59 protein-coding genes (2 of these 59 running past the window's edge) are annotated in these 54,306 nt (G+C 63.6%); 34 read left to right on the top strand and 25 right to left on the bottom strand.

The features are described from left to right. The 3 genes from tpx to FHP89_RS10555 form a co-directional block, all read left to right on the top strand. On the top strand, positions 1-201 hold the final stretch of the coding sequence (gene tpx, locus FHP89_RS10565; protein ID WP_144176012.1) for a thiol peroxidase. Its footprint begins 300 nt before the window's first position; only the last 201 of its 501 coding nucleotides appear in the window; its start codon lies beyond the left edge, outside the window; the stop codon is at positions 199-201. Between the two features lie 110 nt (positions 202-311). After that, entirely contained in the window at positions 312-1,193 is an 882-nt protein-coding gene (locus FHP89_RS10560; RefSeq protein WP_144176004.1) for a DMT family transporter, read from the top strand. A 46-nt stretch (positions 1,194-1,239) separates the two neighbouring features. Next, complete coding sequence (locus FHP89_RS10555; protein WP_144175996.1) at positions 1,240-2,181, top strand: DUF481 domain-containing protein; 942 nt, start codon at positions 1,240-1,242, stop codon at positions 2,179-2,181. Between the two features lie 127 nt (positions 2,182-2,308). Here FHP89_RS10555 and FHP89_RS10550 read toward each other — a convergent pair whose 3' ends face one another. From FHP89_RS10550 to FHP89_RS10540, 3 genes are read right to left on the bottom strand one after another with little or no spacing between them, the layout of a single operon-like run. Beyond that, the gene (locus tag FHP89_RS10550) at positions 2,309-2,602 is read right to left on the bottom strand and encodes a DUF1330 domain-containing protein (RefSeq protein ID WP_144175994.1); all 294 of its coding nucleotides are present in this window, start codon (positions 2,600-2,602) and stop codon (positions 2,309-2,311) included. Positions 2,603-2,637: 35 nt separating this feature from the next. After that, positions 2,638-2,922: a cytochrome C oxidase subunit IV family protein gene (locus FHP89_RS10545; protein WP_186300242.1), complete on the bottom strand. Its 285-nt coding sequence runs from the start codon at positions 2,920-2,922 to the stop codon at positions 2,638-2,640. A gap of 11 nt (positions 2,923-2,933) precedes the next feature. Next, positions 2,934-3,533, bottom strand: a complete 600-nt coding sequence (locus FHP89_RS10540; RefSeq protein WP_186300241.1) for a cytochrome c oxidase subunit 3 family protein — start codon at positions 3,531-3,533, stop codon at positions 2,934-2,936. 441 nt (positions 3,534-3,974) lie between these two features. Between FHP89_RS10540 and mnmG the strand changes: the two genes are divergently transcribed. The 13 genes from mnmG to FHP89_RS10475 all read left to right on the top strand — a co-directional run bounded on the left by mnmG (position 3,975) and on the right by FHP89_RS10475 (position 15,288). Next, positions 3,975-5,885, top strand: coding sequence for a tRNA uridine-5-carboxymethylaminomethyl(34) synthesis enzyme MnmG (gene mnmG / locus FHP89_RS10535; RefSeq protein WP_144175990.1), 1,911 nt, complete (start codon positions 3,975-3,977; stop codon positions 5,883-5,885). Then, positions 5,882-6,517: a 16S rRNA (guanine(527)-N(7))-methyltransferase RsmG gene (gene rsmG / locus FHP89_RS10530; RefSeq protein ID WP_144175988.1), complete on the top strand. Its 636-nt coding sequence runs from the start codon at positions 5,882-5,884 to the stop codon at positions 6,515-6,517. Before mnmG ends, rsmG begins: the two co-directional genes overlap by 4 nt. Beyond that, a complete protein-coding gene (locus FHP89_RS10525; protein ID WP_144175986.1) occupies positions 6,517-7,287 on the top strand; it encodes a ParA family protein in 771 nt (256 codons plus the stop codon). Before rsmG ends, FHP89_RS10525 begins: the two co-directional genes overlap by 1 nt. A gap of 13 nt (positions 7,288-7,300) precedes the next feature. Next, positions 7,301-8,149: a ParB/RepB/Spo0J family partition protein gene (locus FHP89_RS10520; RefSeq protein WP_144175984.1), complete on the top strand. Its 849-nt coding sequence runs from the start codon at positions 7,301-7,303 to the stop codon at positions 8,147-8,149. A 248-nt stretch (positions 8,150-8,397) separates the two neighbouring features. Then, positions 8,398-8,739 (top strand): ATP synthase subunit I, encoded by a 342-nt coding sequence (locus tag FHP89_RS10515; protein WP_144175982.1) that lies wholly within the window; start codon positions 8,398-8,400, stop codon positions 8,737-8,739. 2 nt (positions 8,740-8,741) lie between these two features. Further along, entirely contained in the window at positions 8,742-9,569 is an 828-nt protein-coding gene (gene atpB, locus FHP89_RS10510; protein ID WP_144175980.1) for a F0F1 ATP synthase subunit A, read from the top strand. A gap of 63 nt (positions 9,570-9,632) precedes the next feature. Then, a complete protein-coding gene (atpE, locus tag FHP89_RS10505; RefSeq protein ID WP_144175978.1) occupies positions 9,633-9,881 on the top strand; it encodes a F0F1 ATP synthase subunit C in 249 nt (82 codons plus the stop codon). A gap of 47 nt (positions 9,882-9,928) precedes the next feature. Next, positions 9,929-10,402, top strand: a complete 474-nt coding sequence (locus tag FHP89_RS10500; protein WP_144175976.1) for a F0F1 ATP synthase subunit B — start codon at positions 9,929-9,931, stop codon at positions 10,400-10,402. 3 nt (positions 10,403-10,405) lie between these two features. Further along, positions 10,406-10,942: a F0F1 ATP synthase subunit delta gene (locus tag FHP89_RS10495; RefSeq protein ID WP_144175974.1), complete on the top strand. Its 537-nt coding sequence runs from the start codon at positions 10,406-10,408 to the stop codon at positions 10,940-10,942. Between the two features lie 10 nt (positions 10,943-10,952). Next, the gene (gene atpA / locus FHP89_RS10490; RefSeq protein ID WP_144175972.1) at positions 10,953-12,491 is read left to right on the top strand and encodes a F0F1 ATP synthase subunit alpha; all 1,539 of its coding nucleotides are present in this window, start codon (positions 10,953-10,955) and stop codon (positions 12,489-12,491) included. 21 nt (positions 12,492-12,512) lie between these two features. Further along, a complete protein-coding gene (gene atpG / locus FHP89_RS10485; RefSeq protein WP_144175970.1) occupies positions 12,513-13,382 on the top strand; it encodes a F0F1 ATP synthase subunit gamma in 870 nt (289 codons plus the stop codon). Between the two features lie 25 nt (positions 13,383-13,407). Next, on the top strand, positions 13,408-14,808 hold the full coding sequence (gene atpD, locus FHP89_RS10480) for a F0F1 ATP synthase subunit beta (RefSeq protein WP_144175968.1): 1,401 nt from the start codon (positions 13,408-13,410) through the stop codon (positions 14,806-14,808). A 54-nt stretch (positions 14,809-14,862) separates the two neighbouring features. Continuing rightward, positions 14,863-15,288, top strand: a complete 426-nt coding sequence (locus FHP89_RS10475; protein ID WP_144175966.1) for a F0F1 ATP synthase subunit epsilon — start codon at positions 14,863-14,865, stop codon at positions 15,286-15,288. 73 nt (positions 15,289-15,361) lie between these two features. Here the strand turns inward: FHP89_RS10475 and FHP89_RS10470 are convergent, their stop codons facing one another. The 4 genes from FHP89_RS10470 to FHP89_RS10455 are packed head-to-tail and all read right to left on the bottom strand — an operon-like array spanning position 15,362 to position 17,964. Beyond that, the gene (locus FHP89_RS10470; protein ID WP_144175963.1) at positions 15,362-15,949 is read right to left on the bottom strand and encodes a ubiquinone biosynthesis accessory factor UbiJ; all 588 of its coding nucleotides are present in this window, start codon (positions 15,947-15,949) and stop codon (positions 15,362-15,364) included. A gap of 3 nt (positions 15,950-15,952) precedes the next feature. Next, positions 15,953-16,783: a Tim44 domain-containing protein gene (locus FHP89_RS10465; protein ID WP_144175960.1), complete on the bottom strand. Its 831-nt coding sequence runs from the start codon at positions 16,781-16,783 to the stop codon at positions 15,953-15,955. Positions 16,784-16,795: 12 nt separating this feature from the next. Then, positions 16,796-17,536: a bifunctional demethylmenaquinone methyltransferase/2-methoxy-6-polyprenyl-1,4-benzoquinol methylase UbiE gene (gene ubiE, locus FHP89_RS10460; RefSeq protein WP_144175958.1), complete on the bottom strand. Its 741-nt coding sequence runs from the start codon at positions 17,534-17,536 to the stop codon at positions 16,796-16,798. Further along, the gene (locus FHP89_RS10455) at positions 17,536-17,964 is read right to left on the bottom strand and encodes a gamma-butyrobetaine hydroxylase-like domain-containing protein (RefSeq protein WP_144175956.1); all 429 of its coding nucleotides are present in this window, start codon (positions 17,962-17,964) and stop codon (positions 17,536-17,538) included. Before FHP89_RS10455 ends, ubiE begins: the two co-directional genes overlap by 1 nt. A 190-nt stretch (positions 17,965-18,154) precedes the next feature. On the opposite strand from FHP89_RS10455, the gene phoB reads away from it, so the two are divergent. Both phoB and phoR read left to right on the top strand, forming a co-directional pair. Beyond that, entirely contained in the window at positions 18,155-18,865 is a 711-nt protein-coding gene (gene phoB, locus FHP89_RS10450; RefSeq protein ID WP_144175954.1) for a phosphate regulon transcriptional regulator PhoB, read from the top strand. Between the two features lie 13 nt (positions 18,866-18,878). After that, a complete protein-coding gene (gene phoR / locus FHP89_RS10445) occupies positions 18,879-20,222 on the top strand; it encodes a phosphate regulon sensor histidine kinase PhoR (protein ID WP_260851556.1) in 1,344 nt (447 codons plus the stop codon). Positions 20,223-20,240: 18 nt separating this feature from the next. Here the strand turns inward: phoR and FHP89_RS10440 are convergent, their stop codons facing one another. The 9 genes from FHP89_RS10440 to gatC all read right to left on the bottom strand — a co-directional run bounded on the left by FHP89_RS10440 (position 20,241) and on the right by gatC (position 28,222). Beyond that, positions 20,241-21,833, bottom strand: a complete 1,593-nt coding sequence (locus FHP89_RS10440; protein ID WP_144175952.1) for a hypothetical protein — start codon at positions 21,831-21,833, stop codon at positions 20,241-20,243. Between the two features lie 92 nt (positions 21,834-21,925). Then, entirely contained in the window at positions 21,926-22,342 is a 417-nt protein-coding gene (locus FHP89_RS10435; RefSeq protein WP_144175950.1) for an HIT family protein, read from the bottom strand. Between the two features lie 83 nt (positions 22,343-22,425). Further along, a complete protein-coding gene (locus tag FHP89_RS10430) occupies positions 22,426-23,247 on the bottom strand; it encodes a class II glutamine amidotransferase (protein WP_144175948.1) in 822 nt (273 codons plus the stop codon). A gap of 27 nt (positions 23,248-23,274) precedes the next feature. Continuing rightward, on the bottom strand, positions 23,275-23,733 hold the full coding sequence (locus FHP89_RS10425) for a DUF1499 domain-containing protein (RefSeq protein WP_144175946.1): 459 nt from the start codon (positions 23,731-23,733) through the stop codon (positions 23,275-23,277). Beyond that, on the bottom strand, positions 23,730-24,251 hold the full coding sequence (locus tag FHP89_RS10420; protein WP_144175944.1) for a DUF3617 domain-containing protein: 522 nt from the start codon (positions 24,249-24,251) through the stop codon (positions 23,730-23,732). Before FHP89_RS10420 ends, FHP89_RS10425 begins: the two co-directional genes overlap by 4 nt. Positions 24,252-24,330: 79 nt before the next feature. Continuing rightward, the gene (gene gatB, locus FHP89_RS10415; RefSeq protein WP_144175942.1) at positions 24,331-25,788 is read right to left on the bottom strand and encodes an Asp-tRNA(Asn)/Glu-tRNA(Gln) amidotransferase subunit GatB; all 1,458 of its coding nucleotides are present in this window, start codon (positions 25,786-25,788) and stop codon (positions 24,331-24,333) included. A gap of 57 nt (positions 25,789-25,845) precedes the next feature. Then, entirely contained in the window at positions 25,846-26,436 is a 591-nt protein-coding gene (locus tag FHP89_RS10410) for a hypothetical protein (protein WP_144175940.1), read from the bottom strand. 16 nt (positions 26,437-26,452) lie between these two features. Next, positions 26,453-27,907 carry an Asp-tRNA(Asn)/Glu-tRNA(Gln) amidotransferase subunit GatA gene (gene gatA / locus FHP89_RS10405; protein WP_144175937.1) on the bottom strand — a complete coding sequence of 485 codons (1,455 nt, stop codon included), beginning with the start codon at positions 27,905-27,907 and terminating at the stop codon, positions 26,453-26,455. Positions 27,908-27,934: 27 nt separating this feature from the next. Beyond that, positions 27,935-28,222 (bottom strand): Asp-tRNA(Asn)/Glu-tRNA(Gln) amidotransferase subunit GatC, encoded by a 288-nt coding sequence (gene gatC, locus FHP89_RS10400; RefSeq protein ID WP_144175935.1) that lies wholly within the window; start codon positions 28,220-28,222, stop codon positions 27,935-27,937. 90 nt (positions 28,223-28,312) lie between these two features. On the opposite strand from gatC, the gene FHP89_RS10395 reads away from it, so the two are divergent. From FHP89_RS10395 to FHP89_RS10340, 12 genes are all read left to right on the top strand, one after another. Continuing rightward, positions 28,313-29,356 (top strand): rod shape-determining protein, encoded by a 1,044-nt coding sequence (locus FHP89_RS10395; RefSeq protein ID WP_144175933.1) that lies wholly within the window; start codon positions 28,313-28,315, stop codon positions 29,354-29,356. Positions 29,357-29,425: 69 nt separating this feature from the next. Next, positions 29,426-30,301, top strand: coding sequence for a rod shape-determining protein MreC (gene mreC / locus FHP89_RS10390; RefSeq protein ID WP_144175931.1), 876 nt, complete (start codon positions 29,426-29,428; stop codon positions 30,299-30,301). A 4-nt stretch (positions 30,302-30,305) separates the two neighbouring features. Next, the gene (gene mreD, locus FHP89_RS10385; RefSeq protein ID WP_144175929.1) at positions 30,306-30,827 is read left to right on the top strand and encodes a rod shape-determining protein MreD; all 522 of its coding nucleotides are present in this window, start codon (positions 30,306-30,308) and stop codon (positions 30,825-30,827) included. A 1-nt stretch (position 30,828) separates the two neighbouring features. Continuing rightward, entirely contained in the window at positions 30,829-32,718 is a 1,890-nt protein-coding gene (gene mrdA, locus FHP89_RS10380) for a penicillin-binding protein 2 (protein ID WP_144175927.1), read from the top strand. A 13-nt stretch (positions 32,719-32,731) separates the two neighbouring features. After that, positions 32,732-33,871: a rod shape-determining protein RodA gene (gene rodA, locus FHP89_RS10375; protein ID WP_391525603.1), complete on the top strand. Its 1,140-nt coding sequence runs from the start codon at positions 32,732-32,734 to the stop codon at positions 33,869-33,871. Between the two features lie 12 nt (positions 33,872-33,883). Beyond that, positions 33,884-34,852: a septal ring lytic transglycosylase RlpA family protein gene (locus FHP89_RS10370; RefSeq protein ID WP_144175925.1), complete on the top strand. Its 969-nt coding sequence runs from the start codon at positions 33,884-33,886 to the stop codon at positions 34,850-34,852. 111 nt (positions 34,853-34,963) lie between these two features. Then, the gene (locus FHP89_RS10365) at positions 34,964-36,091 is read left to right on the top strand and encodes a D-alanyl-D-alanine carboxypeptidase family protein (RefSeq protein ID WP_144175923.1); all 1,128 of its coding nucleotides are present in this window, start codon (positions 34,964-34,966) and stop codon (positions 36,089-36,091) included. 13 nt (positions 36,092-36,104) lie between these two features. After that, positions 36,105-36,965, top strand: a complete 861-nt coding sequence (locus FHP89_RS10360; protein WP_144175921.1) for a D-amino acid aminotransferase — start codon at positions 36,105-36,107, stop codon at positions 36,963-36,965. Next, complete coding sequence (locus FHP89_RS10355; protein ID WP_144175919.1) at positions 36,955-37,227, top strand: YbeD family protein; 273 nt, start codon at positions 36,955-36,957, stop codon at positions 37,225-37,227. Before FHP89_RS10360 ends, FHP89_RS10355 begins: the two co-directional genes overlap by 11 nt. A gap of 4 nt (positions 37,228-37,231) precedes the next feature. After that, complete coding sequence (gene lipB, locus FHP89_RS10350; protein ID WP_144175917.1) at positions 37,232-37,882, top strand: lipoyl(octanoyl) transferase LipB; 651 nt, start codon at positions 37,232-37,234, stop codon at positions 37,880-37,882. Positions 37,883-37,912: 30 nt separating this feature from the next. Beyond that, positions 37,913-38,860, top strand: a complete 948-nt coding sequence (lipA, locus tag FHP89_RS10345) for a lipoyl synthase (protein ID WP_144175915.1) — start codon at positions 37,913-37,915, stop codon at positions 38,858-38,860. 214 nt (positions 38,861-39,074) lie between these two features. Next, the gene (locus FHP89_RS10340) at positions 39,075-39,758 is read left to right on the top strand and encodes a DUF4197 domain-containing protein (protein WP_144175913.1); all 684 of its coding nucleotides are present in this window, start codon (positions 39,075-39,077) and stop codon (positions 39,756-39,758) included. Positions 39,759-39,780: 22 nt separating this feature from the next. Here the strand turns inward: FHP89_RS10340 and FHP89_RS10335 are convergent, their stop codons facing one another. After that, positions 39,781-40,377: a Yip1 family protein gene (locus FHP89_RS10335; RefSeq protein WP_186300240.1), complete on the bottom strand. Its 597-nt coding sequence runs from the start codon at positions 40,375-40,377 to the stop codon at positions 39,781-39,783. A 191-nt stretch (positions 40,378-40,568) separates the two neighbouring features. On the opposite strand from FHP89_RS10335, the gene FHP89_RS10330 reads away from it, so the two are divergent. Then, positions 40,569-42,551 (top strand): UvrD-helicase domain-containing protein, encoded by a 1,983-nt coding sequence (locus FHP89_RS10330; protein ID WP_144175909.1) that lies wholly within the window; start codon positions 40,569-40,571, stop codon positions 42,549-42,551. A 322-nt stretch (positions 42,552-42,873) separates the two neighbouring features. On the opposite strand, the gene FHP89_RS10325 is transcribed toward FHP89_RS10330, so the two are convergent. Then, the gene (locus FHP89_RS10325; protein ID WP_144175907.1) at positions 42,874-43,764 is read right to left on the bottom strand and encodes a LysR family transcriptional regulator; all 891 of its coding nucleotides are present in this window, start codon (positions 43,762-43,764) and stop codon (positions 42,874-42,876) included. 101 nt (positions 43,765-43,865) lie between these two features. Between FHP89_RS10325 and FHP89_RS10320 the strand changes: the two genes are divergently transcribed. Next, on the top strand, positions 43,866-45,071 hold the full coding sequence (locus FHP89_RS10320) for an MFS transporter (RefSeq protein ID WP_144175905.1): 1,206 nt from the start codon (positions 43,866-43,868) through the stop codon (positions 45,069-45,071). A 367-nt stretch (positions 45,072-45,438) separates the two neighbouring features. Further along, positions 45,439-46,050, top strand: coding sequence for a hypothetical protein (locus tag FHP89_RS10315; protein WP_144175903.1), 612 nt, complete (start codon positions 45,439-45,441; stop codon positions 46,048-46,050). Between the two features lie 26 nt (positions 46,051-46,076). Here FHP89_RS10315 and eno read toward each other — a convergent pair whose 3' ends face one another. Together eno and FHP89_RS10305 are read right to left on the bottom strand one after the other, a co-directional pair. Beyond that, complete coding sequence (eno, locus tag FHP89_RS10310) at positions 46,077-47,375, bottom strand: phosphopyruvate hydratase (protein ID WP_144175901.1); 1,299 nt, start codon at positions 47,373-47,375, stop codon at positions 46,077-46,079. Next, positions 47,372-48,385 carry a phosphotransferase family protein gene (locus FHP89_RS10305; protein ID WP_144175899.1) on the bottom strand — a complete coding sequence of 338 codons (1,014 nt, stop codon included), beginning with the start codon at positions 48,383-48,385 and terminating at the stop codon, positions 47,372-47,374. Before FHP89_RS10305 ends, eno begins: the two co-directional genes overlap by 4 nt. A 142-nt stretch (positions 48,386-48,527) precedes the next feature. Here FHP89_RS10305 and FHP89_RS10300 point away from each other — a divergent pair, with 142 nt between their 5' ends. Beyond that, entirely contained in the window at positions 48,528-49,547 is a 1,020-nt protein-coding gene (locus tag FHP89_RS10300; RefSeq protein WP_144175897.1) for a LacI family DNA-binding transcriptional regulator, read from the top strand. Positions 49,548-49,606: 59 nt separating this feature from the next. On the opposite strand, the gene FHP89_RS10295 is transcribed toward FHP89_RS10300, so the two are convergent. The 5 genes from FHP89_RS10295 to FHP89_RS10275 all read right to left on the bottom strand — a co-directional run. Further along, positions 49,607-50,335 (bottom strand): ABC transporter ATP-binding protein, encoded by a 729-nt coding sequence (locus FHP89_RS10295; RefSeq protein ID WP_144175895.1) that lies wholly within the window; start codon positions 50,333-50,335, stop codon positions 49,607-49,609. Beyond that, positions 50,325-51,098, bottom strand: coding sequence for an ABC transporter ATP-binding protein (locus FHP89_RS10290; RefSeq protein WP_144175893.1), 774 nt, complete (start codon positions 51,096-51,098; stop codon positions 50,325-50,327). The genes FHP89_RS10295 and FHP89_RS10290 overlap by 11 nt, the downstream gene beginning before the upstream one ends. Continuing rightward, positions 51,098-52,186: an ABC transporter permease subunit gene (locus FHP89_RS10285; RefSeq protein WP_144175890.1), complete on the bottom strand. Its 1,089-nt coding sequence runs from the start codon at positions 52,184-52,186 to the stop codon at positions 51,098-51,100. Before FHP89_RS10285 ends, FHP89_RS10290 begins: the two co-directional genes overlap by 1 nt. 14 nt (positions 52,187-52,200) lie before the next feature. Next, complete coding sequence (locus tag FHP89_RS10280) at positions 52,201-53,133, bottom strand: branched-chain amino acid ABC transporter permease (RefSeq protein ID WP_144175888.1); 933 nt, start codon at positions 53,131-53,133, stop codon at positions 52,201-52,203. Between the two features lie 265 nt (positions 53,134-53,398). After that, positions 53,399-54,306 carry the 3' portion of a branched-chain amino acid ABC transporter substrate-binding protein gene (locus FHP89_RS10275; protein WP_144175885.1) on the bottom strand. The gene runs 223 nt beyond the window's last position, so 908 of the gene's 1,131 nt are visible here — the last part of the coding sequence; the start codon falls outside the window, past its right edge; the stop codon is at positions 53,399-53,401.

The following is a 54,306-nucleotide window of genomic DNA, read 5'->3' as shown; positions in this document are numbered from 1 at the left end:
AACGTGGTGACCCTGTCCAACTTCCGCAGCCCGGCCTTTGCCAAGGACTGGGGGGTGGCGCTGGCCGATGGTCCGCTGACCGGTCTGACCGCCCGCGCGGTGGTGGTGCTGGACGAAGCCAACAACGTGACCCATTCCGAGTTGGTGGGCGAGATTGGCGACGAGCCGGATTACGCGGCCGCGCTCGCTGCACTCAAGTAAGCCTGCGGGCTTGCGCACACGACGGCGGACTGCGGTTCGCCGTTTTTTTGTTTGGTCTTGGAGTCTGCCGTGCGGTTTGAATCTTCCGCTTTCCGGTCGGAGGTGTTGCCATGATCCCTGCCCGCAACCTGATCGGGCTGGCAGTGCTGACCCTCATGTGGGGCATCAACTGGCCGGTGATGAAGCTCTCGCTGCGCGAGCTGTCGCCGCTGTATTTTCGCGCCATTACGATGAGTGGCGGCCTGCTGCTGCTGATCTGCTGGTATCGTTCGCGCCGCGTCAGTCTGAGCCTGCCGATGTCGGCGCTGCCGCAGGTGGTGGTGCTGGCGGTGCCGAATATTCTGGGCTGGCACGCGCTGTCGATTTTTGGGGTGCAGGCGCTGGCCTCGGGGCGGGCGGCGATTGTCGGTTTCACCATGCCGATCTGGGTGGTGATCATCGGCGTGCTGTTCTTCCGCGAGAAGATGACGCCGCGCTTGTGGATGGCCACGGCCTGCTCGGCCGGCGCGGTGGTGTTGCTGCTGTGGCACGAGCTGGACGCGCTCACCGGGCGGCCGGTGGGCGTGCTGTGGATGCTGTCGGCGGCCTTTTGCTGGGCGCTCGGAACCTTGTTGCTCAAGCGCGTGTCTGTGCCGCTGTCCACCGAGGCGTTGACGGTGTGGATGATCGGGCTGATCGTGCCGGTGGTGTGGGTGCTCGCGGTGTCGCTGGAGCCGGTGCCGAGTCTGGATTTTTCGCCGACCATGTGGGTGGTGCTGGTGTATGGCTTTGCCATTAACTACGGCATCGCGCAGATTTTGTGGTTTTCGATCGCGCGCAGCGTGCCGCCAGTGGCCAGTGGCTTGTCGATCATGTTCATTCCGGTGATCGGGCTGGGCTCGGCCATGGTGTTGACCGGTGAGCAGCCGTTTGTTGAAGATTATTTTGCCGCGGCACTGATTGTCGTGGCGCTGGCGACGACGCTTTTGATCGGGCGCCGAAGCAAACCGTGATCTTGCCCGTGGGGCGGCACGGCTTTTTTTTGTGAAAGGACACGGCATGGGGCGGACGTTTCGCTCGGGGCTCGCGTTGGCGGGCCTGGTATGGGCCAGCCAGACGCTGGCGATGGTCACCATCACGCTCGAAAACGGCGACCGCCTGCGCGGTGAGCTGGTGGCCGAGACGCCCACCGAATTGCGCTTGAAGCATCCGATGCTGGGCGATGTGGTGGTGGCGCGCGACAAGGTGCGCACGCTCGAAGACGGCGACACGGTGTCCCCACCGCGCCCGAAACCGACGATTGCCAGCGTGCCGGACAACGGCCTGCTCGGCTCGGGCTGGCTGACCGACTGGCGCCGCCGCATGGAAGTGGGCGTGAGCGGCGCCTCGGGCAAGTCGCAGAACCAGCGGATCAACGTCGGCTTCATGGCCGATTTTGAAGACACCGAAGAGCGCTGGAATCACCGCACGCGTTTTTATCGCCGGCAGTCGGAGGGCGAAACCACCTCGCAGACGCTATCGGTCGCGCTCAACCGCGACGGCCTGGTGCCGGGCTCGCCACGCTTCTATTTCACCGGCGGCCAATTTGTGCGCGACGACTTCAAGGATTGGGGCAACCGCCTCAACGTGAACACCGGTATCGGCTATCAGTTTGTGTCCACTGAGCGCTGGCGCTTGCTCGGCCGTAGCGGCGTGGGCGCGATCCAGACCTGGGGCGGTGACGACGGCAGCCGGTTTGCGCCCGAGCTGCTGCTGGGCGTGGACTTGAACTGGCGGGTGACGCGCCAGCATTCGGTCGCCCTGACCAATGCCTACCACCCCAATGTGCGTGAGCAGGGCGTGTTTCGTAACATTACGTCGGTGGACTGGGTGATCGACCTGGACAAGAGTCTGGGGGCGGGTCTGCAGATTGGCGTGACCAATGAATACGACTCGGCGCGCGAGCCGGGCGTGGGGCGCAACGACTTCAATTACACCAGCTCGCTGGTGTGGCGGCTGTGAGGGTGTTGGTGGCCGGATGACTCCGGCCCAGGCGAGCGGTATCAAAATGTGAGTTGTAGGGCCGGATTCATCCGGCCTTGGGCGACGTTGGATCGGCGTTGCCCAATCCGGCGGATTGAAGCCCGCCCTACGGGTCGAGCCCCTCGACGCTGATCAGCCGCGCCGAGCTGCATTCGTCGCGAATCGCCTTGAGGCCTTGATAGATCGGGCCGGTGTAGAAGTCTTCCCAGGCCTGAACGGACGGGAATTCGAGCACCACGATGCGCCGCGGCGACCAGTCGCCTTCGTATACCTTGTGGGCGCCGCCGCGTGCCAGATAGCGACCGCCGGCCGCTTCGAGCGCCGGTTTTACCTTCTGGATGAACTCCTGGTAGCGCGGCACATCTCGAATCTCGACATCGAAAATCACGTAGGCAGTCATGGGCAGCGCCTCCGGAGGGTGTCAGTGGGGCCGACTCAAAGCGTGGTGAGCCAGGCAATCTGCGGGCCGAACAGGTCGGTCAGGATCAGCATAACCGGTAGCGCGACGGCGTAGAAGCGCACCAGCCGGCGGATCGACGGATGCGCGCCGCCGAGCTCGAGAAAGTGATCGATCACCACCCGCCCCTTGAAGGCCATCATGGCGGCGACGGTCACCGTGACCCACAGCCCGGGGCTGCCCGCGTTGCCCAGCACGGCGCCGACCAGGGTGAGGCCGAGCAGTAGCAGCCAGGCGAGGGTGAGGCTGCGTTCGTTATGCATGCGTGGCGTCCTCATGGCAGCACGTAGAACAGCGGAAAGATCATCAGCCAGATCAGGTCGGTGGCATGCCAGTAGCAGGCAAAGGCTTCCAGACCGTCGTGATCGGTGGCGTCGTAGGCACCCATCCAGGTGCGGAACATCACCCAAATCAGCCCGAGCAGCCCCCAGCACACATGCACCAGATGGTTGAAGGTGAGGTAGTAATAGGCCATCTGAAAGACTTCGCCATTGCCCGACAGGCCCTGGGCGACATTCCATTGCACCTCGAAAAACTTCACCACCGGGTAACCGATGCCGGTGAACAGCGCCGCCGTGAGCCACTTGAGACAGGTGGCGCGCGCGTTGCGTCGCATGGCCATGACGCCCCGGGCGACGAAGTAGCTGCTGGTGAGCATGATCACCGTGTTGGTGACCCCGGCCAGGGTGGACAGTTGCTGTGGGCCGCCGCGGAAGGCGTCCGGGTGGTGGGCGCGGGCCACAAAGTAGACGAGAAACATCAAGGCGAACTCGGTGAGCTCGCAATAAATGCCGACCCAGATCGCCTTGTTGCCGGGGATGCGGCCGAGGACGGGCGCAATTGGCGCCGAGAAAACGGGTGTCGCGATCGACATCTGTGGTGTCGTTCTCAGTGGTTTGGGGTGCTTTCAGTATGGTCAGGCCGCCACGCCGGGGCCAGCGCGACGTGGCGATTTCTTGATGTGGACCAAGCGGGGCATCAAGGTGCCCGATGGACGGCGGTGTCGGGGGAGAATCAGCGCACGGTCGTGCCGGCGAGGCGTCCGCCGCGGCTGTCGAAGGCTTCGGCGCGCGGTTGGGGGGCGAGGCGGACGATGGACGTGTGCCCGCACCGTAGGCGCGTCGGGCGGCTCGAGAACAGGGGCCTGCGCGTCGGAAACGGCCGGGCGATTCGGGAGGGGCGATTCGTTGTATGTAAGCTCATGTTTTAAAGCAATAAGTTCGTGAAACATTGCAGGGCAAGTCTGGCCTTGCGCGGCGCAAGCGAGTAGAATCGCGGCCTTGCCTTTTTGCCGTTTCTCCGCGCAGGACGCGTCATGCTGTATCCCACTCGATTCGATGTCATTGTTGTTGGTGGCGGCCATGCCGGCACCGAAGCCGCGCTGGCGGCGGCGCGCATGGGCGTCAATACCCTGCTGCTGACCCACAACATCGAGACCCTCGGTCAGATGAGCTGCAATCCGTCGATTGGCGGTATCGGCAAGGGCCATCTGGTCAAAGAGGTCGACGCGCTGGGCGGCGCCATGGCGGCGGCCACGGATGAGTCGGGTATTCAGTTCCGCATCCTCAACGCGTCCAAAGGCCCGGCCGTGCGCGCCACGCGCGCCCAGGCCGACCGCGTGTTGTACAAGGCGGCTATCCGTCGCCGGCTGGAGAACCAGCCGAACCTCACGCTGTTTCAGCAGGCGGTGGACGACATCACTGTGTCGGGCGACCGGGTCACCGGCGTGATCACGCAGTTGGGCATCCGCTTCGAGGCGCCGACCGTGGTGCTGACCGCAGGCACTTTCCTCAACGGCCTGATCCATGTCGGCTTGACCAGCCATTCGGGCGGGCGCGCCGGCGATCAGCCGTCGATCTCGCTGGGTCAGCGCCTGAAAGAGCTCAAGCTGCCGCAAGGCCGACTCAAAACCGGCACGCCGCCGCGCATTGACGGCCGCTCGGTTGATTATTCGGTGATGACCGTGCAGCCGGGCGATGACCCGGTGCCGGTGTTTAGCTTTCTCGGTTCGGTGGCGCAGCACCCGGCGCAGCTGCCGTGCTGGATCACCCACACCAATGAGCGCACTCACGAGATCATCCGCAACAACCTCGATCGTTCGCCGATGTATTCGGGCGTGATCGAAGGCGTCGGGCCGCGCTACTGCCCGTCGATCGAAGACAAGATCCACCGCTTCGCCGACAAGAACAGCCACAACATCTTTCTCGAGCCGGAAGGGCTGGAAACGCACGAAATCTACCCGAACGGGATTTCCACCTCCCTGCCTTTCGACGTGCAGCTGCAGGTGGTGCGCAGCATCGCGGGCATGGAAAACGCGCACATCCTGCGTCCGGGCTACGCGATCGAGTACGACTACTTCGATCCGCGCAACCTCAAGCGCAGCTTCGAAACCAAGACCTTCTCTGGCTTGTTCTTCGCCGGCCAGATCAACGGCACCACCGGCTATGAAGAAGCCGCCGCGCAAGGCCTGCTCGCCGGTGCCAACGCCGCGTTGCAGGTTCAGGGCCGCGAGGCCTGGTGCCCGCGCCGCGACGAAGCCTATCTGGGCGTGCTGGTGGACGACCTGATCACCCGCGGCGTGGCCGAGCCCTATCGTATGTTTACCTCGCGCGCCGAGTATCGCCTCAGCCTGCGCGAAGACAACGCCGACCTGCGCCTGACCGAACAAGGCCGCGAACTCGGCCTGGTCGACGATGTGCGTTGGGCGGCTTTCTGCGCCAAACGTGAAGCGATCGAGCGTGAAACCGCGCGTCTCAAGGCGACCTGGGCGCATCCGACCCGCATTCCGGCGGCGGATGCCGAGCGCGTGGTGGGCAAGGCGCTGGAGCGCGAGTACAGCTTCTTCGATCTGCTGCGCCGACCGAATGTGCGCTATGCCGATCTGATGACGCTGCCGACCGCACCCGAGACGCCGGAGACCGATGCGCAGGTGGTCGAGCAGCTCGAGATTGCGGCGCAGTATCAAGGCTATATCGACCGCCAGCTCGACGAAGTGGCGCGTACCGCGCAGGCTGAATCAACCCTGTTGCCGCTGACGCTCGATTACAGCGAGGTGCGCGGCCTGTCGAAAGAAGTGCAGCAGAAGCTCGCCGAGCATCGCCCCGAAACCATCGGCCAGGCCGGCCGCATCCAGGGCGTGACGCCGGCGGCCATCTCGCTGCTGCTGGTCTATCTCAAACGCAAACGCGGCGCCGCCGCATTGAACGACGAAGTGAAACGCGCATGAGCGATATGGCAACGCTGGAACGCGGGCTGGCTGCGATGGGCATTGAGTTGCCCGAAGCCGCCCATGAAAAACTGGTGGCCTACGCCGCCCTGCTGGCCAAGTGGAACAAGGTGTACAACCTGACCGCGATCCGCGACAGCAGCCAGATGATGACGCTGCATCTCTTCGATGCGCTGTCGGTGCTGCCGCATCTGAGCGCGGTGACGCGCCTGGCCGATGTGGGTTCCGGCGGCGGCCTGCCCGGCATTCCGCTGGCCATCGCCCGGCCCGAACTGGCGGTCACCTCGATCGAGACGGTCAACAAAAAGGCGACCTTTCAGCAACAGGCGAAGATCGAGCTCAAGCTGGCCAATTTTGAACCGGTCTGCGCGCGGGTTGAAGAAGTGCGTCGCGATCCCGGTTTTGACGGCATCATTTCGCGCGCCTTCTCCGAGTTGTCGGACTTCATTCGCCTGACCGCCCACCTGCTGGCGCCGGGCGGACGTTTCTACGCCATGAAAGGCGTGTACCCTCACGAGGAAATCGCGCGTCTGCCCGAAGGTTTCGGGGTGGTCGAGTCGATCGAACTGGCGGTGCCGGCACTCGATGCCCATCGCCACCTGATCATCATCGAACGAAACGGAAACGCCTGATGGCCCGAATTTTTTGCGTGGCAAACCAGAAAGGCGGTGTGGGCAAGACCACCACCTGTGTGAACCTGGCCGCCGCTCTGGTGGCGCGCAAGCAGCGCGTGCTGCTGATCGACCTCGACCCGCAAGGCAATGCCACTGGCGGCAGCGGCATCGACAAGCGCACGCTGACCCGCTCGGTGTACCACTTGCTGGTCGGCCTGGCCGATCTGGCCGCCGTGCGGGTGAGTTCGCCGACCGGAAAATACGATGTGCTGCCGGCCAACCGCGATCTGGCCGGCGCCGAAGTCGAGATGGTCGGCATCGAAGCGCGCGAACATCGGCTCAAGGTGGCGCTGGCCGCGGTGCGGGAGGACTATGATTTTGTTCTCATCGATTGCCCGCCCTCGCTCTCGCTGCTCACGCTGAACGGCTTGTGCGCGGCCGATGGTGTGATCATTCCGATGCAGTGCGAGTACTACGCGCTCGAAGGCTTGTCCGATCTGGTCAATACAATCAAGAAGGTGCACGCCAACCTCAACCGCGATCTGAAGATCATCGGTCTGCTGCGCGTGATGTTCGATCCGCGCATGACGCTGCAGCAGCAGGTCTCGGCGCAGCTCGAATCGCATTTTGGCGACAAGGTGTTCAAGGCCGTGGTGCCGCGCAATGTGCGCCTGGCCGAAGCGCCCAGCCATGGTATGCCAGGTGTGGTCTACGATCGCACCGCCAAGGGCGCCGTGGCGTATCTGGACTTTGCCAAAGAAATGATCAAACGGGTGCAGACCCTCTAGGAAACGACTGACTATGGCGCCTCCGAAACTCAAAGGTCTTGGTCGCGGGCTGGATGCCCTCCTCGCGGCAAACGCAGACGATACCGAGAAGGGCGAACTGCAGGTCTTGCCCGTAGGCGCCTTGCAGCCGGGCAAATACCAGCCACGCACGCGCATGGACCCTGGCTCGCTCGAAGAGCTGGCCGCCTCCATCAAGGCCCAGGGCGTGATGCAGCCGATCCTGGTTCGCCCGGTGGGGCCGGATCGCTACGAGATCATTGCCGGTGAGCGGCGCTGGCGCGCCTCGCAGATCGCCGGGCTCGATACCGCGCCCTGCCTGGTGCGCGAGATCCCTGACGAGGCCGCGCTGGCCATGTCGCTGATCGAAAACATCCAGCGCGAAAACCTCAATCCGCTCGAAGAGGCGGCGGGTATCCAGCGCTTGATCGACGAATTCGAAATGACGCATCAGCAGGCCGCCGACGCGGTCGGTCGCTCGCGCCCGGCGGCGACCAACCTGCTGCGTCTGCTGCAACTGGCCTCGCCGGTGCAGGAGTTGTTGATGGCCGGTGACATTGACATGGGCCATGCGCGTGCGCTGCTGCCGCTTGATCCGGCCGGACAGATCCAGTTTGCCAATCGCGCGGCGGGACGAGGCTTGTCGGTGCGCGAGGTTGAGCGCTTGGTGCATCACGAGCTGAAGCCGCGCAGTCTGCGCGCCAAGGCCGCGCCCGATCGGGATCTGCTGCGTCTGGAAGAAGAGCTGTCGGATGCGCTCGGCGCGAGCGTCACGATCAAGGCCAATCGCAAAGGGGCGGGTGCGCTGTCGATCGGCTTTGGCAGCCTGGATCAACTTGAAGGTTTGCTCGGCAAGCTCCGTTGAGGGGCGGCAGTTGTCCGCGACGCACTGGAATAGGGCATGATGGCGCACCCGTGCCGATGCGGGCGAATCCCAAACGCGGCGGTCTGCTTCTATCGTTTGGCGCGGTGCGGCAAGAAGGCAAAATGAAACGCGAGCGCACTGTTGCGTTGCAAAATCGGTTTGACTTGGCTGCGGTAAACCCCTAGTATTGCCGAGATTTTTTGAGCCGCTGATCAGTGTTTTTTGTGGGTCAGCGCGTAAGGGAAGGGATGTTCAAGGCTGTCGGATTTCAGCTCATCGCGACACTACTCGCCGCGGTGCTTTCCGCAGCGCTGTTCGGCCCCAAAGGGGCGCTGTCTGCCGCCGCTGGCGGTTTGGCTTGCGTGGTGCCGAATGCGTTGTTTGCCTTGAAGCTTGCTGCCACCAGTGGTCGGCGGCCCGAATCTTACCCTGCTGCTTTTTTCGTCGGCGAGTTTATTAAAGTCGCCGCGATTGTGGGATTACTGGTGTTGGCAGCTACCTTGATCGAAGGTCTCCACTGGGGGGCGCTTCTGATCGGTATGGTGCTGGCGCTCAAGGCGAATTTGTTTGCATTTTGGGTGAAGAATTAACCATGGCTACAGCAGGGCACGCTCCCACCTCTTCCGAGTACATCGTCCACCACCTGACCCAGCTGAATACCTCGGGTCATGCCCAGGAAAGCGTCATTGACTGGTCGATCCTCAATATCGACACGCTGTTTTATTCCGTTCTGATTGGCGCGATTTCCCTTTATTTCCTGTGGCGTGCCGCCAGCAAGGCAACGTCCGGCGTGCCGGGGCGTTTTCAGTCTGCCGTCGAGATTCTGGTCGAGATGGTCGCAGATCAGGCCAAAGGTATCGTCCATTCGGCCGAATCCCGTAAGTTCGTCGCGCCGCTGGCGCTCACCGTGTTTGTCTGGATCTTCCTGATGAACGCGATGGACTTGCTGCCAGTCGATCTGCTGCCGCGCATCGGCGAGATGTTTGGCATTCCCTACATGCGCGTGGTCGCCACGGCCGACCTCAACGGCGCGCTGGGTATGTCGATCGGTGTGCTGCTGGTGTGCATCTACTACAACATCAAGATCAAGGGCGCCAAAGGCTGGATTCACGAGCTTTTCACCGCACCGTTTGGCAACCATCCCTTGCTCTATCCGGTGAACTTCATCATGCAGATGATCGAGTTCCTGGCCAAGACCATCTCGCACGGCATGCGACTGTTCGGCAACATGTACGCTGGTGAGCTGGTGTTCATGCTGATCGCACTGCTCGGTGGTACGGCGACGGTGATGGGCTTTGTCGGTCATGTCGTCGCCGGCACGGTCTGGGCGATCTTCCATATTCTGATTATCACCTTGCAGGCATTCATCTTCATGATGCTGGCGCTGGTGTATATCGGTCAGGCTCACGAGAGCCACTAATAAAAAGTTTCTTTTTAACCCCGGGTTTCAGCAGAAAACCGTTTTTTCTTTGAAGGAGTTGTCATGGAACACGTTCTGGGCTTTGTTGCGCTGGCCGCTGGTCTGATCATCGGTCTGGGTGCCGTCGGTGCATGTATCGGTATCGGCATCATGGGTAGCAAGTACCTCGAAGCGTCGGCTCGTCAGCCCGAGCTGATGAACGCGCTGCAGACCAAGATGTTCCTGCTGGCCGGTCTGATCGATGCTGCATTCCTGATCGGCGTTGGTATTGCCATGATGTTCGCGTTCGCCAACCCGTTCCAGCTCGCCTGATCTCCGGGTCGTTTGTTTTACCCAACGAACCATAAGGACATCGCAACGTGAATCTGAACGCTACCCTGATCGCTCAGCTCGTGGTGTTCTTCATTCTGGTCGTCTTCACGATGAAATTCGTGTGGCCGCCCATTGTGAAGGCACTCGACGAACGGGCGAAGAAGGTCGCGGACGGGCTGGCGGCTGCGGATAAAGCGAAGGCCGATCTGGCCCACGCCGAGAAGAAGGTTGTCGAGGAAATGCGCAAAGCCCGCGAGTCGGCTGGCGATGTGCGCACCTCTGCTGAAAAGCAGGCATCCACTCTGATCGACGAGGCCCGTGCCGAAGCTGGCCGCATCATCGCCGCCGCGCGTGAAGCAGCAGAAGGCGAAGCCGCCACTGCCGCTCAACGCGCCAAGGAAGCCCTGCGTGACCAAATTGCCATCCTGGCGCTCGCCGGCGCAGAGAAAATCCTGCGCAAGGAAGTCGACGCCAAGGCCCACGCCGAACTGCTGGCAAACCTGAAACAGGAACTGCAATAAGTCATGGCCGAGAACGTCACCATCGCGCGCCCCTACGCCGAAGCCGCTTTCAAGCTGGCTGAAGGGGCTGGTGCGCTGGGGCCCTGGTCGGAAGCCCTGGATCGGATGGCCTTTGCCGCCTCCGATCCCCAGATGAAAACATGTATCAACGATCCCAAGCTCGGCGCTGACAAGCTCGCCGAGCTGTTTATCGGGATCGTTGGTGGTTCCTTCGACGATGCGCAGAAGAACTTTGTGCATGTGTTGATCGAGAATGAACGTCTGCAGGTGCTTCCCGAGATCCGTGACCTGTTCGTTGCACGAAAGAACGAACACGAAGGCGTGCTGGATGCGGAAATTGTTTCCGCTTTCCCGCTCGACGACGCAGCGCTGAAGACGCTGACCGAACAGCTTGAAGCCCGATTCAAGGCCAAGCTGAGCGTGTCGGTGTCGGTGGACCCCGATCTGATCGGTGGCGTCACCATTACTATCGGCGATGACGTTATCGACGCCTCGGTCCGCGGCAAGCTCGCGAACATGGCCGCTGCGCTTAAGAACTAGGAGCATTGGAATGCAACTTAACCCCTCTGAAATCAGTGACCTGATTAAGAGCCGGATCCAGGACCTGCAGCTTGCCGCGACGTCGCGCAACGAAGGTACCGTCGTTTCCGTTACGGACGGTATCTGTCGTGTTCACGGTCTCGCCGACGTGATGCAAGGCGAAATGCTGGAGTTCCCCGGCAATACGTTTGGTTTGGCGCTCAACCTCGAGCGTGATTCGGTTGGCGCGGTGGTGCTCGGTGAATACGAGCACATCATCGAAGGCGACACCGTCAAGGCCACTGGCCGCATTCTCGAAGTCCCGGTCGGCCCTGAGCTGATTGGTCGCGTCGTGAATGCGCTGGGTCAGCCGATTGACGGCAAGGGCCCGATCAACGCCAAGATGACCGACAAGATCGAAAAAGTCGCCCCGGGCGTGATCGATCGTCAGTCCGTTTCGCAACCGGTTCAAACCGGTCTGAAGTCGGTCGACGCCATGGTGCCGGTCGGCCGTGGTCAGCGCGAGCTGATCATTGGTGACCGTCAGACGGGCAAGACCGCCGTCGCTGTCGACGCGATCATCAACCAGAAAGGCCAGAACATGTTCTGCGTCTACGTGGCTATCGGTCAGAAGGCATCGACCGTCGCTAACGTGGTGCGCAAGCTGGAAGAAAACGGCGCGATGGAATACACCATCGTCGTGGCCGCGACCGCTTCCGAATCGGCCGCCATGCAATACCTGTCGGCCTATTCCGGCTGCACCATGGGCGAGTACTTCCGCGACCGTGGTCAGGACGCACTGATCGTTTATGACGATCTGACCAAGCAAGCCTGGGCCTACCGTCAGGTGTCCCTGCTGCTGCGCCGTCCGCCGGGCCGTGAAGCTTACCCGGGTGACGTGTTCTATCTGCACTCCCGTCTGCTTGAGCGCGCAGCACGTGTGAACGCCGATTACGTTGAGAAGTTCACCAACGGTGAAGTCAAAGGCAAGACCGGTTCGCTGACCGCCCTGCCCGTGATCGAAACCCAGGCAGGTGACGTGTCTGCCTTCGTGCCGACCAACGTGATTTCGATTACCGACGGCCAGATCTTCCTCGAGACCGACCTGTTCAACGCCGGTATCCGTCCCGCGATCAACGCCGGTATCTCGGTGTCGCGAGTCGGTGGTGCTGCGCAGACCAAAGTCATCAAGAAGCTCGGTGGCGGTGTGCGTCTGGCGTTGGCCCAGTATCGCGAGCTGGCTGCGTTTGCGCAGTTCGCTTCCGATCTGGACGAAGCCACCCGCAAGCAGCTTGAGCGTGGTCGCCTGGTGACCGAGCTGATGAAGCAGCCGCAGTACGCGCCGATGTCGGTCGCGGACATGGCGGTGACCCTGTATGCCTCCAACAACGGTTACTTCGACGGTGTCGAAGTGAGCCGCGTGCTGGCATTCGAGGCCGCGCTGCACCAGTTCATCAAAACCAAGTATTCGGCTTTGCTTGAAAAGATTGCCAGCACCCTGAATCTCGACGGCGACGACGAGAAGACCCTGGCTGCTGCGGTCGACGAGTTCAAGAAGAGCTGGGCTTAAACCTGCGTACGGAGACGGAATATGGCAAGCGGTAAGGAAATCCGTACGAAGATCAAGAGTGTTCAGAACACTCGAAAGATCACGAAGGCCATGGAAATGGTGGCCGCATCGAAAATGCGCAAAGCGCAGGAACGCATGCGTGCCGCCCGTCCGTACGCCGAGAAGATCCGCCGACTCGCCGCGAACCTGTCTCAGGCAAATATCACCGAGTATCAGCACCCGTTCCTGGCCAAGAAAGATGACGTCAAGCGTATTGGCGTCATCGTGGTCACCACGGACAAGGGGCTTTGCGGCGGCTTGAACACCAACATCCTGCGCCAGCTCATGGGCGAGATGAAAGGGTGGCAAGCCAATGGGGCGACGGAAATTCGCGCCACGTGTATCGGTAACAAGGGCTATGGCTTCATGCAGCGGGTCGGCGTCAAAGTCGCCTCGCACGCCATCCAGCTCGGCGATACACCGCACCTCGAAAAGCTGATCGGTCCGGTCAAGGTCATTCTGGACGCGTTCCAGAACGGCGAACTTGACGCTGTCTATCTGGCCTATACCCGCTTCATCAACACGATGAAGCAGGAAGGTCAGGTCGAGCAGCTGCTGCCGCTGACCGGTGAGCGACTGGGTGCGCCTGAAGGGTCGTGGGACTACCTGTACGAGCCCGACCCCCAGGTGGTGATTGATGAAATGCTTGTGCGTTACGTCGAAGCCCTGGTGTATCAGGCTGTGGCCGAGAACATGGCTTCCGAACAGAGCGCGCGGATGGTGGCAATGAAGGCTGCTTCCGACAATGCGAAGACCGTCATTGGTGATCTGCAACTGGTCTACAACAAGACCCGTCAGGCCGCCATTACGAAAGAGCTCTCGGAAATTGTCGCTGGTGCCGCTGCGGTCTAACGGATTATTGATTTAAGGAAAAACGATGAGTACTGGTACGATCGTTCAGTGCATCGGCGCGGTGGTGGACATCCAGTTCCCGCGCAATGAGATGCCCAAAGTTTATGACGCCCTGAAGCTTGAGGACGCAGCAAACTCCTTCGCCGAAGCCGGTCTGACCTTCGAGGTTCAGCAGCTGTTGGGTGACGGTGTGGCGCGTACGATTGCCATGGGTTCTTCCGATGGCCTGCGCCGCGGCATGAAAGTGGCCGGCACCGGGCAAGGTATTTCGGTTCCCGTCGGTCACGGCACCCTGGGTCGCATCATGGACGTGCTGGGTCGCCCGATCGACGAAGCCGGCCCGATCGATTCTGACGAGCTGCGCCCGATTCACCAGAAGGCCCCGAGGTTCGACGAGCTGTCCCCGTCGGTCGAACTGCTCGAAACCGGCATCAAGGTGATTGACCTGATCTGCCCGTTCGCCAAGGGCGGTAAGGTCGGTCTGTTCGGTGGTGCCGGTGTGGGCAAGACCGTGAACATGATGGAGCTGATCAACAACATCGCCAAGCAGCACGCCGGTCTGTCGGTGTTTGCCGGTGTGGGTGAGCGCACTCGTGAAGGTAACGACTTCTATCACGAGATGAAAGACTCCAACGTGCTCGACAAGGTCGCGATGGTGTTCGGTCAGATGAACGAGCCCCCGGGCAACCGTCTGCGCGTCGCGCTGACCGGTCTGACCATGGCCGAGCGTTTCCGTGACGACGGTCGTGACATCCTGTTCTTCGTCGATAACATCTACCGTTACACCCTGGCCGGTACCGAAGTGTCCGCGCTGCTGGGTCGTATGCCTTCCGCCGTGGGCTATCAGCCGACGCTGGCTGAAGAGATGGGTCGTCTGCAAGAGCGGATTACCTCGACCAAGGTGGGTTCGATTACCTCGATCCAGGCCGTGTATGTGCCTGCGGATGACTTGACCGATCCCTCGCCCGCAACGACCTTCTTGCACCTCGACTCCACCGTCGTGCTGTCGCGTGACATCGCTGCGCTGGGTATCTACCCCGCCGTCGATCCGCTCGACTCCACCAGCCGCCAGCTCGATCCGCTGGTCGTTGGCGAAGAGCACTACAACGTGGCCCGTCAGGTTCAGCAGACGCTGCAGAAGTACAAGGAATTGCGCGACATCATCGCGATTCTGGGTATGGACGAGCTGTCGCCGGAAGACAAGCTGGCAGTGACCCGCGCTCGCAAGATCCAGCGCTTCCTGTCGCAGCCCTTCCACGTTGCTGAAGTCTTTACCGGTTCGCCGGGCAAGTACGTCACGCTCAAGGACACGATCAAGGGCTTCAAGATGATCGTGAGCGGCGAGTGTGATCAGCTGCCGGAGCAGGCCTTCTATATGGTTGGTGGCATCGAAGAAGCCATCGAGAAGGCCAAGACCCTCCAGTAAGCATGCCCAATGCCCCGCCCCCTTGCGGGCGGGGCAGAATCGGAGGATAAAGCTATGGCTATGACCGTTCATGTAGACATCGTCAGCGCGGAAGAAGAAATTTTTTCCGGCCTGGCTGAATTCGTCGCCCTTCCGGGCGAGACGGGTGAGCTCGGCATTCTGCCGGGGCACATGCCGCTGATGACCCGGATCAAGCCGGGTGCGGTGCGTGTCAAGGTGCAGAATCAGGCTGAGGAAGAGCTGATTTTTGTGGCAGGTGGTTTGCTGGAAGTTCAGCCGGGTCGTGTGACCGTGCTGGCCGACACGGCCATTCGTGGCAAGGATCTCGACGAAGCGAAAGCCCTCGAGGCCAAGCGTCGCGCCGAGGAAGCCTTGCAGAATCAGAAAGGCGATATCGATTATGCCGCGGCGCAAGCCGAGTTGGCTGAAGCGATTGCCCAGCTGGCGGCCATCAAGAAGCTGCGTAACCCGCGCCACTGAGTCTCACTGCAGTGTGTTTGCAAAGAAAAAGCAGCCTTCGGGCTGCTTTTTCTTTGGGGGTGCCGGTGCGGGTTTAAGTCGCGGATGCCTCGGTGTGGGTCAGTCGTTTGATGCGCTTGTCCAGGCGACTCATCGTGTCGCGAATGTGCCTCAGTCGCTCGGCGTGCAGAAGCAGCTCAGCTTGCGGGACCAGCAAGCGCCCTTCGTGGGCAAGATACTCGCTGGCGTTGGCGGCAAGCCGCCCACCGGCTTCTGGAATGGCCTGCACGATGTGGCTGGCTGTCAGGTGCGCACGACGGCCGATGATGGGGCCAAAAATACGCGCCAAGTCGGCCTCGCCGTCCCAGCGAAGATGGCGGAAGACGAAGCTCAGGCTGTCGGCCAGATCCGCCTGACCGCTGATCTTGACCTGTGACATCGCGGCGTCGACGCCATCCGGCAGCTTGGCCAGCGCATCCGGTGCCAGCGTGATGGTGACCGAGGGGGTGATGTCCGGGGCACTTTCCGCGACGTAGCCGTCGGGCCCAATCGAGAAGCTCAGGCTGACGCCGCCGATGGCGACGGCCGCTACCGCGCCTTCGTGTTCACGAAGGCGCTTGCGTGCCCACTCAGCCTGCGCGAGCAGGTGATTGATGCCGCCGGTGGCGACCGTTGTGAGCATGCGTCAGTGGGCTTGCTGAATGCCGGAGATCAGCCAACCGCCATCGGCGGTGATCGGCTTGGTCAGGTGCCAGACTTCGTCGAAGGCTTCCGGTGCCGCGTCGCGATTTTCGCGGATCAGGCCATGGAAGCGCACGCTCACGATATAGCGTTCGGCTTCGGTGACCACCTCGATGACATCGGCCGTGAGGTCGACCACGTCGGTCTGCTGCCCGCCATCGGCACGCTCGTCGAGCTGCATCTTGACCTCGGCGAAGACGTCCGGCGTGGTGAAGGCGCGGATGTCGTCCAGATTGCCTGCGTCGTAAGCGGCCTGCATGCGGATGAAGTTGATCTTGGCTTGACGGACAAAACCAGCTTCGTCGAAGTCACTTTGTGCGGCTGCAGCGCTGCTGCCACCGGCCGGCGCGGCATTGAAGCGCGTTTCGGCGGTGTCGTTGGTCGGCGCGGGGCCGGCGTATTGCATGCCCTGCGGTGCGCGCTGAGTGGCGCCCCCCGCGAAGCGACGGAAGAGCTTGAAGGCGACGAAGGCGAGCAGTGCCATCAGCAGCAGGCTGCCGAGTTCTTCACCCATGCCGAGGTGAGAAAACAGGGCGGCGAGGCCGAGGCCGGCAGCCAGACCGGCAATCGGACCGAGCCAGCTATTGCGTTTGGGGGTTGCGTTGGCGGCGGCGCCAGCCTTGGGCGCGGTGGGTGCGGCTTTGGGGGTGGCCGCGGGCGCGCTACGCTGCATACCAAAGGACTTGCTACCGCCGAAGCGCTTGGCTTCAGCTTCTCCGGCCGACAGGCCGAGCGCGAAGGCGCAGGCGATCAGGGCGACAAAGCTACGAATCATTGGATACTCCGGTCAGTGGATTTTGAAGCCCCGGTGCAGCGCGACAACGCCACCGGTCATGTTGAAGTAATCGACCTTTTCGAGGCCGATTTGTTCCATCAGGGTTTTCAATTCTTCCTGGCCAGGATGCATGCGGATCGACTCGGCCAGGTAGCGATAGCTGTCGGCATCGCCGGCGACCTTCTGCCCAAGCCAAGGCAGCAGCTTGAAGGAGTATAGGTCGTAGACGGGTGCCAGCGGCTTATAGACTTGCGAGAACTCGAGTACCAGCAACTGACCACCGGGCTTGAGTACACGGCGCATCTCGGCGAGCGCCTGGTCCTTGTGGGTCATGTTGCGCAGGCCGAAGGCCACCGTCACGACGTTGAAGTAGTTGTCGGGGAAGGGCAGCTTCTCGGCGTCGCACTGGGCGACGGGCAGCGGATGGCCGCGGTCGATCAGGCGGTCGCGACCATGCGAGAGCATGGCACCGTTGATGTCGGTCAGCCAGACCTGCCCGGTCGGCCCGACGCGTTTGGCAAAGGCCAGCGACAGGTCGGCGGTGCCGCCGGCGACATCGAGCACGCGATGGCCGGCACGCACGCCGGCGATCTGAATGGTGAAGGTCTTCCAGATGCGATGCAGACCGAGCGACATCAGGTCATTCATGATGTCGTAATTGCTGGCCACCGAGGAGAAAACGCCGGCAACCCGTTTGGCTTTTTCGGTTTCGGCCACCGATTCGAAGCCGAAATGCGTGGTTTTGTCGTTCATCAGTGCTTGTGTCCTGCGCCGCAGCCGCCGCCCGTGGCGGGGCGGGTGGTGGTGTCGATATCGCGGCTGGCGTTCTCTGCCGTGAGCCGCGCAAGGTAGTCTTGCCACAGGGTGTCGTGTTGCTCGCCGAGCATGAGCAGGTAGTCCCAGGAGTACAGCCCGCTGTCGTGCCCGTCGGAAAAGATGATCTTGAGTGCGTAGTTGCCCACCGGCTCCACGCCATTGACCCCCACATCGCGTTTGCCGGTTTGCAGGACTTCCTGCCCGGCACCGTGGCCGCGGACTTCTGCCGAGGGCGAGTAGACGCGCAGGAATTCAAAGGGCAGCGCATAGCGCGCACCATTGTCGAACGCGACCTCAAGCACCCGGGACTGGGTGCGCAGGACGATGTCGGTGGGGAGGGGTGTGGTCGAGTCGAGGCCAGCCATGATGCGCCACCCGGGCGTTTGGGCCCGTAGAGTTAACGGAGTGTGCAATGATACCTGATGGCAGGCGCCGCTTACATTTGAGCGGCTGGCGAGTTGGGCGGCGCAGGCGCGACGTTGCGATGGCGTGACGTGTCATGAAACCGTCAAATAGCTGCAATAGACTGTCGCACAACGATTTGGAGTGTCGATCATGTCCGCCAATATTCTCGTCGTCGAAGACGAGCCCGCGATTCAGGAACTCATTGCCGCCAACCTCGGACGCGCGGGTCATCACGTGATCCGCGCCGCGGATGCCGAGACGGCGCAGCGCATCGTGCGCGAGGCTTTGCCGGATCTGATCTTGCTCGACTGGATGCTGCCGGGGATGCCCGGCATCGATCTGGCCCGCCGGCTGCGCGCCGAGGAGCGGACGCGGGATATTCCGCTGATCATGCTCACCGCGCGGGGCGAAGAGCAGGACAAGGTGCAGGGCCTGGAGACCGGGGCCGACGATTACATCACCAAGCCCTTCAGCCCGCGTGAGCTGGTGGCCCGGATCAAGGCCGTGTTGCGCCGCCGGGCGCCTCAGGCGACCGAAGATCCGGTGTTGATCGGTGGTCTGCTGCTGGACCCGGTGACGCATCGCATCACCGCAGGCGATACACCGATCTCGCTCGGCCCGACGGAGTTCCGGCTGTTGCACTTCCTCATGACCCACCCCGAACGGGTGCACTCGCGCACCCAGTTGCTCGACCAGGTCTGGGGCGACCATGTGTTTGTCGAAGAGCGCACCGTCGATGTGCACATCCGCCGCCTGCGCTGCGCCCTTGAGCCGACCCTGCATGATCGCCTGATCCAGACCGTGCGCGGCAGTGGCTATCGCCTCTCCGCCCAGACGGACAGCGAATCGACCGTGCGATAATCGAACGGTCGTCTTGGCTGACAGGGGATTCGCCATTCACACTGCACGTTATGTCTGGACGGCGCTCGCCGGCGCATTAGCGGTCCTCGCGATTGTTGCCACGCTGTGCGCTATCCTGATTTCGCCCTTGCTGGGGAGTCTGGTCGCGCTTGGTGGCGTGTTATGGATGCTGTTTCAGCACCATGCCCATCTGGCCCGCCTGGTGCGCTGGGCCCACCGGCCGATCGGTCAGGCCCCCTTGCCCCAGGCGAGCGGCCTGTGGGATCTGGTCTATTCCGATCTGAATCGCAACGTACGGCAAGCGAGCACCGAGCGCGCCAAGCTCAGTGCGGAGCTGGCGCGCTTTCGTGATGCCAGCCAGGCCATGCCGGACGGGGTGATGTACCTGTCCCTGACCGGCAGCATCGAGTGGATCAATCGTCGTGCGGCGGAAGACCTCGGGCTCGATCTCGCCCGCGACCGCGGGGCGCCGATTACCAATCTCGTCCGCCAGCCCGACTTCGTGCACTACCTCGAGGCGGGTGATTACAGCGAGCCTTTCCTGTTTCATCCGGTTCGGCGCAAGGGCGCCGCCTTGCTGGTTCAGGTGATTACTTTCGGTGACGGCCGGCGGATGGTGATTTCACGCGATGTGACCCAGATCGAAAAACTCGAAACCATGCGCCGCGACTTTGTTGCCAATGTGTCGCATGAGCTGCGCACGCCCCTGACCGTGGTGTCCGGCTTCATCGAAACCGTGCTGGACGGTCTGGACGATGTGCCGCGCGAAGATGTGTTGCGCTACCTGGGCATGGCGCACGAGCAGGCCGCCCGCATGCAGCGCCTGATTCAGGATTTGTTGATGCTGTCCGCGCTGGAAACCGGGGCGCCGCAGCCGGTCGAGGATGTCTTTGACGTGGTCGGGCTGGTGCGTGAAGTAGCGCGCGAAACCGAGGCGCTGTCCGCGGGGCGTCATCAGGTGACGGTGGTCGCCAGCGACATGTGCCGGATCCAGGGCAGCGCCAAGGAGCTTCACAGCGCCTTTGCCAACCTGGCCAGTAACGCGATTCGGTATTCACCCAATGGGGGCGAGATTCAGCTGCGCTGGCGATTGCTGGAGTCGGGCGCCGGGGAGTTCTGTGTGAGCGACAACGGCATCGGCATTGCGCCGGAGCATATTCCGCGGCTGACGGAGCGCTTTTACCGGGTCGATCGCGGGCGCTCGCGCGAGACCGGGGGTACCGGCCTGGGCCTGGCCATCGTCAAGCATGTGCTGACGCGGCATCAGGCCGAGCTGAAAATCACCAGCGATCCGGGTGAAGGCAGCTGTTTTTGTGCCGTGCTGCCGGCACGCCGGATTGCGCCGACGCGATCTTGACGTGGCGCGCCGCGCCGCTCAGGACCGCCCCAGGGTAGTGAATTCCACCCGGTCGAAGTTGCTGCCGCGGGTCACCAGGCGGGTGAGCCGGATCTGCATGGCTTCACCGCCCATCTTGAGCTCGACAATGCGTTGCGACTGATACCAGCCGGCCGGCAATACCAGGCTGGGGCCGGCCTTCAGTGCCGGTACCGCCGGTAGCAGAAAGCCCAGCTTGTACGGATCTTTCGCGTTCGCGTGCAGACCGATCAGGCGGGCGGCAACGCCCTCGGGCAAGCCCGGCATGACATGGACGCCGAGCTCCATCACGCCGTCGGGTCGATACATCAGCCAGCTGATGTGCGCCAGCAGATAGTGCTGACCATCGGGCGGACGGATGCCGACCAGTTGGTGGTGTTCGAATCGCTTGGCATTCGGTTGCGACTGAAGGCGGAAGCCGCCCACGGATTGGTCGAGAATTTCCCACAGCTGGGGGATGTAGCCACGTTCGATGGCCAGGCGCTTGAGCGCCTCGGGCTGCATGGGCACCTCTTCGGCGCGCTCCCCGAAGGTGATGGCGGCGATGTCGGTCTGCAGCGGGTTGAAGGCGCTGATTTTTGGCGATTCGAAGGGTTTGCCCAGCACATAGAAGCCAATCGCTTCCCACTCCGAGCACATGCCGAGGCGACCGCGCGTGGCGCGGCGGGTGTAGCGACGGCCGGCCGAGGCGAGACCCCAGGGGCGGTAGAGCGAGAGCAGCAGGCGGCCGCCGGCTTCGGTCGAGCAATCGTCGCCGAGGCCGAGTGAGGTCGGCGTAACACCTTGCTTGAACTGGGTGAGGACGGCCTGGATCTGGCCGGCCAGGCGGCTGCCGTCAAAGCGGCGCAGGTGCGGCGAGCTGGTCAGCGTGGCGATCGGGCGCAGGCCGTGGTCGCGGCTCAGGTCCATGGCGTAGGTGCCGGGTTTGTCGGACTCTTGCGGTAGATGCAGGGTGCAGTAGGGCGCGAAGCGCTGCGCCCAGCGGCAGACCCAGACGAACTCGCGCTGGCTGCGGCCAAAGGGGTTGGACAGGTCGACCAGCAGCACGGCGACATAGGCCTCGACGCTGCTTTGCGCTTTCCAGACCTCGTTCAGCGGGTCGGCCACCCGGGTGCGGGCGACGCCTTGTTGTTCGGCCACGGCGTAGCCGGCATGGAAGTCCAGCCACAGGCCCTTGGGGACTGCGCGATGGGCCCGGAAGTATTCGAGCAGCACATTACCGCTGTAGTGCAGCCGGCGTTGCAGCAGCGTCGGACGCTGCGCGCCGAGCGCCTCGCGGGTGGCATCACGTTGGGCGATCTGAGCGTAAGACTGGGCGAGTTCCTGCCACAGCTTGACCACCTTGGCGAGCGTCGCCTCCTCCAGGCTGTCGGGCGGCAGCGGATGATCGGCGTAGCGTTTGGCGAGTTCTTCCTGAACGAAAGCGATCGACGAGCGCGCACTCTCCAGTACCTCGAAATGCAGCTCGGGCGATGGCGGCGTGGCATGCAGCGCCGCCACAATGGCCGCGAGCGTCGTGTGGCTTTCGCCCACGTTGACCGGGTTGAGGTTCCGGATTGTCGCCAGCGCGACGGTCGGATCGGAATAATTCATGGTGTCCCTTTTGGGCGCGTTATTGTTTTTGCGTCAAGTGATGCTGCACTGCGTCTGACTGCCCTGCATGATGACCTGCCCTGTGCTCACGATCAATCATCCGTTCGGCCAATCCATTCGGTCAGCGCAATCGCCAGTTGGGTGTCGCTGACCGCCGGCTGGGCGGGGGCGGCGCGTTTTGGCGCAGCCCAGATGGGGTCTGGAAAGTGGGCATCGTCGGCATAGCGGGCAATGACGTGCCAGTGCAGGTGCGGCACCATGTTGCCCAGGCTCGCCAGGTTGATTTTAGTGGGCGAAAACACTTGGCGCACGGCGGCTTCTGTCGCCAGGGTGATGTTCATCAGATGGGCGCGATCGGCCACCGCCAGATCCGTCATTTCAGCCACATGCGCATGCCAGATCACCCGACAATAGCCGTGATAGTGCGCGTCGGCGACCCGAATGACACGGCATCGGTCGTCGCGCCACAGTACGCGTTCGGCCTCAGGCTGGCACAGCGGGCAATCCATCGGATCTCCTGTTGACGCAAAATGTTTCAAAACAATTCAAAGTGCAGTATGCCTCCAAATTTTGTCCGCGTCGTGACGGTATGTCACGTTGACGGACAGCTTTCGGAGCGAAAAAACGGGCGTGTAACGTAATTTTCCATCGTCATCGGCGCGCCGTCGCAGAAGGTCAGCAAGGTGCCCGGGGCGATGGTGTGCCAGGCCTCGTTGTCGGTCAGCGGCGTGGTGGCAATCACGGCCACCCGGTCATCGGGCGTGGTGACCTGATCGAAATCGATGGTCACGTCCTGATCGGTGAGGTGGGCCTCGGCAAAGGGGGCCTGCCGGATGATGTAGCTGAGCCGTGAGGCGCAGTGCGCAAACAGCTTGTCGCCATTCGAGAGCAGGAAGTTGAACTCACCGAAGGCGCCGATCTCGGTGGCCAGTTCGCGCAGTGTTTCGTGCAATTCGGCCACCGGCGGCGGGCCGTCGGGAAAGCGCTGCGCCAGCGTATTGAGGATCTGGCAAAAGGCGCGCTCGGAGTCCGTCGTACCGACGGGCCGAAAGCGGCCGCTGGGTTCGGGGGCGTAGGTTTTGAGGTCGCCATTGTGGGCAAACAACCAGTATTGCCCCCATAGCTCGCGCATGAACGGGTGGGTGTTTTCGAGCGTGATGTCGCCATGCGTGGCCTTGCGGATATGCGCGATGACGTTGAGCGAGCGGATAGCGTAGCTGCGTACCAGTTCAGCCACCGGCGACTCGATGCTTGGCCGCGGGTCGAGAAACACGCGGCAACCGCGCCCTTCAAAGAAGGCGATGCCCCAGCCGTCCTGGTGGATATCCGTCAGCCCCCCGCGGGCCTGGAAGCCGGTGAAGGAAAAACAGATATCGGTCGGCACGTTGCAGTTCATGCCCAACAGTTGGCACATGAGGGGATCCTCGGTTGGGGGCTCTCTCTATTCTAGGCGGTTCCCGCCGGAAGCCCGAGTGAAGATGCGTAACAGGCGCGCGCGATTGACGCCAAAATCGGAGTAGCCGCTGCAGGCGGCGCTGCGCACGGCGAGCTGGCCGTCGGGGCGCTGGATGACATGGGCTTCGTCGACGAAGCCGAACAGTCGGGAGCGAAAGTGGGCGATGAACCACTGCGGCCCGTTAGCCACGATCTCGCTGCGCGGCTCGGCCAGTGCGGCCTCGCGTAGTGCCTCAAGCGTCAGGCCGGCCGGTGGTGTGATGCGACGCTCGTCCGTCGGATGCTCGGTGGATACGCAGTTGGGGCGGTCGGTGCAGGGCAGCAGTTCGCTCGCCGCGTCGGCCACCGGCGGGCCGCTGCAGCTTTGCCAGGGAGTTGCCGCGAGGGCCGGTGAGGTCAGCGTCATGAGCGTGAAGGCAATGGCGGCGAGCGAGGGCGTGCTCATCGACCCGGGATCTTGGGTAGGTTCTGCATCATCTTGTTGAGGTCGATGCCGCCCATGCCTTGCGGCATGTCGGGCAGGATCACGTCGCCGACTTTCTGCCCCGGTCGGCAGGGGCCGAGCCACTTGGCCTCCATGCGCATGCGGGTGCTGGCCATGCCATTGAGCGGTGGGGCGAAGGTGCTGGTGAGCTGGCCGGCGTAGCGGCTGGCAAAGTCGCCGCTGAAGCTGCCTTTGGTGGTGACCTTGCTGCCTTCGGCCTGACAGACGGATTCGATCAGCACCCGGTCGTCGACGCGCACGACATGGGTTTTGTCGCAGCGGCCGGCGGCTTCGTGGCGGGCAAGATCATCGAGGTTTTCACCCACGCACACATGCGCGCGATGGGTGAAGCCGGGCAGCTGATCCATCTGCATGGCGTGTTCCCACAGGCCGGGCTTGCGCTTGGGAATGTCGGTGTTGGCCAGCGCGGGGGCGGTGGCGAGGGCAAGCAGTGCGGCGGTGCAGCAGATGAGGCGCATGGCGGTCTCGGAACGAGGGAGTCAGGCCGCCAGCATAGCAAAAGCCGCGACGCCGCGAAGGGCGTCGCGCGGGCGGGTGTCAGCCGCCGAGTTTGCTGCGCAGCACCTCGTTGACCTGAGTCGGGTTGGCCTTGCCGCGCGACGCCTTCATGACCTGCCCGACCAGCGCGTTGAGCGCTTTTTCCTTGCCGGCGCGGAACTCTTCGACCGACTTCGGGTTGGCGGCGAGCACCTCGTCGACGATGGCTTCGAGCGCGCCGCTGTCGTTCATCTGCTTGAGGCCTTGGTCGGCGATGATCGTGTCGACATCGCTGCCCGCGTCATTCCACAGCGCGTCGAAGACTTTCTTGCCGGCGTTGTTGGAGATGGTGCCGTCGGCGATGCGTGCGACCAGCGCGGCCAGCTGCGTCGGGCTGACCGGCGAGTCGGTGATGTCGCGCTCGGCCTTGTTCAGGCGCGCGGCCAACTCGCCCATGATCCAGTTGGCGCAGGGCTTGGCCAGTGCGTCGCCGGCGGCAGCGACCGCGGCTTCAAAATAGGTGGCGGCGTCGCGGCTGGATGTCAGCGTGATGGCGTCGTAGGCCGACAGGCCCCAGTCGGCCTCGAAGCGCGCGCGCATGGCGCCGGGCAGCTCGGGCAGCGCGGCGCGGGTGCGCGCGATCCATTCGTCGCTGATGACCAGCGGCAGCAGGTCGGGATCGGGGAAGTAGCGGTAGTCGTGCGCGTCTTCCTTGGAGCGCATCATGCGGGTCTCGCCGGTGTCCGGGTCGAACAGCACGGTAGCCTGCTCAACGCGGCCGCCGTCTTCGATGCGCTCGATCTGCCACTGAATTTCGTAGTCGATGGCCTGCTGCAGAAAGCGGAAAGAGTTGAGGTTCTTGATTTCGCGGCGGGTGCCCAGTTCGGCACCGGGGCGGCGCACCGAGACGTTGGCATCGCAGCGGAAGGAACCTTCCTGCATGTTGCCGTCGCAGATGTCGATCCAGCGCACCAGTGTGTGCAGGGCGCGGGCGTAGGCCACCGCTTCGGCGGAGGAGCGCATGTCGGGCTCGGAGACGATCTCGAGCAGCGGCGTGCCGGCGCGGTTGAGGTCGATGCCGCTCATGCCGTGGAAATCTTCGTGCAGGCTCTTGCCGGCGTCTTCTTCGAGGTGGGCGCGGGTCAGGGTGATGGTCTTGTCGTAAGCCGCATCACCTTCGCCGACCCGCACCGTGACCTGCCCGCCCACCACCACCGGCAGCTCGAACTGGCTGATCTGATAGCCCTTGGGCAGGTCGGGGTAGAAGTAATTCTTGCGGGCGAACACGCTTTTCGGCGCAACCTGGGCGTCGATGGCGAGGCCAAAGCGGATCGCGCGTTCGACCGCACCCTTGTTGAGCACCGGCAGCACGCCGGGCAGGGCGATATCCACCGCGCTGGCCTGGGCGTTGGCTTCGGCGCCAAAGGCGGTGGTGGCGCCCGAAAAAATCTTCGAGGCGGTGTTGAGCTGGGCGTGAATCTCCAGCCCGATGACGACTTCCCAATCCGGTCGGCTCATGGCGGTGTGCTCTTTGTGTCTATCGGGGCGCCGCAGATCGACGCCCTGTCATTCAATTCAGTCGCAGCGGCCGACCCGGCGGTCAAACAGGATCGGCAGCGCATCGTAAAAAACGGCCTGCGGCGCGCAGTGCGCCGCGCAGTTGTTATAGGCCAGCACCACTTGCGGGCCTTGCTCCCAGAGCATCAGCGTGCAGCCGCTGTCGTCGCGGGCGCGCAATTCGATGCTCGGCAGGATCTGGGTTTGTTCGAAGTCGGCCAGCGCAAACTCGCAGGCGCCCTTGGGTTGCGCCACCCGGGCGCGCAGATAGCGCACCTGGCCTTGCGCCACCTCGACATCGGCCTGCACGGTGTGTTTGCGCTCGTCGCGGGCGGCGCAGCGCATGGCCAGGTCGATGGGGGCTGCGGTCATGGCGCGGCCAGAGCGCGTGGCGCGCGGGGCTGGCGGCGCAGGCGGTGTGGCCGCCAGCGGCTCGGCAGGCAATTCGCGCAGCTCGGGTTGCGGCGTGGGCAGAATGATGGGCTGCTCGGGCCTGCGATCAGGCGGCGGAAACGGCGTGCTGCAGGCGGCCAGCAGCACGCCCGTGCCGAGCACGGCGAGCCGGCGGGCGCGCCATGGGGCGAGTGCGAGGGTGCCGGTTGCCTGCATGCGGGGCGCGCCGGGTTCAGCCCACCGCCGGCATGCGCCGATGCCAGTCCGTGGCCTGCTGGAAGCCGTGGGCCACATTGAGCAGGCGGGCTTCGTCGAAATAGTTGCCGATCAGTTGCAAACCGACGGGCAGATCGCCCGCGCCGGTGCCGCAAGGCAGCGACAGACCGGGCAGGCCAGCCAGGTTGACGGCGATGGTGTAGATGTCTTGCAGATACATCTGCACCGGATCGTCGCTCTTCTCGCCGATCGGCCAGGCCACGGTGGGGCTGGTCGGGCCGGCGATGACGTCGCAGTGTGTGAAGGCGGCGATGAAGTCTTCGGCGATCAGGCGGCGCAGCTTCTGGGCTTGCAGGTAGTAGGCGTCGTAGTAGCCATGCGAGAGCACATAGGTGCCAACCAGAATGCGGCGTTTGACCTCGGCACCAAAGCCCTGGGCGCGGCTCTTGCTGTACATGTCGGCCAGATCGACATATTCGGGGGCGCGGTGGCCGTAGCGCACGCCGTCGAAGCGCGACAAGTTGGAGCTGGCTTCGGCCGGGGCGATCACGTAATAGGCGGGAATCGCCAGCTTGGCGTTGGGCAGGCTGACTTCGACGGTGGTGGCGCCGAGCTGGCGGTACTGCTCGAGTGCGGCCTCGGTGGCGGCGCGAACGTCATCGTCCATGCCTTCGGCGAAGAATTCTTTCGGCAGGCCGATGCGCAGGCCGGCCAGCGGCTTGCCCAGCTCACGGGTGTAGTCCTCGGTGTCACGCTCGACGCTGGTCGAATCGCGCGGATCGAAGCCGGCCATGGCTGACAGCAGCAGCGCGCAGTCTTCGGCTGAGCGGCCAAAGGCGCCGCCCTGATCGAGCGAGGAGGCGTAGGCGATCATGCCGTAGCGGCTGACCACGCCGTAAGTCGGTTTGATGCCGGTGACGCCGGTGAGCGCGGCGGGCTGGCGCACCGAGCCGCCGGTGTCGGTGCCGGTGGCCATCGGCGCCAGGCGCGCGGCCACGGCGACGGCCGATCCGCCGGACGAGCCACCGGGCACGCGGGACGCGTCCCAGGGGTTCTTGGCGGGGCCGAAATGCGAGTTTTCGTTGGACGAACCCATCGCGTACTCGTCCATATTGGTCTTGCCGAGCATCACCGCGCCGGCGGCCTTGAGCTGGCTGACCACATGGGCGTCGTAGGGGCTGACGAAATTTTCGAGCATTCTGGAGGCGCAGGTGGTGCGTACGCCTTCGGTGCAGAACACGTCCTTGTGCGCCAGCGGAATGCCGGTCAGCGGGCCGGCCGTGCCGGCGGCAAGGCGGGCGTCGGCGGCGCGTGCCGCGCTCAGTGCGCCGTCACGGTCGACCGTGATGAAGGCGTTGAGCGACGGGTTGAGCGCGTCGATACGATCAAGAAAGAGCGTGGCGAGTTCGACGCTGGAGAGCGTCCCGGCGCGCAGGGCGGCCGCGAGGTCTTTGAGACTGGCTTCGATCATGGCTGTGTGGGGGCCGCGGCGGGCGGATTACTCGATGACTTTCGGAACCAGGTACAACCCGGCTTCGACTTGCGGAGCGACGCGCTGGTAGGCGTCGCGGCGGTCGGATTCGGTGACGATGTCGTCGCGCAGGCGCTGGGCAACGTCTTGCGGGTGCGACATGGGTTCAACCTGCGACGTGTCGACGGCCTGCATCTGCTCGATCAGGCCGAAGATGTTGTTCAGTTTGTCGAGGGTGTCCTGCGCCTCGCCTTCGCCCAACTCGATGCGGGCCAGCCGCGCAATGTGACGAACCTCGTCGATGGACAGAGACATGGGGAAACAAACCTGCTTAAATCACAAGGGTTTGTAGGTTATCATAATCGTTTATCTTCCCACTGCCCCACAGCACTTCCCGGGATATTCATGTTCGGTTTTCTGCGCTCTTACTTTTCCAACGACCTCGCCATCGACCTCGGCACCGCCAATACCCTCATTTATGTGCGGGCCAAAGGCATCGTGCTTGATGAACCGTCGGTGGTCGCCATCCGCACCGAAGGCGGACCCAACGCCAAGAAAACGATCCAGGCGGTCGGCCATGCGGCCAAACAGATGCTGGGCAAAACGCCTGGCAACATCACTGCCATCCGGCCGATGAAAGACGGCGTGATCGCCGACTTCGTGGTCACCGAGCAGATGATCAAGCAGTTCATCAAACGGGTGCACGACACGCGCCTGTTCTCGCCCAGCCCGCGCATCATCGTCTGCGTGCCCTGCGGTTCGACCCAGGTCGAACGCCGCGCGATTCGCGACGCGGCCCTCGCGGCCGGTGCCAGCCAGGTGTATCTGATCGAAGAACCGATGGCGGCGGCCATTGGTGCCGGCCTGCCGGTGGCCGATGCGACCGGCTCGATGGTCGTCGATATCGGCGGCGGTACCACCGAAGTGGGCGTGATCTCGCTGGGTGGCATGGTGTATTCCGGTTCCGTGCGCGTGGGTGGCGACAAGTTTGACGACGCCATCGTCAATTACATCCGCCGCAACTACGGCATGCTGATTGGCGACACCACGGCCGAGAACATCAAGAAAGAAATCGGCTCCGCCTTCCCGGGCTCTGAAGTGAAAGAGATGGAAGTGAAGGGCCGCAACCTGGCCGAGGGCATTCCGCGCAGCTTCACGATTTCGTCCAACGAAATCCTCGAAGCGCTCAACGAGCCGCTCAACCAGATCGTCTCAGCGGTGAAAATCGCGCTTGAGCAGACCCCGCCCGAACTCGGCGCCGACATTGCCGATCGCGGCATGGTGCTGACCGGCGGTGGCGCCTTGCTGCGCGATCTCGACCGTCTGCTGATGGAAGAGACGGGCCTGCCGGTGATCGTGGCCGAAGACCCGCTCACCTGCGTTGCCCGCGGTTCGGGCATGGCGCTCGAAAAGATGGACAAGCTAGGCTCCATCTTTACTTCTGAATGATCGATGCGAACGGGCGCGTGCGGTCCTGCGCCCGTGGCACCGCTTGCAACGCAGCCTTGAAGTGATGCCGTGGTAGGTCACGCTCCTCCACCTATTTTCCGCCGTGGACCCGCCCCGCTGGTCCGCCTGTGGTTTTTCGTTATCGTCTGTCTGGCGATGCTCGTCGCCGACCTGCATTTCCGTTATCTCGAAGTGGTGCGCCAGACCTTGTCGGTGGTGCTCTATCCGGTCGAAATGGCCGCGGCGACGCCGGCCGAGTTCGTCAGCAATGCGTCCAAGTACTTCGCCACGCTGATCAAGGTGCAGCGCGAGAATCGCGAAATGCGCCGCAAGGCGCTGGCCGACGCCGAGCGTCTGCTGCGGCAGACCGATCTGGAGCAGGAGAACACACGCCTGCGCGGGCTGATGGCGATGTCCGAGCGCATCAGCGTCACCTCCGTCGCCGCCGACGTGCTCTACGAAGCGCGCGATGTGTTCTCGCGCAAGGTGATCGTCGATCACGGCTCGCAGCAAGATGTCACCGCCGGTCAGGTGGTGGTCGATGAACTCGGGGTGGTCGGTCAGGTCACACGGGTCTATCCCATTCAATCCGAGGTGACCTTGCTGACCGACAAGGCCCAGGCCGTGCCCGTGCGGGTTGAGCGCACCGGTCAGCGTGGCGTGGTGTATGGCGCGGGCGAAGGCATGCTCGAATTGCGCTATCTGCTCGCCAATGCCGATGTGCAGCCGGGTGACCGGCTGGTCACCTCCGGGCTGGACGGCCTCTTTCTGCCCGGCCTGCCGGTGGCACGGGTGGTCAGCGTCAATCGTGAGTTGCAGGCCTTTGCGCAGATCGTGTGCGAGCCGGTGGCGCGGGTGGGTCATGCCGCGCAGGTGCTGATCCTCGGCCGCGCCCAGCCAGCGCCCGAGCGTCAGGTGCCCCCGGCCGACACGCCGAAGGATTGACGGCATGCAACCGACCCACCGCTCTCGCCGCATCCTCCGCCCGGTCCGCATCTGGTTTGTGTACCTGTCGCTGTTCGTGGCCTTGTTGCTGTCCTATATTCCGACCGGCCAGTTGCCCGGCGTGCCTGACTGGGTGGCGCTGCTGCTGGCCTTCTGGTGTGTGCGCGAGCGCCAGGTCGTCGGTATGGGCGCCGCCTTCGTGTTCGGGATATTGGTCGATATCGGCCATGGCGCGGCGATGGGGCAGCACGCCCTGGCCTATGTGCTGCTGGCCTATGCCGCCAATGCGGTGTCGCGGCGGGTGCTGTGGTTCGCACCGATCCAGCAGTCGGTGCAGATCCTGCCGCTGCTGCTGGGCGCCCAGGTGGTAATGGTGCTGGTACGGATGATTGCCGGTGCCGAGTTCCCGGGCTGGAGCTACTTCCTGAGCAGCGCGACCGGTGCGCTGCTGTGGTTGCCCCTGCATTTCGTGTTGTTGCTGCCTCAGTACCAGCCCGAAGACCGCGACGACAACCGGCCGATCTGAGATGACCGAGTTTCGTTCCCCCGATCAGGAGGTCAGCCGGCTGCGCGTGCGGCTGGTGGTCGCCGGCGTGTTCATGCTGCTGTGCCTCAGCCTGCTGGCGGCCCGGTTTGTGTATCTGCAGGTGATGCGTTTCGACTACTACCACACCCGTGCCGAAGACAACCGGATCGCGCTGGTGCCGGTGCCGCCCAATCGGGGCGCCATCGTCGATCGCAACGGCAAGGTGCTGGCGCGCAACTTTGCAGCCTACACGCTGGATATCACGCCCTCGCAGGTGGAAGACCTGGACGAGACGATCGACCGTCTTGCCGAGATTGTGGATATTTCGGATTACGATCGGCGCCGTTTCAAGAAATTCCGCGAAGAGAGCAAGTTCTTCGAGAGCGTGCCCATTCGTACCAAACTCACCGACGAAGAGGTTGCGCGCTTCATCGCCCGGCGCTATCTGTTCCCCGGCGTGGACGTGCAGGCCCGCCTGTTCCGCGAGTACCCGCAGGGCGATCTGCTCGGGCATGTGGTCGGCTATATGGGGCGGATCAATAACCGCGACGTCGACCATATCGAAGCGCGCGGCGAGACGGCCAACTACCGTGGCACCGAGCATATCGGCAAGCGGGGGCTGGAAGAGAGTTACGAGGCCGAGTTGCATGGCAAGACCGGCTCCGAGCAGGTCGAGGTGGATGCCGGCGGGCGCAAGGTGCGCTTGCTCAGCCGCCGCACCGCGGTGCCCGGCAACAGCTTGATCCTGACCGTGGATGCCGGCCTGCAGGCCGTCGCCCACCAGGCGTTCGGCGAGCGACGCGGCGCGCTGGTGGCGATCGAGCCGTCCACCGGCGGCGTGCTGGCGCTGGTGTCTTCGCCCAGTTTCGACCCCAACCTGTTTGTGGACGGCATTTCGGTGGCCGACTGGCGAGGCCTGAACGAGTCGCCTGACAAGCCGCTGCTCAACCGCGCCATTTACTCGGCCTATCCGCCGGGCTCCACCTTCAAGCCCTTTATGGGGCTGGCGGGCTTGAGCACCGGCAAGCGCACGCCGCAGCAGGCCATCGCCGATCCGGGCTTCTATGTGTTCGGCGGTCACCGTTTCATGGACGACAAGATCGGCGGGCACGGCATGGTCGATCTGCACACCTCCATCGTGCAGTCGTGCAATACCTATTACTACATGCTGGCGAATGATCTGGGCATTGAGGGGATTGCGGATTTCATGCGCCCCTTCGGTTTCGGTCAGCTCACCGGCATCGATCTGCCCGGCGAGGCTGACGGCGTGCTGCCGTCGCCGGACTGGAAGCGCAAGCGTTTCAAGAAGCCGGGGCAGCAGAAATGGTATGGCGGCGAGACCATCTCGGTCGGCATTGGTCAAGGTTACAACGCCTACACGCCGCTGCAGCTGGCGACGGCCTTGTCGGCGCTGGTCAACGATGGCGTGATGTTCAAGCCGCATGTGGTCAAGTACGTGGTCGATCCGCAAACCGGCGCCCGCCGCGAGGTCGAGCCCAAGCCGATCCGCCAGATTCCGCTCAAGCCGGCCCATCTGGCGGCCGTCCGTGCGGCCATGGTGGATGTGAACAAGACCGGTACCGGGGCGCGTGCCTTTGCTGGCGCGGAGTATTCGGCCGGCGGCAAGACGGGTACGGCACAGGTGTATTCCTTGAAAGGCACCAAATACAAGGAAGGCAATGTCGCCGAGCGACTGCGTGACCACTCGTGGTTCATCGCCTTTGCGCCGGCCGACAAACCGCAGATTGCCTTGGCCGTGCTGGTCGAAAACGGGGGCTTTGGTTCGCGCTCGGCCGCGCCGATTGCGCGTCAGGTCATCGACTATTATCTGCTGGGCAAACGCCCGGCCGGCCAGGCGTCGGAAGACGAAGACGCCCCGGCGGACCATTGAGGAAGGCCGGCTGATGGAACTGCGCTTACATCCGGTGGCCCTGATCCGCGCCATCTTGCGCCCGATCGATCCCCCCTTGTTTTTGCTGCTGACGGTGCTGCTGGCGGCGGCGCTGGTGGTGATGCAAAGCGCCTCGCCGGCTCGGATGGAGGCGCAGCTGGTCAATACCGGCGTGGCGCTCGCCTTGATGTGGGTGACGGCGCGCATTCCCTCGGCGCGCTTGCTGTCGCTGGCGATGCCGCTGTATGTGGTCGGCGTGGTGTTGCTGGTTGGCGTGGCGCTGTTTGGCGAAATCTCCAAGGGCGCACAGCGCTGGCTGGATCTGGGCGTGGTCCGCATTCAACCTTCCGAGCTGATGAAGATCGCCATGCCCTTGATGCTCGCCTGGTTCTTTCAGCAGCGTGAAGGCGCCATCGGTTTTGTCGAATTCGTGCTCGCCGGCGTGTTGCTGGCGGTGCCGGTCGCCCTGATCGTCACCCAGCCGGATCTGGGCACCAGTTTGCTGGTGGCGGCGGCGGGCTTGTACGTGATTTTCTTTGCCGGCCTGAGCTGGAAGCTGATCGTGCCGCTGGTGCTGGTGGCGGTGGTCGGCTTGGGCTCCATCGTGGCGTTTGGCGACACGCTGTGCCAGCCCGAGGTGGATTGGCAGGTCTTGCGGGAGTACCAGAAGCACCGCGTGTGTACGCTGCTCGATCCGACCTCCGATCCGCTCGGCAAGGGCTTCCACATCATCCAGTCGACCATTGCGATTGGCTCCGGCGGGATGTTCGGCAAGGGCTGGATGCAGGGCACCCAGACGCATTTATCCTTCATTCCCGAGCGCCACACCGACTTCATTTTTGCCGTCATGGCCGAAGAGTTTGGCTTGATCGGCGCCTTGGTCTTGCTGGTGGTGTTGTTCATGCTCCTGCTGCGCGGTCTGATGATCGCCGCGGTCGCGCCGACCCTCGGTACGCGGCTTCTGGCCGGCGCCATCACCATGATTTTCTTCACTTATGCCTTTGTGAACATGGGGATGGTCAGTGGTATCCTGCCCGTCGTCGGGGTGCCTTTGCCTTTCATCAGCTATGGCGGCACGGCCTTGGTGACCTTGTGCATCGGGGTCGGCATCCTGATGAGCATCCAGCGCGAGCGTGCGCTCAGCCAGTCCTGACTTCGCGACCCAATGCGTCTATTGTCTGCCCGCCTGTTGTTGATGTGCCTCGCCGCCACGCTGGCGGCCTGCTCCAGTGCGCCAACCAGCAAGGGCGGCGGCGCGGTGCCGGGCGCCATCCCCGATTTGCCGCGTCGTGGCGGTGGTTACTACAAGGACGACGGTCCGGGCGACAACGTGCCGGCCGACCTGCACACCATTCCCGACGCGGTGCCGCGTGACGAACCCGTGCATCGCGCCAGTACGCGGCCTTACACCGTGTTCGGCAAGGACTACGCGCCGATGGCGGTGCGCGACGACTTTCGCGAACGCGGTCGGGCTAGCTGGTATGGCCGAAAGTTTCATGGCAAGAAAACCTCGATCGGCGAAACCTACGATATGTACGCCATGACGGGCGCACACAAGACCTTGCCGCTGCCCAGCTATGTGCGGGTGACCAACGTGGCCAATGGCAATTCGGTGGTCGTGCGCCTGAACGACCGCGGCCCCTTTCACTCGGGGCGGATCATCGATCTGTCCTACGCGGCGGCCTACAAGCTCGGCTACCTCGGGCAGGGCAGCGCGGAGGTCGAGATCGAAACCGTCGGGCCGGACGACGCACCGGTGCTGCGTGCCGCCGAGCCGACGCCGCCCGTTCATGTGGCCGCCGCGGCGCCGGTGGCAAGCGCAACCGAGGTGGCGTCATCGCCTTCTGTCGACCCGGCCGCCATCCTCAACGGCGCGCATGTCACCGCCTTGCCGTCGACGGATGAGGGCGTGTACCTTCAGCTGGGCGCGTTCCAGACCCGCGACAATGCCGAAGGCTTTCGCGGCCATGTAGCGGCCGAGCTCGACTGGCTGCGTGAGCGATTGTCGGTGCTGGACCACGACGGCCGATTTCGTCTCCAGGCCGGGCCGTATGCCAGCGCGGCCGTCGCCCGCGCAGTCGCAGCGCGCATCGCCGATGCGCTGGATGTCCAGCCTTTCTTGGTGTCGCGTTGAACCGACGCCCGCGATTTTGGTCAGGCACTGCGGTCGGCCTATAATCGTCCGGCCTTAGCTGGCGTTGGCTAATCGCCTTTTTCCGTGTTTTTTCAGGATTTCCCCTTGCCCATGCGTTTCTTTGCTGTATTGCTGTTTTCGTTGATGTCTCTCTCGTCGCTGGCGCAGAGTGCCCCGCCGCCGGCGCTGGCCGCCAAGGCGTGGTTGCTGGTCGACTACGGTGCCAATCAGGTGCTGGCCGCGCATAACGCCGAGGAGCGTATCGAGCCGGCGTCCTTGACCAAGTTGATGACGGCCTACCTGACCTTCTCGGCCTTCAAGGCCAACACGCTCACGCGCGAGCAGGTGATCCCGGTGTCCGAGCGGGCCTGGAAGATGGGCGGCTCGCGCATGTTCATCGAGCCGCGCCATGAAGTGACGGCCGACCAGCTGGTGCACGGCATGATCATTCAGTCGGGCAACGACGCCAGCGTGGCGCTGGCGGAGGCGATCGCCGGCTCCGAAGAAGCCTTTGCCGAGCTGATGAACCGCGAAGCCAAGCGCCTTGGCATGACCGGCACCCAGTTCAGGAACTCGACCGGCATGCCGGACGACCAGCACTACACCACCGCCCGCGATCTGGGCGTGCTGGCGACGGCGGTGATTCGTGACTTCCCGGAGGACTACCGGCTGTATTCGGAAAAGGAATACACCTACAACAATATCCGTCAGCCCAACCGCAACCGCTTGTTGTGGATGGACGCGACGGTCGACGGCGTCAAGACCGGTCACACCGAAGCGGCCGGCTATTGCCTGGTGTCGTCGTCGGTGCGCGGGCCGCGCCGGCTGATTTCGGTGGTGCTGGGAGCGGATTCCGATGGCGTGCGCGCGCAGGAATCGCTCAAGCTGCTCAACTACGGCTTCCAGTTCTTCGACACCGTGACGCTTTACGAAAACGCCGCGCCGGTGTCGCGTTTCCGCGTCTGGCAAGGCACGGCCGAAGAGGTGCCGGTCGGCTTCCTCAAGACCTTCGTGTTGTCGGTGCCCAAGGGCCAGGCCGACAAGTTGCAGGTCAGCCTGAACAGCGTTCAGCCGCTTGAGGCGCCGGTGCATAAAGGTCAGGAAGTCGGTGCGATGACGCTGTCGCTCGACGGGCAGGCCATCGGCACTTATCCGGTGGTCGCCCTCGAAGAAGTCACCCTGGCTGGCTGGTTTGGCCGGATGTGGGATGCGATTCGCTGGTGGATCAAGAACCTCTGAGACGGAGTCTGACATGAGCGTGTGCTACCTCAACGGCGATTGGCTGGAACTGTCCGAAGCGCGGGTGTCGCCGATGGACCGCGGCTTTCTTTTTGGCGACGGCGCCTATGAAGTGCTGCCGGCTTACTCCGGCAAGCTGTTCCGCCTCGACGAACACCTGCGCCGTCTGGAGCAGACCCTGTCGAGCATGGGCCTGCCCAACCCGATGAGCCGTGACGAATGGCGCCAGACGCTGCGCGGCATCGTCGAACGCAATCCGTGGCCGGATCAGTCCATCTATCTTCAGGTCACGCGCGGCGTGGCCGAGGTGCGCACGCACGCCTATCCGGCGGACGTGACACCGACCGTGTTTCTGATGAGCGAAGCGCTGGTCACGCCCTCGGACGAGATGCGTGCGGCTGGTGTGGCCGCGGTCAGCTCGGCCGATTTCCGCTGGCTGCGGTGCGATCTCAAGACCGTCTCGCTGCTGGCCAACTGCATGCTCAAGCAACTGGCGGCCGAAAAAGGCTGCATGGAAACCGTATTGTTCCGCGACGGTTTCCTGACCGAAGGCGCGGCCTCGAGCATTTTTGTGGTGCACGACGGCGTCTTGCATGTGCCGCCCAAGAGCCATCTGATGCTGCCCGGCATCACTTACGATGTGGTGCTGGAACTGGCCCGCGACCGCGGCATGCCTTGTCAGGTGCGCGAAGTGCTCGAAGAAGAGGTCCGCTCGGCCGACGAGCTGTGGATGACCTCTTCGACCAAGGAAGTGCTGCCCATCACCCGTCTGGATGATCGCGCCGTCGGCAAGGGCAAGCCCGGCCCGATGGCCGAGCAGATGATCGAGTGGTATCAGGACTACAAGAACCAGGTGATGCGCCGTGGCGGATGAGCCCAAAACCTCGCTGATCGACTTCCCCTGCGCCTTCCCGCTCAAGATCATGGGCGTGAAGGTCGACGCCTTCGCCCAGACCGTGGCCGAGGTGGTGCTTAAGCATGACGCCAGCTTCGACCCGGCCACCATCGAGATGCGCCCGTCCAGCAAGGGCACCTATCTGTCGCTCACCTGCACGGTGTGGGCGGTGTCGCAGCCGCAGCTCGACGAGCTCTACCGCGAGCTATCCGGTCACCCGATGGTCAAGGTGGTGTTGTAAGGCCATGACAGTGGCCAGTTGCGTGCGGCGCGATCTTGGCCGCGTCCCCTACGAGCCCACCTGGCGCCAGATGCAGGCGCTCAACGACGCGCGCGACGCGAGCACACCTGACGAGTTGTGGGTGCTTGAGCACCCACCGGTCTACACTCTAGGCATGGCCGGCAAGCCAGAGCATCTGCTGTGCGAAACCGATATCCCCATGGTGCGCATCGATCGCGGCGGCCAGATCACCTATCACGGCCCCGGCCAGATCGTGGTCTACCTGCTCATTGACCTGCGTCGGCGTGGCCTCAAGGTGCGCGAAATGGTGCATCTGATGGAGCAGGCGCTGATCGACACCCTGGCCGACGATGGTCTCGCCGCCGAGCGTCAGAACGGTGCGCCCGGGGTGTATATCGGCGGAGCCAAGGTCGCCGCACTGGGTCTGCGCGTCAAGAACGGGTGCAGCTACCATGGCCTGAGTCTCAATGTCGATATGGACTTGACACCATTTACCTGGATCAACCCCTGCGGCTATAGTGGCCTGCAAACCACCCAGCTTCGCGATCTGGGCGTCGACACCGAGCAAGCCGTCGTCGCCGATCGTCTGATTGGTCATTTAGAACGCCTGTTGCCGCCGCTGCGCGCAGGCGCGTTGGAATCAGCGTCCGATTGAAGGCGCGATGAATCAATGAAGGAAACCCCCATGGATACCCCCTCCCGCAAACAGCGTGGCGCCGAGAAAACGGCCCGCATCCCGATCAAGATCGTGCCCGCCGAGCGCCTGCGCAAACCCGAGTGGATCCGCATCAAGCTCGGCAGCGGCGAAGAGGTCGAGCGCTTCAACGAGATCAAGGCCACGCTGCGCGACCAGAAGCTGCACACCGTGTGCGAAGAAGCCTCCTGCCCGAACATCCATGAATGCTTCGGCAAGGGCACGGCCACCTTCATGATCATGGGTGACATCTGTACCCGTCGCTGCCCCTTCTGCGATGTGGGCCATGGCCGCCCCGATCCACTCAACGCCGACGAGCCCAAAGACCTGGCCAGCACCGTGGCCGCCATGCGCCTCAACTATGTGGTGGTCACCTCGGTCGACCGCGACGACCTGCGCGACGGCGGTGCCCAGCACTTTGTCGAATGCATCCGCGCCGTGCGTGAAGCCTCGCCCAAAACCAGCATCGAAGTGCTGGTGCCCGACTTCCGTGGCCGCATGGACATCGCCCTCGAAATCTTCGATCAGGCACCGCCCGACGTCATGAACCACAACCTCGAGACCGTGCCCCGCCTCTACAAGCAGGCCCGCCCCGGTTCCGACTACGCCTACTCGCTCGAGTTGCTCAAGCAGTTCAAGGCGCGCCACCCCGAGGTGCCGACCAAGTCCGGCCTGATGGTGGGTTTGGGCGAGACCGACGACGAGATCCTCGAAGTCATGCGCGACCTGCGCGCCCACGACGTCGAGATGCTCACCATCGGTCAATATCTGCAGCCCTCCGGCGGCCACCTGCCGGTCTTGCGCTATGTGCACCCCGACACCTTCAAGATGTTCGAAACCGAAGCGCTCAAGATGGGCTTCAAGAACGCCGCCTGCGGCCCGATGGTGCGCTCCTCCTACTGGGCCGACCAGCAAGCCCACGGCGCCGGCGTCGTCTGATCTGCGCTCCGACGGGTCAGCCGCGCTGGCCCGTCCCGGCTCAAATGCTCGCTTCGGCGGGCATTTTTTCTGTCGTCTCGCGGCACGTGCACGGCAGCTCCGATCGCCGCGCGCAATGACGCCGCCAATTGAAAACATGCGTGAGCGATGCCCGCCGGGCGGGGCGTCCGGTGCTACAGTGGCCGTTCAAGGATGGCATCCATGGAGATCTCCGATGCGAACACTGATTCGAACCCTGGCCGTGCTGGCCATTGCCTTGCCGGCCTGGGCCGGTGGCCTCGACGGCCTCACCAATAGCCAGGCCACCTCGGGCCTGCGTGAAGCGCTCGACCAGGGCGCCCGCGCCGCGGTCAGCCAGCTGGGCCAGAACGGCGGCTTTTTGAACAACCCCAAAGTCCGCATCCCGCTGCCCGGTGTGCTCGAAAAAGCCAAGCCGATTCTCAGCATGCTCGGACGCGGCAAGGACATGGACAAGCTCGAAACCGCCATGAACCAGGCCGCAGAAGCCGCCGTGCCCGAGGCCAAGACCTTGCTGGTCGACGCGGTCAAGCAGATGAGCGTGGAAGACGCCAAGAACATTCTCACCGGCGGTGAGGATTCGGTGACCCGTTATTTCGAATCGAAAACCCGCGAGGCGCTCACCGGCCGCTTCATGCCGGTGGTCACCGAGCAGACCAACCGTCTGTCGCTGGCCAAGCAGTACAACAAGCTGGCCGACAAGGCGAGCGCCACCGGCCTGCTCGAGGGCGATGAGGCCTCGGTCGAGCAGTACGTGACCGCCAAGGCGCTCGACGGGCTTTACCTCACCATCGCCGAGCAGGAGCGCGCGATTCGGCAGAACCCCATGCAAGCCGCCGGCTCGCTGGCCAAGCGGGTGTTTGGCGCCCTCGGTCGCTAGATCCGGCAGGCGCCGTCGTGCGTCAGCGCCAACCCAGGATGGCGCTGACGATCAGGGCCATCATCATCACCAGGCCAATCCAGGCGGCGACGCCGACCAGCGTGATGCGGTTGGCCACGCCATGCGCCAAGTGACTGTCGCTCACATGAAGCAAGGGGCCGACGCCGTGGCGAATGAGCGCCACCGTGCCCACCCAGGCCAATGCGCCAACCGCCAGGTTGAACCAAAGGCTCGGCACCAGTAACGCCAGCGACGCGAGCCACAGCGGGACTGGTGCGATCGCCGCCAGCGAGAAGCTCTGGTCGAAGCCGGGGCGGTCCGTTCGAGCCTGAGTGATCTGCCGGATCAGGTCGGCCATCATGAACACCATGGCCACTTCGACGACAAAGAACACGCCGCCGACGATCAGCGCTTCGGTGATGCCCAAGGGCGGTTCGAGCAGCGGAAAGACCTGGCCGGGGTGGGCCATGTTGGCGTAGGCGTACATCAGCGGTGGCAACAGCGATAGTGGCATGACCACCGCCAGCAGCATCTTGTTGACGCCCGGATGCATGCGTTCGACATCGCGCCAGCCGTCGGTCTCCGAGACCAGCATGCGGGGAAGATCGGTGAGTGTCATGGTCGTCCTCCTTGAAAGGTGGCGCCGACCCGTCGCCGGCGCCGGGTGCATGACACTAGTGAGACCGATGGCGCGCGCAGAGGTTCGCGTCCGTCCCCTGGTCGGCCGGGCAGGCGCGGCGCGCCGTCCCGGCGTAAAATGTGCCTCGCGCCGCCCCGTCCGGGCGGCGCCGTTTTTCATTCTCAGGTCCCATGTCCGCACACCTCAACGCCCCCCAGCGCGAAGCGATCCGCTATCTCGACGGCCCCTGCCTGGTGCTCGCCGGCGCCGGCAGCGGCAAGACGCGAGTGATCACGCAGAAGATCGCCCACCTGGTCGAGACCTGCGACTTCAGCCCCAGCAACATCGCCGCCATCACCTTCACCAATAAGGCCGCCAAGGAAATGCAGGAGCGCGTCGGCGGCCTGCTCGGCGGCGGCAAGGCGAAGGGGCTGACGGTGTGCACCTTCCATGCGCTGGGTGTGCGCATGGTGCGGCAAGAGGCCAAGCATTGCGGGCTCAAACCGCAGTTTTCGATTCTCGATGCGGCCGACGCCAACCAGATCATCGCCGACATCGTGGCCGACGCTGACCGCGCCTACGCGCGCTCGCTGCAATGGGTCATTTCCGGCTGGAAGAACGCCATGATCCCGCCCGAAGAGGCGGTCAAGCTGGCCAATGATGATGTGTCGGCGGCCGCCGCGAAGGTGTACGGCGAGTACGAGCGCACCCTGCGCGCCTACCAGGCGGTCGATTTCGACGACCTCATCGGCCTGCCCGTCCGGCTGCTCGAAGAAAACGACGAAGTGCGCGAGCGCTGGCAGAACCGCCTGCGCTACCTGCTGATCGACGAGTACCAGGACACCAACCGCGCGCAATACCGCTTGCTGCGCCAGCTCTCCGGCGTGCGCGGCGCGTTTACCGCGGTGGGCGACGACGACCAGGCCATCTACGCCTGGCGCGGTGCCGACGTCGAAAACCTGAATCTGCTGCAGACCGACTACCCGCGCCTCAAGGTCATCAAGCTGGAGCAAAACTATCGCTCCAGCGCGCGCATCCTCGGCGCGGCCAACACGCTGATCGCCAATAACGAAAAGCTGTTCGAGAAAAAGCTGTGGTCCGAACACGGCCCCGGCGAGCCGATCCGCGTGGTGGCCTCGCGCGATCCGGAAGCCGAGGCGCAACTGGTGGCTATGCGTATCCAGGCGCACCGCTTCGAATTCAAGACCAAGTTTTCCGACTACGCCATTCTCTATCGCGGCAACCACCAGGCGCGCCTGTTCGAAAAGCAGCTGCGCAACAACAAGATTCCGTATGTGATCTCTGGCGGCCAGTCCTTCTTCGACAAGGCTGAGATCCGCGACCTGATCAGCTACCTGCGGCTGATGGTCAATGGCGACGACGACCTGGCCTTCATCCGCGCCATCACCACCCCGCGCCGTGGCGTGGGTGCCGGCACCATCGAAGCCCTCGGCCGCTACGCCGGCCAGCGCCATGTGAGCCTGTTTGAAGCGGCCTTTGAAGAGGGCGCGGCCCACCATCTCAACGCCCGCCAGCTCGAATCGGTGCAGGAGTTCGGCCAATTCATCAACAAACTGGCCCACCGCGCCGAGCGCGAAAGCGCCGCGCAGGTGCTCGAAGCCCTGCTGCACGAAATCAACTACGAAGGCTGGCTGCTTGGCAGTTTCGATACCCGCGAGGCGGAAACCAAGTGGAGCAACGTGCGCGACTTCGTCGAATGGCTGGGCAGCAAGGGCGAGAAAGACGGCAAGAGTCTGCTCGAACTCACCCAGACCATCGCCCTCATCTCCATGCTCGACAAGAACGACGAGGAATTCGACGGCGTGCAACTGGCGACACTGCATGCCTCGAAAGGCCTGGAGTTCAAGCACGTCTTCCTGATTGGGGTGGAAGAAGGCCTGCTGCCGCACCAATCGGCGCTGGACGAAGGCAACCTCGCCGAAGAACGACGGCTGATGTACGTCGGCATCACCCGCGCCCAGCGCTCGCTCACGGTCACCTGGTGCGAACGCCGCAAGGCCGGGCCCGATGTGCGCGTCTGCGAAGCCTCGCGCTTCATTGGCGAGATGGGCGAGGGCGTCGCCGTGGCGAAAAAAAACGACGCGCCAGTGAGCCAGGATGAGGGGCGGGAACGGCTGGCGAATCTGCGGGCCCTGCTGGGGAGCAAGTCCTAGGGCGGAAGCCACCGTCGGTGAGAGTCCGGCGGGTGCGGTCCGCGCCATCTCAACATTGCCGGCCAGGATCTCAAACGCGTGCGACGTGAAAGGCGAAATAGTCCGAAGACGTGCGTCACGTCAGTCGAGGCACGGAGGTCGCGAGTCGATAGCGATTCTTTGGCTGGCGATTGTCGGAGTGGTCAGCCATGCATGAGCGCTAGCAGGACCCCGTTTCTACACAGCCGACAAAAACGACTCGTGACTTCGAGGATGGTGCTCTTCAGCAGAGCAATCACCGATTGCAGCCGTTCCTATTCGAGTCTCTACCGGCGGCCCTGCACTAAAGCTGCTCACTTAGCCGCTCGGCCAGAAAATTGACCAAAGCAGAAACACGGGTTGCCAAGGCCTCCTGTTTGTAAAACACCGCCCACACTGGCTGCGCCCAAGGGAGTGTTTCAGATTCCAGGACGGGAACTAGATTGCCACTCAGCACATCCTGACGGGTCAGGAAGTCGGCGAGGCAAACCACGCCGGCCCCAGTTAAAGCCAAGTGTCGAAGGGTCTCTCCGCTGGAGGCGGCAATCACAGGAAGCACGGGCAATCCATCACCCGTTTGTTGGGGGAAAGGCCATATATTGAGCGATATGGGCGCCGTGAAACCAAGTATCCGATGCCGCAAAAGCTCGCTGGTATTCGCTGGTGTTCCATGACGGGCCAGATATGCCGGGGACGCTAAAACGCGGAGGCGGCTGGAGCCCAGCTGTCTGGCATTCAGGGTGGAGTCGGCCAATGGGCCGATGCGAATAGCCAGATCGGCTCGCTCATCAATTAGATCGACCACAGTTTCCCCGCTGATCAACTCGAGTCGCACCATGGGGTAGGCATCCAGAAAATCCGCCGTCAGGGGGGCGATCAAGTGGTCCAAAACGGGCGTGGCCGCATTCAGGCGAACCAAGCCTGATGGTTGGGACAGGCGGGCGGCCAGTTGATCTTCCGTGTTCTGTAGCTCAGCAAGAATTTTTCTGGCGCGTGCCAACAACCACTCACCTTCTTCTGTCAGGCTCAGTCGTCGTGTGGTTCGCTTGATCAGCGTCATGCCGAGTTGCGCTTCCAGCCGTGAAATGGTTCGACTGACCCCCGATGGACTCTGTCCAAGGCGCTCGGCAGCGGCCGAAAATGAACCCGAATCTATGATCGAAACAAGACCAATAAGGGCCTCCAAGCTAAGCATTGTTGACTCCGAGTCAAAAGTGTAATGTAGCTGAAGCGATTTTTCTTTGCTTGAGCCAAGTTCAAACTGCGACGCATCGTTTACCCATCAAGGACAAAACCATGCCTCTCGCACTTTGGGCGCTGACACTCAGCGCCTTCGCTATCGGAACGACTGAGTTCGTGATTGTTGGACTGATCCCGACGATTGCCGCCAGTCTGAATGTCTCTGTCCCTTCGGCTGGGCTTCTGGTCAGTCTGTATGCCCTGGGGGTGGCCATAGGCGCGCCGGTATTGACCGCGCTGACAGGACGTGTGCCACGCAAAAAACTGTTGTTGGGTTTGATGGCTTTGTTCACTTTTGGCAATCTGGTTGCCTGGATGGCACCAGGCTATGAGGCGCTCATGGCAGCGCGTGTGCTCACCGGGTTGGCACACGGCGTATTCTTCTCCATTGGATCCACCATCGCCACCAGTCTGGTGCCCAAGGAAAAGGCCGCTAGTGCCATTGCGCTGATGTTCACCGGGCTGACCGTTGCTCTGGTCACCGGCGTGCCGCTGGGTACCTTCATCGGCCAGGCATTTGGCTGGCAATCGACTTTTCTGGCTGTCTCACTGCTGGGCGCGATTGCGTTTGTCGGCAGCTGGATTCTGGTGCCAAACAACCTGGCACAAAGCACGCCGGCGTCGCTGATGGCACAGTTCGCGGTGTTGAAAAAGCCGCGCCTGCTGCTGGTGTACGCGATGACTGCCTTAGGCTACGGAGGCTCGTTCATCGCCTTCACCTACCTCGCGCCGATTCTGCAAGAAGTCTCTGGTTTCTCTGCTGGCAGTGTCAGCCTGGTCATGCTGGTATATGGGGTGTCGGTCGCGTTTGGCAACATCTGGGGTGGCAAACTGGCAGACAAAAAAGGGCCGATTGGGGCGCTTCAGATTGTCTTTGCGCTACTCGCACTGGTGTTGTTTGCGCTGACTTTCACTGCTTCCAACACCTCGTTTGCGCTGGCAACGGTCTTGGCATGGGGGGCTGTTGCGTTCGGCAACGTACCGGGCTTGCAGGTGTATGTGGTACAGCGCGCCGAGCTTGATGCACCTGAGGCTGTGAATGTTGCCTCAGGCTTGAATATCGCCGCGTTCAATATCGGGATTGCAGGTGGTGCCTGGGGCGGTGGGCTGATCGTTGCTCAATTTGGTCTGATGGCAACACCTTGGGTCGGCGCGCTGGTCGTGCTCGGCGCACTGGGGCTGACAACACTGGCCGGGCGGTTGGATCGCCGAGATGGCATCCAGCCCAGCGCCAGATCAACCCATACGGTTGCGGCTCATTGAACTCATGTTGGCCTTTGACCGGGGCAGCACGCGTAGGTTGGGCTGACGAAGGAAGCCCAACATTTGGTGTTTCATGATTGCGCGGCTGAATGTTGGGCTTCGCTGTGCTCAACCCAACCTACATGGTGCCGTTGCGCACCTACGACGGACGGCTCCGGGTCGATCGCCGTCTCTGCCCTGAATGATTTGCCAAAGTGAAGTATGCGCAGGTGCGCATTGCGGCCTCGACCCGGCCAGGACGCGCGCATCGGAAGCGCCCGATTACGCCGCGAAACAGCTCAGGCGGGAATTTGCTGACCGATTGTCTGTCAGAATCCGCATCGCCTCGGTGCGTCACGTGTGTGCGCACGGCATGGGAGTTCGCCTCATGATTGCCCGTCTGTTGACTGTTCTGGTGTGTCTGCTTTCCCTCAACGGCTGTGCCAGTTCTGCGCTCCAGCAATCGTGGAGCGCGCCGGATGCGCAGGCTCATGCGCTGGGCAAGTCGGTGGTGTTTGCCCAACTGGCTTCGGAGGCCGACCGGCGGCGTTCCGAAGATCTGTTTGCGCAGGTGCTGGCGCCGGCGATGGACGTCTCCGCTGGCTATGCGGTGGTCGGTGAGTCGGTGACTGATGCGTCGGCGCTGGCCAGGGCCAAGGCGCAGGCGCTGAAGCTCGGTTACGGCTCGGCGCTGGTGGTGAAGGTGGTGTCGACCCGCGACGAGCGGGTGTACCGGCCGGGCAGCCCCTTCATGTTTCCGCCGGGCTTCGGTTACTACGGTCGGCACGGCTATATCGGCCATCCGTTCATGATGGATCCGGGCTACTACGAGACGCTGCGCGTCGCGGTGGTGGAGTTGAGCCTGTATGCCTTGCAGGGCGAACATCTGGTGTGGAGTGCCAATGCCGAGGTGATCGACTCGGCCAACCTGGAGGGCGTGGTGCGCCGGTTGGCCGACGCGATGCTGAAGGACTTGCTGGCCAAGGGCGTGTTGCCCTAGGCCCAGCCAGCGCTTCCGATCGACAACTACCTCGTTGTGCGCCCCCACGGAAACGCGCTGCGCGGCGCGAGTTGTCCGCCGGCCTGGCCGAGCGCTTCGGCGATGCGCAGGCCTTCGTTCCATTTGGCCATGCGCTCCGAGCGCGAGAACGAGCCGACTTTGAGCTGTTTGGCCCCCCAGCCGACGGCCAGGTGGACGATGGTGGTGTCTTCGGTTTCGCCCGATCGCGCCGAGACAATGCTCTCCCAGCCCGCCGCGCGCGCAGCGTCGAGCGCGGCGCGGGTTTCGGTCAGGGTGCCGGCCTGGTTGGGTTTGATCAGCGCGGTGTTGCAGGCGCCGAGTTCTGCGGCGCGGTCGATGCGCGCGGCGGTGGTGCAGATGAAGTCGTCGGCCACCACCTCGACACCGGGGCCGGCGGCGAGGGTAAATTTGCGCATGCCTTCGGGGTCGTCCTCGCCGAGCGGGTCTTCGATCGACACGATGGGGTAGCGGGCGAGCCAGCCGAGCAGCATCTCGGAGAGGCCGTCAGAGTCGATCTCGCGGCTGTCGCGGGCCAGGGTGTAGCGGCCGTTTTTACCGAAGTCGCTGGCGGCGATGTCGAGCGAGATGGCGACATCCTGCCCCGGCGTGTAGCCGGCGCGTTCGATGGCGCGCACGAGAAATTCCAGCGCCCGGTCGTTGGTGTCGAAGGCCGGCCAGTAACCGCCTTCGTCGGCCACGCCCTGCAGCAGCTTGGCTTCGCCCATCAGGGCGCCGGCAGCGCGATAGACCTCGGCCACCATTTCCAGCGAGTGAGCGTAGTCGGTGGCGCCGACGGCGATGACCATGAAGTCCTGCACGTCGACCCGGCGTCCGGCATGCGCGCCGCCGCCGAAGATCTGGATCTCGGGGAGCGGTAGTATCCGGTCTTGGCGATCGCCGGCCAGATAGCGCCACAGCGGCATCCGCAGCCCGGCCGCGGCAGCATGGGCAATGGCCATGGACGTGGCGACCAGGGCGTTGCCGCCGAGGCGATGCTTGTTGGGTGTGCCGTCGAGGGCGATCAGCGCGGTATCCAGCGCGGCCTGATCGGTGGCGTCGCGACCGGTGAGCAGATCGGCGATCTCGCCATTGACCGCGGCCAGCGCGCCTTGCACATCGTGTCCGCCAAACGGGGCGCCGCCGTCGCGGCGATCCAGCGCTTCGCCGCTGCCGGTGGAGGCGCCGGCCGGGGCGATCGCGCGCCCGACGGCACCGCCGACCAGGGTGATTTCGGTTTCCACGGTGGGGCGGCCGCGAGAGTCCCAGACCCGACGGCCTGTGACGGATTGAATCTGCGTGCTCATGCGTCGAGTTCCTTGTTCCAGGCCGTCGATACGTCGGACAGGCGGGCCGGGGGTGAGTGAAGCAACGCACACGCACAGCGGCGCACATGAGCGCGCTGGGTGTCGTCCGTCAGGTATTCGGCGGGTGATTTGCCATCGACCCGCGCCAGCAGCAGCCCGGGCAGCAGGCTGGCAGCGCGCGCTTCGAGGGCGTCGGCCGGCTCCCAATCCACCTCGGCCAGATAGGCCGTGCTCAGTGCGGCGAAGCAGGCCAGGAAGTCGGCGCGCGCGGCGGGGTTCCACAGGCACTTGAGCAGCAGGTGGTTGAGGCAGAAGGCCAGATCGAAGGCCGGGTCGCCCATGCAGGCGCATTCGGCGTCGAGAAACACCGGGCCATTCGGGCCCAGCAGGATGTTCTTCGGGCTGACGTCGCCGTGCACCATGGTGCGGTGGATCTCACCGGTGCGCTGGCTGAGGGCAAACAGCGTGTCGCGTAAATCGGGGTGCGCCAGCGCGGTGGCTTCGAGATAGGGTTCGAGCCGGATGGCGTGGAAGATGTCGTTGGGCCAGAACAGCGCGGCGACGTCGGGCTTGTTGGCCGTGGCGGCGTGAATGCGGCCGAGGCGGCGACCGACTTCGGCGGCGTCGCGCGGGTTGGCCCGGCCATCGCGCAGTTCGGTTTTCCAGAGCCGATGATCTTCGGGCGGCAGATAGCTCATGGCACACAGCATTTCGTCCGGATCGTGCAACAGCACTTCGGGCACGGCCTCGGGCAGGATCGCGTGGACGACGCGGAACCAGGCGACCTCATACTGGTTGCGCTCGACCGGTGCCTGCCAGTCGGCGGCGACCTTGAGTTTGGAGAGCGCCCGCTTGACGCAGAAGCTGCCGCGCGACGTGGTGACCTTCCAGATGTCGGACGAGACACCGCCGGTCAGCGCTTCGAAAACGGGCTGTTCGGCAGGGTTGACGAGCCCGGCTTTCTGGAGCGTGGCGAGCAGGCGCGCATCGGGTTGTGCTTTGTCATTCATGGCGAACTCCACCATCAGTGAATGATCTGCACTTTATTGCGCAAACGTTTGCGCGTCAACTTTTCCATGTAGTGAGGGCCTGTTTCTGATAAAACAGGCTTATTGAAGATTTCGTTTGCGCAAGGCGCATCCCAGGTTTGTCATGGTCACTATCAAGGACATTGCTCGTGAGCTCGGCGTCTCGCCGTCAACGGTGACGCGCGCCCTCGCCGGCAATACGCGGATCAGTGCGGAGACCATCCGTCGCGTGCGTGAGCAGGCCGAGCAGATGGGCTATGTGGCCGATTCGGCCGCCCGCGCCATGCGCAGCGGCACCAGCGCGCTGATCGGCCTGCTGGTGCCGGACATCCAGAACAGCTTTTACGCGACCATGGCGCGCATTGCGGCCCAATGCTGTCAGCGCGCCGGTTACCAGCTGGTGCTGTCGGTGACCGAGGATGATCCCGAGATCGAGGAGCGCCATGTCCGCGCGCTGATCGGTGCGCGCTGCGCGGGGGTGATGGTGGTGCCGACCGGCGGCGTGACGCCCGCGACCTGCCAGTTGTTGTCCGGTGTGCCGACGGTGCAGCTCATCCGTCGGGCCGAGGGCTTGCGGGCCGACAGTTTTGGGGTCAATGATCGCCAGGCGCTCTTCGCCGCGACCGGCTACCTCCTCGATCTGGGGCATCGGTGCATCGCCTTGCTGGTGGGTGACAAGACGCTGGACACCGCGCGTGCGCGTTTCAATGGTTATGTGGATGCCTTCGCGGCGCGTGGCTTGCAGCCTGATATCGACCTGGTGTGCGCGGGCGCGCCGCGTGCCAGCCAGGGCAGCGAGGCCTTGCGCGCGCTCTTGTCGCGGCGGGTGCCGCCGACGGCCATCGTGGCCGCCGGCGCGGCGCTGACCGAGGGGATGCTCGATGCAGTGAGTGCGCACTACGGCAGCACCTATCCGGACGTGTCCTTGCTCGGCTTTGGCGACACCGCAGCGTTTCGCTGGTGGCAGGGCGAGGGATTGAGCACGATTGCGCTGCCGATCACGACGATTGCCGAGGCGGCCGGGGCGCGTCTGCTGGCCTTGATCAAAACGCCTCGCGCGGCGGCGCCATCGGTCGAGTCAGTGAGCTTTGATACGAGCATGGTGTTGCGCGGTAGCGCCCGACCGCCGGTCGAGCGATCTTAGGCGGTGCATGAAAAAGGGGCGCACCGAAGTGCGCCCCTTTGGTCTTCGCTGCAGCCGGCTTATTCGCCGAGATACGCCGCACGCACCTTCGGGTCGGCCAGCAGTTCCTTACCCGTCCCTGTGAGGGTCAGCTTGCCGCTTTCCATCACGTAGCCGCGCTGGGCGAATTCGAGTGCCAGGTTGGCGTTCTGTTCGACCAGCAAGATGGTCACGCCTTCGTCCTTGACCGTCTGCACCACTTCAAAGATCTTCTCGACCACCAGCGGGGCGAGGCCCATGGAGGGTTCGTCGAGCAGCAGCAGCTTGGGCTGGGAGAGCAGGGCACGGCCGATGGCGACCATCTGTTGCTCGCCGCCCGACAGCGTGCCGGCCACCTGCGCCAGACGTTCCTTGACCCGCGGCAACATGGTGTAGACCCGCTCGAGGTCGGCTTCGATACCGGCCGTGTCGTTACGGATGTAGGCGCCCATGCGCAGGTTCTCTTCGACCGTCAGACGGGTGAAGATGCCGCGGCCCTCGGGCACCAGCGCGATGCCTTTGCGCAGGCGCTTGTGGGTGGGCATGGCACCGATGTCTTCGCCGTCGTAGGTGATGCTGCCGCTGGCCACGCCCAGCGTGCCGGAGATGGCATTGAGCGTGGTGGTCTTGCCGGCGCCGTTGGCACCGATCAGGCAGACCATTTCGCCTTTGTAGAGCTCGAGACTGACGCCCTTGACGGCCTGAATGCCGCCGTAGGCGATCTTGATGTCGTCGAGCTGGAGCAGCGGGGAGGCGGGGTTAGTGTGCATGCTTGGGTCCTCCCAGGTAGGCGCTGATCACGGCCTCATTTTTCTGGACCACGGCAGGCACGTCTTCGGCAATCTTCTTGCCGAAGTCGAGCACGGCGACCCGGTCGCACAGGCCCATCACCAGCTTGACGTCATGCTCGATGAGCAGCACGGTGATGCCGTCGTGGCGGATCTGTTCGATCAGCACCTTGAGCTGGCCGGTTTCGGTGGCGTTCATGCCGGCGGCGGGTTCGTCGAGCGCCAGCAATTGCGGTTCGGAGGCCAGCGCGCGGGCGATCTCGAGACGGCGCTGGTCGCCGTACGAAAGGCTCTTGCAGATGGTGTGGGCGAAGCGCTCGATGCCCACATACTTGAGCAGTTCAAAGGCGCGCTCGGTGGTCAGACGCTCCTCTTCGATGGCGTGCTTGCTCTGCATCAGGATGCCCCACAGCCCGGCCTTGGTGCGGATGTGATGGCCGGCCATGACGTTTTCGAGCGCCGTCAGCTGACCGAACAGACGGATGTTCTGGAAGGTGCGGGCAATGCCCTGCTGCACCACCAGGTGGGGCTTGCCGGTGGGCAGCTCGGTGCCGTTGAAGACGAACTCGCCGTCATCGGGAATGTAGGCACCGGTGAGCACGTTGAAGAAGGTGGTCTTGCCGGCACCGTTCGGGCCGATCAGGCCGTACACCTCGCCCTTGTTGATGGTCAGCGAGACATCGGACAGGGCGGTCAGACCGCCGAAACGTTTGCCCACACCGCGGGCTTCAAGCAACTTGATCATCAAGCGCCTCCCTTGAGCAGCTCGGGACGGGAGTAGCGTGCGTGGGCGGGCACCAGGCCGGCCGGGCGCAGCAACATCATCAGAATCATGGCCAGCGACAGCAACAGCATGCGCAGCACTTCGGGGTCGAGAATCACGGTGCCGAACAGCGCTTCCTGCACGGGCAGGGCGATGTTGCGGAGGATCTCGGGCAGGGCGGTGAGCGCCAGCGCGCCGACGATGGCGCCGGCGATGTTACCCATGCCGCCGAACACCACCATGGTCAGCACGGCGATGGATTCCATCAGCGAGAAGGATTCCGGCGACACGAAGCCCTGGAAGGAGCCGAACAGACCGCCGGCCACGCCGCCAAAGGTGGCGCCGAGCGAGAAGGCCAGTAGCTTCATGTTGCGCACGTTGATGCCGATCGCCTTGGCAGCCAGCTCGTCGTCACGCATGGCAGCCCACGCGCGGCCGACGCGGGAGATCTGCAGGCGTTTGATGAAGACGATGGAGCCGATCACGCAGAGCAGGAAGAAGTAGTAATACAAATACAGGTAGTGGATCTTGAAGTCGCCGATGGTCAGGCTTTGCGACAGGTTCCAGCCGAACAGATTGAGCGAATCCAGGGCGTTGATGCCTTGCGGGCCGTTGGTGATGTTGACCGGATGGTTCAGGTTGTTCATGAAGATCCGGACAATTTCGCCAAAGCCCAGGGTCACGATGGCGAGGTAGTCACCGCGTAATCGCAAGACCGGGAAGCCCAATATGATCCCCGCCAGCGCCGCAAACGCGGCCCCCAGCGGCAGCACGATCCAGAAGGGCATGTGCACACCGAAATGCGGTGAGGCGAGGAAGGCCCAGGTGTAGGCGCCCACGGCGTAAAAAGCGATGTAGCCCAGGTCGAGCAGGCCGGCAAAGCCGACCACCAGGTTCAGGCCCAGGGCCAGCATCATGTACAGCAGGGCGAAGTCCAGGATGCGCATCCAGCTGCGACCGAAGTAGGCGGCAATCAGCGGCGCCACCAGCGCCAGGATGATGATCAGCCACTTGGTGAGCCGGGGGTTGCGTTTGCCCAGATAGGGGACGGCTTCGATGAGTTCGTTCATGGTGTGATCCCTCCTCAGGCCCGGTCGGAAACCCGCTCACCCAACAGGCCGGTGGGCCGGAAGATGAGCACGATGCCGAGAATGACGAAGGCGAAGATGTCCTGGTAGCTGGAGTTGAGGAAGCCGAAGGTCATGGTTTCGATATAACCGGCGCCGACCGCTTCGACCAGCCCGAGCACGATGCCGCCAAGCATGGCGCCGCCCAGGTTGCCGATGCCGCCGAGCACCGCCGCAGTAAAGGCTTTCAAGCCGGGCATGAAGCCCATCGCGTAGTGCGCGATACCGTAGTTGCTGGCGAACATCACGCCGGCCACGGCCGCCAGACCGGCGCCGATGACAAAGGTCAGCGCGATGATGGCGTTGGTGTCGACCCCCATCAGGGCCGCGACGCGGTGGTTTTCCGCCGTGGCGCGCATGGCGCGACCGAGGCGGGTCTTGGTGACCAGCAGGATCAGGCCGGCCATCACCAGCGCCGACACGATCACGATGGCGACCTGAACCGGGGTGACAAAAACGCCCGGAATCGGCTGCATCGGTGCGGTGGAAATCAGCTGCGGGAAGGTGTGATAGTTGCGGCCCCAGATGATCATGGCCAGCGTCTGAAGCAGGAAGGACATGCCGATCGCGGTGATCAGCGGGGCCAGTCGCGGTGCGCCGCGCAGCCGCCGGTAGGCCAGTCGTTCCATCAGGAAGCCGAGGATCATGCACACGGGCATGGCGACGAGCACGGCGATCGCCAGCTTGAGCAGCGGCGCCATGTCGGGCGCGACGCCCATCAGGATGAGCAGGGTCTGCAGCGCGGTGAGCGCGCCGATCATGACCACTTCGCCGTGGGCAAAGTTGATCAGACCCAAGATCCCGTAGACCATCGTGTAGCCCAGCGCCACCAGCGCATACACGCTGCCGACGACCAGACCATTCACGATCTGCTGTAATAAGGTTTCCATATCGCACCTTTTGCTTGGTGTGTGACGGAGGCCGTCGCCCCGGTGCCGGGATGATTCCGGTCGGGTGTGCCCTTGTGGGGCCGAGGGGCGGGGTTCCGTGTTGCTGTTCTCAATCCCGCAGCGCGGGTTGTTTGCTGAGTCCTTCCGATGTGCCGTCCGACCGATGCGCCAGACGGAAACCGGAATAATTCAGGGGCCGCAACCACTGTGGATCGCGGCCCCCGGTTGTGGGCAAGCCCACGTTCTACAAGTGCCTCAATTCAGATCAGGGGACCGGATTCCAGCCGCCGTCCTTGAACTGATACACCGTGATGGCGCCTTCCTTGATGTCGCCCTTGGCGTCAAAGGCGACGTTGCCGGTGACGCCCTGGAAGCTGATCGCCTTCAGTGCGGGCAGGTACTTGGCCGGCGAGGTGGAGTCGGCCACTTTCATGGCTTCGATCATCGCGGCAGCCGCGTCGTAGGCATACGGTGCGTAGATCTGCACGTCGAGGTTGAAGCGCTTCTTGTAGCGGTCCTTGAAGTCCTTGCCGCCCGGCATCTTGTCCAGCGGCAGGCCGGCTTGCGTGCAGTATGTGTTGCCGCTCAGTGCATCGCCCGCGAGCTTGAGCATCTCGCCCGAGCAGGCACCGTCACCGGCCATGAACTTGGCGTTGATGCCCAGCTGCTTGAGCTGGCGCACCATCGGGCCGGCCTGAGCGTCCATGCCGCCGAAGAAGATCACGTCCGGGTTCTGAGCCTTGATCTTGGTCAGAATGGCCATGAAGTCGGTGGCTTTGTCGTTCGTGAATTCACGTGCGACGATCTTGCCGCCGGTGGCTTTGGCCGACTTTTCGACTTCGTCAGCCAGACCCTGACCGTAAGCGGTGCGGTCATCGATGATGGCGATGTTCTTGGCGCCGAGGGTACCGGTGGCGAACTTGCCGATCGCGCCGCCTTGCTGGACGTCGTTGGCGATGGTGCGGAACACGCCGGCGTAGTTCTGCTGGGTCAGTTTCGGGTTGGTTGCCGACGGGGAGATCATCGGGATCCCGGCCTGGTGATAGATGCGCGAGGCCGGGATGGTGGTGCCGGAGTTCAGGTGGCCAACCACCCCGGCGACTTCGGCATCGACCAGACGCTGAGCGACGGTGGTGCCGGCGCGCGGGTCGGCCTGATCGTCTTCACCCATGA

The organism is Denitromonas ohlonensis, from assembly GCF_007625205.1.
GTDB classification, from domain to species: domain Bacteria; phylum Pseudomonadota; class Gammaproteobacteria; order Burkholderiales; family Rhodocyclaceae; genus Nitrogeniibacter; species Nitrogeniibacter ohlonensis.
This window is presented reverse-complemented; position numbering and strand designations above follow the sequence as displayed.

Coding starts and splice junctions, on each gene's coding strand:
- FHP89_RS10560 (WP_144176004.1), top strand. CDS start 312: ATGATCCCTGCCCGCAACCTGATCGGGCTGGCAGTGCTGACCCTCATG.
- FHP89_RS10555 (WP_144175996.1), top strand. CDS start 1,240: ATGGGGCGGACGTTTCGCTCGGGGCTCGCGTTGGCGGGCCTGGTATGG.
- FHP89_RS10550 (WP_144175994.1), bottom strand. CDS start 2,602: ATGACTGCCTACGTGATTTTCGATGTCGAGATTCGAGATGTGCCGCGC.
- FHP89_RS10545 (WP_186300242.1), bottom strand. CDS start 2,922: ATGCATAACGAACGCAGCCTCACCCTCGCCTGGCTGCTACTGCTCGGC.
- FHP89_RS10540 (WP_186300241.1), bottom strand. CDS start 3,533: ATGTCGATCGCGACACCCGTTTTCTCGGCGCCAATTGCGCCCGTCCTC.
- mnmG (WP_144175990.1), top strand. CDS start 3,975: ATGCTGTATCCCACTCGATTCGATGTCATTGTTGTTGGTGGCGGCCAT.
- rsmG (WP_144175988.1), top strand. CDS start 5,882: ATGAGCGATATGGCAACGCTGGAACGCGGGCTGGCTGCGATGGGCATT.
- FHP89_RS10525 (WP_144175986.1), top strand. CDS start 6,517: ATGGCCCGAATTTTTTGCGTGGCAAACCAGAAAGGCGGTGTGGGCAAG.
- FHP89_RS10520 (WP_144175984.1), top strand. CDS start 7,301: ATGGCGCCTCCGAAACTCAAAGGTCTTGGTCGCGGGCTGGATGCCCTC.
- FHP89_RS10515 (WP_144175982.1), top strand. CDS start 8,398: ATGTTCAAGGCTGTCGGATTTCAGCTCATCGCGACACTACTCGCCGCG.
- atpB (WP_144175980.1), top strand. CDS start 8,742: ATGGCTACAGCAGGGCACGCTCCCACCTCTTCCGAGTACATCGTCCAC.
- atpE (WP_144175978.1), top strand. CDS start 9,633: ATGGAACACGTTCTGGGCTTTGTTGCGCTGGCCGCTGGTCTGATCATC.
- FHP89_RS10495 (WP_144175974.1), top strand. CDS start 10,406: ATGGCCGAGAACGTCACCATCGCGCGCCCCTACGCCGAAGCCGCTTTC.
- atpA (WP_144175972.1), top strand. CDS start 10,953: ATGCAACTTAACCCCTCTGAAATCAGTGACCTGATTAAGAGCCGGATC.
- atpG (WP_144175970.1), top strand. CDS start 12,513: ATGGCAAGCGGTAAGGAAATCCGTACGAAGATCAAGAGTGTTCAGAAC.
- atpD (WP_144175968.1), top strand. CDS start 13,408: ATGAGTACTGGTACGATCGTTCAGTGCATCGGCGCGGTGGTGGACATC.
- FHP89_RS10475 (WP_144175966.1), top strand. CDS start 14,863: ATGGCTATGACCGTTCATGTAGACATCGTCAGCGCGGAAGAAGAAATT.
- FHP89_RS10470 (WP_144175963.1), bottom strand. CDS start 15,949: ATGCTCACAACGGTCGCCACCGGCGGCATCAATCACCTGCTCGCGCAG.
- FHP89_RS10465 (WP_144175960.1), bottom strand. CDS start 16,783: ATGATTCGTAGCTTTGTCGCCCTGATCGCCTGCGCCTTCGCGCTCGGC.
- ubiE (WP_144175958.1), bottom strand. CDS start 17,536: ATGAACGACAAAACCACGCATTTCGGCTTCGAATCGGTGGCCGAAACC.
- FHP89_RS10455 (WP_144175956.1), bottom strand. CDS start 17,964: ATGGCTGGCCTCGACTCGACCACACCCCTCCCCACCGACATCGTCCTG.
- phoB (WP_144175954.1), top strand. CDS start 18,155: ATGTCCGCCAATATTCTCGTCGTCGAAGACGAGCCCGCGATTCAGGAA.
- FHP89_RS10440 (WP_144175952.1), bottom strand. CDS start 21,833: ATGAATTATTCCGATCCGACCGTCGCGCTGGCGACAATCCGGAACCTC.
- FHP89_RS10435 (WP_144175950.1), bottom strand. CDS start 22,342: ATGGATTGCCCGCTGTGCCAGCCTGAGGCCGAACGCGTACTGTGGCGC.
- FHP89_RS10430 (WP_144175948.1), bottom strand. CDS start 23,247: ATGTGCCAACTGTTGGGCATGAACTGCAACGTGCCGACCGATATCTGT.
- FHP89_RS10425 (WP_144175946.1), bottom strand. CDS start 23,733: ATGAGCACGCCCTCGCTCGCCGCCATTGCCTTCACGCTCATGACGCTG.
- FHP89_RS10420 (WP_144175944.1), bottom strand. CDS start 24,251: ATGCGCCTCATCTGCTGCACCGCCGCACTGCTTGCCCTCGCCACCGCC.
- gatB (WP_144175942.1), bottom strand. CDS start 25,788: ATGAGCCGACCGGATTGGGAAGTCGTCATCGGGCTGGAGATTCACGCC.
- FHP89_RS10410 (WP_144175940.1), bottom strand. CDS start 26,436: ATGCAGGCAACCGGCACCCTCGCACTCGCCCCATGGCGCGCCCGCCGG.
- gatA (WP_144175937.1), bottom strand. CDS start 27,907: ATGATCGAAGCCAGTCTCAAAGACCTCGCGGCCGCCCTGCGCGCCGGG.
- gatC (WP_144175935.1), bottom strand. CDS start 28,222: ATGTCTCTGTCCATCGACGAGGTTCGTCACATTGCGCGGCTGGCCCGC.
- FHP89_RS10395 (WP_144175933.1), top strand. CDS start 28,313: ATGTTCGGTTTTCTGCGCTCTTACTTTTCCAACGACCTCGCCATCGAC.
- mreD (WP_144175929.1), top strand. CDS start 30,306: ATGCAACCGACCCACCGCTCTCGCCGCATCCTCCGCCCGGTCCGCATC.
- mrdA (WP_144175927.1), top strand. CDS start 30,829: ATGACCGAGTTTCGTTCCCCCGATCAGGAGGTCAGCCGGCTGCGCGTG.
- rodA (WP_391525603.1), top strand. CDS start 32,732: ATGGAACTGCGCTTACATCCGGTGGCCCTGATCCGCGCCATCTTGCGC.
- FHP89_RS10370 (WP_144175925.1), top strand. CDS start 33,884: ATGCGTCTATTGTCTGCCCGCCTGTTGTTGATGTGCCTCGCCGCCACG.
- FHP89_RS10365 (WP_144175923.1), top strand. CDS start 34,964: ATGCGTTTCTTTGCTGTATTGCTGTTTTCGTTGATGTCTCTCTCGTCG.
- FHP89_RS10360 (WP_144175921.1), top strand. CDS start 36,105: ATGAGCGTGTGCTACCTCAACGGCGATTGGCTGGAACTGTCCGAAGCG.
- lipB (WP_144175917.1), top strand. CDS start 37,232: ATGACAGTGGCCAGTTGCGTGCGGCGCGATCTTGGCCGCGTCCCCTAC.
- lipA (WP_144175915.1), top strand. CDS start 37,913: ATGGATACCCCCTCCCGCAAACAGCGTGGCGCCGAGAAAACGGCCCGC.
- FHP89_RS10340 (WP_144175913.1), top strand. CDS start 39,075: ATGCGAACACTGATTCGAACCCTGGCCGTGCTGGCCATTGCCTTGCCG.
- FHP89_RS10335 (WP_186300240.1), bottom strand. CDS start 40,377: ATGACACTCACCGATCTTCCCCGCATGCTGGTCTCGGAGACCGACGGC.
- FHP89_RS10330 (WP_144175909.1), top strand. CDS start 40,569: ATGTCCGCACACCTCAACGCCCCCCAGCGCGAAGCGATCCGCTATCTC.
- FHP89_RS10325 (WP_144175907.1), bottom strand. CDS start 43,764: ATGCTTAGCTTGGAGGCCCTTATTGGTCTTGTTTCGATCATAGATTCG.
- FHP89_RS10320 (WP_144175905.1), top strand. CDS start 43,866: ATGCCTCTCGCACTTTGGGCGCTGACACTCAGCGCCTTCGCTATCGGA.
- FHP89_RS10315 (WP_144175903.1), top strand. CDS start 45,439: ATGATTGCCCGTCTGTTGACTGTTCTGGTGTGTCTGCTTTCCCTCAAC.
- eno (WP_144175901.1), bottom strand. CDS start 47,375: ATGAGCACGCAGATTCAATCCGTCACAGGCCGTCGGGTCTGGGACTCT.
- FHP89_RS10305 (WP_144175899.1), bottom strand. CDS start 48,385: ATGAATGACAAAGCACAACCCGATGCGCGCCTGCTCGCCACGCTCCAG.
- FHP89_RS10300 (WP_144175897.1), top strand. CDS start 48,528: ATGGTCACTATCAAGGACATTGCTCGTGAGCTCGGCGTCTCGCCGTCA.
- FHP89_RS10295 (WP_144175895.1), bottom strand. CDS start 50,335: ATGCACACTAACCCCGCCTCCCCGCTGCTCCAGCTCGACGACATCAAG.
- FHP89_RS10290 (WP_144175893.1), bottom strand. CDS start 51,098: ATGATCAAGTTGCTTGAAGCCCGCGGTGTGGGCAAACGTTTCGGCGGT.
- FHP89_RS10285 (WP_144175890.1), bottom strand. CDS start 52,186: ATGAACGAACTCATCGAAGCCGTCCCCTATCTGGGCAAACGCAACCCC.
- FHP89_RS10280 (WP_144175888.1), bottom strand. CDS start 53,133: ATGGAAACCTTATTACAGCAGATCGTGAATGGTCTGGTCGTCGGCAGC.